This window comes from Massilia agrisoli, assembly GCF_020831365.1.
Taxonomy (GTDB): domain Bacteria; phylum Pseudomonadota; class Gammaproteobacteria; order Burkholderiales; family Burkholderiaceae_D; genus Telluria_A; species Telluria_A agrisoli.
Map to the genome: position 1 here is coordinate 225,789 of NZ_JAJHPV010000012.1, position 55,216 is coordinate 281,004.

56 protein-coding genes and 1 pseudogene (2 of these 57 only partly in view) are annotated in these 55,216 nt (G+C 65.4%); 21 read left to right on the forward strand and 36 right to left on the reverse strand.

Features of this window, described 5'->3' with window-relative positions:
* Both LMJ30_RS08410 and ilvB read right to left on the reverse strand, forming a co-directional pair.
* Window positions 1–2,050: the 5' portion of a bifunctional diguanylate cyclase/phosphodiesterase gene (locus LMJ30_RS08410; RefSeq protein ID WP_229431894.1), read on the reverse strand. 659 nt of this gene lie to the left of the window's left edge; only the first 2,050 of its 2,709 coding nucleotides appear in the window; its start codon is at window positions 2,048–2,050; its stop codon lies off the left edge, out of view.
* 101 nt (window positions 2,051–2,151) lie between these two features.
* Window positions 2,152–3,909: a biosynthetic-type acetolactate synthase large subunit gene (gene ilvB / locus LMJ30_RS08415; protein WP_229431895.1), complete on the reverse strand. Its 1,758-nt coding sequence runs from the start codon at window positions 3,907–3,909 to the stop codon at window positions 2,152–2,154.
* A gap of 72 nt (window positions 3,910–3,981) precedes the next feature.
* Between ilvB and LMJ30_RS08420 the strand changes: the two genes are divergently transcribed.
* Window positions 3,982–4,467 carry an Lrp/AsnC family transcriptional regulator gene (locus LMJ30_RS08420; RefSeq protein WP_229431896.1) on the forward strand — a complete coding sequence of 162 codons (486 nt, stop codon included), beginning with the start codon at window positions 3,982–3,984 and terminating at the stop codon, window positions 4,465–4,467.
* A gap of 93 nt (window positions 4,468–4,560) precedes the next feature.
* On the opposite strand, the gene LMJ30_RS08425 is transcribed toward LMJ30_RS08420, so the two are convergent.
* From LMJ30_RS08425 to LMJ30_RS08435, 3 genes and pseudogenes are all read right to left on the reverse strand, one after another.
* On the reverse strand, window positions 4,561–5,511 hold the full coding sequence (locus tag LMJ30_RS08425) for a general stress protein (protein ID WP_229431897.1): 951 nt from the start codon (window positions 5,509–5,511) through the stop codon (window positions 4,561–4,563).
* 108 nt (window positions 5,512–5,619) lie between these two features.
* The gene (locus tag LMJ30_RS08430; RefSeq protein WP_229431898.1) at window positions 5,620–6,273 is read right to left on the reverse strand and encodes a DUF488 domain-containing protein; all 654 of its coding nucleotides are present in this window, start codon (window positions 6,271–6,273) and stop codon (window positions 5,620–5,622) included.
* A gap of 146 nt (window positions 6,274–6,419) precedes the next feature.
* A pseudogene (locus tag LMJ30_RS08435) lies at window positions 6,420–6,551 on the reverse strand (ferritin-like domain-containing protein); the annotation flags it as partial.
* 155 nt (window positions 6,552–6,706) lie between these two features.
* Here LMJ30_RS08435 and LMJ30_RS08440 point away from each other — a divergent pair.
* Window positions 6,707–7,192 (forward strand): Rv1443c family protein, encoded by a 486-nt coding sequence (locus LMJ30_RS08440; protein WP_229431899.1) that lies wholly within the window; start codon window positions 6,707–6,709, stop codon window positions 7,190–7,192.
* Here LMJ30_RS08440 and LMJ30_RS21920 read toward each other — a convergent pair.
* Genes LMJ30_RS21920 through LMJ30_RS08450 form a run of 3 tightly spaced genes read right to left on the reverse strand, consistent with a single transcriptional unit; the run spans window position 7,189 to window position 8,938 of the window.
* On the reverse strand, window positions 7,189–7,668 hold the full coding sequence (locus LMJ30_RS21920; RefSeq protein WP_443094040.1) for a penicillin-binding transpeptidase domain-containing protein: 480 nt from the start codon (window positions 7,666–7,668) through the stop codon (window positions 7,189–7,191). The two genes, LMJ30_RS08440 and LMJ30_RS21920, sit on opposite strands and share 4 nt — an antisense overlap.
* Window positions 7,653–8,294, reverse strand: a complete 642-nt coding sequence (locus tag LMJ30_RS21925; RefSeq protein WP_443094041.1) for a penicillin-binding protein 2 — start codon at window positions 8,292–8,294, stop codon at window positions 7,653–7,655. The genes LMJ30_RS21920 and LMJ30_RS21925 overlap by 16 nt, the downstream gene beginning before the upstream one ends.
* Window positions 8,294–8,938 (reverse strand): trimeric intracellular cation channel family protein, encoded by a 645-nt coding sequence (locus LMJ30_RS08450; RefSeq protein ID WP_229431900.1) that lies wholly within the window; start codon window positions 8,936–8,938, stop codon window positions 8,294–8,296. Before LMJ30_RS08450 ends, LMJ30_RS21925 begins: the two co-directional genes overlap by 1 nt.
* Before the next feature lie 111 nt (window positions 8,939–9,049).
* Between LMJ30_RS08450 and LMJ30_RS08455 the strand changes: the two genes are divergently transcribed.
* Entirely contained in the window at window positions 9,050–9,952 is a 903-nt protein-coding gene (locus LMJ30_RS08455; RefSeq protein WP_229431901.1) for an HTH-type transcriptional regulator ArgP, read from the forward strand.
* Here LMJ30_RS08455 and LMJ30_RS08460 read toward each other — a convergent pair whose 3' ends face one another.
* The 3 genes from LMJ30_RS08460 to LMJ30_RS08470 all read right to left on the reverse strand — a co-directional run bounded on the left by LMJ30_RS08460 (window position 9,953) and on the right by LMJ30_RS08470 (window position 12,611).
* Window positions 9,953–10,528, reverse strand: coding sequence for a DUF302 domain-containing protein (locus tag LMJ30_RS08460; RefSeq protein WP_229431902.1), 576 nt, complete (start codon window positions 10,526–10,528; stop codon window positions 9,953–9,955). It abuts the gene before it with no gap.
* A 101-nt stretch (window positions 10,529–10,629) separates the two neighbouring features.
* The gene (locus LMJ30_RS08465) at window positions 10,630–11,949 is read right to left on the reverse strand and encodes an ATP-binding protein (protein ID WP_229431903.1); all 1,320 of its coding nucleotides are present in this window, start codon (window positions 11,947–11,949) and stop codon (window positions 10,630–10,632) included.
* A complete protein-coding gene (locus tag LMJ30_RS08470; RefSeq protein ID WP_229431904.1) occupies window positions 11,946–12,611 on the reverse strand; it encodes a response regulator in 666 nt (221 codons plus the stop codon). Before LMJ30_RS08470 ends, LMJ30_RS08465 begins: the two co-directional genes overlap by 4 nt.
* A 105-nt stretch (window positions 12,612–12,716) precedes the next feature.
* On the opposite strand from LMJ30_RS08470, the gene LMJ30_RS08475 reads away from it, so the two are divergent.
* Together LMJ30_RS08475 and dsbG are read left to right on the forward strand one after the other, a co-directional pair.
* Window positions 12,717–13,556, forward strand: a complete 840-nt coding sequence (locus tag LMJ30_RS08475) for a TlpA family protein disulfide reductase (protein WP_229431905.1) — start codon at window positions 12,717–12,719, stop codon at window positions 13,554–13,556.
* The gene (gene dsbG / locus LMJ30_RS08480) at window positions 13,556–14,317 is read left to right on the forward strand and encodes a thiol:disulfide interchange protein DsbG (RefSeq protein WP_229431906.1); all 762 of its coding nucleotides are present in this window, start codon (window positions 13,556–13,558) and stop codon (window positions 14,315–14,317) included. Before LMJ30_RS08475 ends, dsbG begins: the two co-directional genes overlap by 1 nt.
* Window positions 14,318–14,321: 4 nt before the next feature.
* Here the strand turns inward: dsbG and LMJ30_RS08485 are convergent, their stop codons facing one another.
* From LMJ30_RS08485 to LMJ30_RS08510, 6 genes are all read right to left on the reverse strand, one after another.
* Complete coding sequence (locus tag LMJ30_RS08485; RefSeq protein ID WP_229431907.1) at window positions 14,322–15,923, reverse strand: methyl-accepting chemotaxis protein; 1,602 nt, start codon at window positions 15,921–15,923, stop codon at window positions 14,322–14,324.
* A 132-nt stretch (window positions 15,924–16,055) separates the two neighbouring features.
* Window positions 16,056–18,257, reverse strand: coding sequence for a heavy metal translocating P-type ATPase (locus LMJ30_RS08490; RefSeq protein WP_229431908.1), 2,202 nt, complete (start codon window positions 18,255–18,257; stop codon window positions 16,056–16,058).
* 4 nt (window positions 18,258–18,261) lie between these two features.
* Window positions 18,262–19,401 (reverse strand): c-type cytochrome, encoded by a 1,140-nt coding sequence (locus LMJ30_RS08495; RefSeq protein ID WP_229431909.1) that lies wholly within the window; start codon window positions 19,399–19,401, stop codon window positions 18,262–18,264.
* Between the two features lie 3 nt (window positions 19,402–19,404).
* Window positions 19,405–20,235, reverse strand: a complete 831-nt coding sequence (locus LMJ30_RS08500; RefSeq protein ID WP_229431910.1) for a c-type cytochrome — start codon at window positions 20,233–20,235, stop codon at window positions 19,405–19,407.
* Entirely contained in the window at window positions 20,232–20,864 is a 633-nt protein-coding gene (locus LMJ30_RS08505; protein ID WP_229431911.1) for a cbb3-type cytochrome c oxidase subunit II, read from the reverse strand. Before LMJ30_RS08505 ends, LMJ30_RS08500 begins: the two co-directional genes overlap by 4 nt.
* Before the next feature lies 1 nt (window position 20,865).
* On the reverse strand, window positions 20,866–22,467 hold the full coding sequence (locus LMJ30_RS08510) for a cbb3-type cytochrome c oxidase subunit I (protein ID WP_229431912.1): 1,602 nt from the start codon (window positions 22,465–22,467) through the stop codon (window positions 20,866–20,868).
* Between the two features lie 238 nt (window positions 22,468–22,705).
* Between LMJ30_RS08510 and LMJ30_RS08515 the strand changes: the two genes are divergently transcribed.
* From LMJ30_RS08515 to LMJ30_RS08525, 3 genes are read left to right on the forward strand one after another with little or no spacing between them, the layout of a single operon-like run.
* Window positions 22,706–24,085 (forward strand): MBL fold metallo-hydrolase, encoded by a 1,380-nt coding sequence (locus LMJ30_RS08515; protein WP_229431913.1) that lies wholly within the window; start codon window positions 22,706–22,708, stop codon window positions 24,083–24,085.
* 19 nt (window positions 24,086–24,104) lie between these two features.
* Complete coding sequence (locus LMJ30_RS08520; RefSeq protein WP_229431914.1) at window positions 24,105–24,611, forward strand: YeeE/YedE thiosulfate transporter family protein; 507 nt, start codon at window positions 24,105–24,107, stop codon at window positions 24,609–24,611.
* Complete coding sequence (locus LMJ30_RS08525) at window positions 24,604–25,179, forward strand: YeeE/YedE thiosulfate transporter family protein (RefSeq protein ID WP_229431915.1); 576 nt, start codon at window positions 24,604–24,606, stop codon at window positions 25,177–25,179. The genes LMJ30_RS08520 and LMJ30_RS08525 overlap by 8 nt, the downstream gene beginning before the upstream one ends.
* 2 nt (window positions 25,180–25,181) lie before the next feature.
* Here LMJ30_RS08525 and LMJ30_RS08530 read toward each other — a convergent pair whose 3' ends face one another.
* The 13 genes from LMJ30_RS08530 to LMJ30_RS08590 form a co-directional block, all read right to left on the reverse strand.
* The gene (locus tag LMJ30_RS08530) at window positions 25,182–25,676 is read right to left on the reverse strand and encodes a GlcG/HbpS family heme-binding protein (RefSeq protein WP_229431916.1); all 495 of its coding nucleotides are present in this window, start codon (window positions 25,674–25,676) and stop codon (window positions 25,182–25,184) included.
* Between the two features lie 15 nt (window positions 25,677–25,691).
* Entirely contained in the window at window positions 25,692–26,597 is a 906-nt protein-coding gene (locus tag LMJ30_RS08535; protein WP_229431917.1) for a thioredoxin fold domain-containing protein, read from the reverse strand.
* A 1-nt stretch (window position 26,598) separates the two neighbouring features.
* A complete protein-coding gene (soxB, locus tag LMJ30_RS08540; RefSeq protein ID WP_229431996.1) occupies window positions 26,599–28,311 on the reverse strand; it encodes a thiosulfohydrolase SoxB in 1,713 nt (570 codons plus the stop codon).
* Between the two features lie 21 nt (window positions 28,312–28,332).
* Window positions 28,333–28,932, reverse strand: a complete 600-nt coding sequence (gene soxX / locus LMJ30_RS08545) for a sulfur oxidation c-type cytochrome SoxX (protein WP_371872991.1) — start codon at window positions 28,930–28,932, stop codon at window positions 28,333–28,335.
* A gap of 27 nt (window positions 28,933–28,959) precedes the next feature.
* Window positions 28,960–29,766, reverse strand: coding sequence for a sulfur oxidation c-type cytochrome SoxA (gene soxA, locus LMJ30_RS08550; protein ID WP_229431919.1), 807 nt, complete (start codon window positions 29,764–29,766; stop codon window positions 28,960–28,962).
* Window positions 29,767–29,848: 82 nt separating this feature from the next.
* Window positions 29,849–30,160: a thiosulfate oxidation carrier complex protein SoxZ gene (soxZ, locus tag LMJ30_RS08555; RefSeq protein ID WP_229431920.1), complete on the reverse strand. Its 312-nt coding sequence runs from the start codon at window positions 30,158–30,160 to the stop codon at window positions 29,849–29,851.
* Window positions 30,161–30,193: 33 nt separating this feature from the next.
* Complete coding sequence (gene soxY, locus LMJ30_RS08560) at window positions 30,194–30,655, reverse strand: thiosulfate oxidation carrier protein SoxY (RefSeq protein ID WP_229431921.1); 462 nt, start codon at window positions 30,653–30,655, stop codon at window positions 30,194–30,196.
* Between the two features lie 23 nt (window positions 30,656–30,678).
* Complete coding sequence (locus tag LMJ30_RS08565; protein WP_229431922.1) at window positions 30,679–31,113, reverse strand: pseudoazurin; 435 nt, start codon at window positions 31,111–31,113, stop codon at window positions 30,679–30,681.
* Window positions 31,114–31,182: 69 nt separating this feature from the next.
* Complete coding sequence (locus LMJ30_RS08570) at window positions 31,183–32,259, reverse strand: c-type cytochrome (protein WP_229431923.1); 1,077 nt, start codon at window positions 32,257–32,259, stop codon at window positions 31,183–31,185.
* Entirely contained in the window at window positions 32,243–33,592 is a 1,350-nt protein-coding gene (gene soxC / locus LMJ30_RS08575; RefSeq protein WP_229431924.1) for a sulfite dehydrogenase, read from the reverse strand. The genes LMJ30_RS08570 and soxC overlap by 17 nt, the downstream gene beginning before the upstream one ends.
* 101 nt (window positions 33,593–33,693) lie before the next feature.
* On the reverse strand, window positions 33,694–34,065 hold the full coding sequence (locus LMJ30_RS08580; protein WP_229431925.1) for an ArsR/SmtB family transcription factor: 372 nt from the start codon (window positions 34,063–34,065) through the stop codon (window positions 33,694–33,696).
* A gap of 82 nt (window positions 34,066–34,147) precedes the next feature.
* Window positions 34,148–34,567, reverse strand: a complete 420-nt coding sequence (locus LMJ30_RS08585; protein WP_229431926.1) for a DsrE family protein — start codon at window positions 34,565–34,567, stop codon at window positions 34,148–34,150.
* A gap of 21 nt (window positions 34,568–34,588) precedes the next feature.
* Window positions 34,589–35,530 carry an MBL fold metallo-hydrolase gene (locus LMJ30_RS08590; protein ID WP_229431927.1) on the reverse strand — a complete coding sequence of 314 codons (942 nt, stop codon included), beginning with the start codon at window positions 35,528–35,530 and terminating at the stop codon, window positions 34,589–34,591.
* A gap of 163 nt (window positions 35,531–35,693) precedes the next feature.
* Here LMJ30_RS08590 and LMJ30_RS08595 point away from each other — a divergent pair, with 163 nt between their 5' ends.
* The gene (locus LMJ30_RS08595; RefSeq protein WP_229431928.1) at window positions 35,694–36,704 is read left to right on the forward strand and encodes a porin; all 1,011 of its coding nucleotides are present in this window, start codon (window positions 35,694–35,696) and stop codon (window positions 36,702–36,704) included.
* Window positions 36,705–36,861: 157 nt separating this feature from the next.
* Window positions 36,862–39,321 (forward strand): patatin-like protein, encoded by a 2,460-nt coding sequence (locus LMJ30_RS08600; protein WP_229431929.1) that lies wholly within the window; start codon window positions 36,862–36,864, stop codon window positions 39,319–39,321.
* A 61-nt stretch (window positions 39,322–39,382) separates the two neighbouring features.
* Here the strand turns inward: LMJ30_RS08600 and LMJ30_RS08605 are convergent, their stop codons facing one another.
* The gene (locus LMJ30_RS08605) at window positions 39,383–39,715 is read right to left on the reverse strand and encodes a protein tyrosine phosphatase family protein (RefSeq protein ID WP_229431930.1); all 333 of its coding nucleotides are present in this window, start codon (window positions 39,713–39,715) and stop codon (window positions 39,383–39,385) included.
* Window positions 39,716–39,801: 86 nt separating this feature from the next.
* Between LMJ30_RS08605 and LMJ30_RS08610 the strand changes: the two genes are divergently transcribed.
* The 10 genes from LMJ30_RS08610 (at window position 39,802) to zwf (ending at window position 48,416) form a co-directional block, all read left to right on the forward strand.
* On the forward strand, window positions 39,802–40,134 hold the full coding sequence (locus LMJ30_RS08610; RefSeq protein WP_371872989.1) for an ArsR/SmtB family transcription factor: 333 nt from the start codon (window positions 39,802–39,804) through the stop codon (window positions 40,132–40,134).
* Entirely contained in the window at window positions 40,131–40,559 is a 429-nt protein-coding gene (locus LMJ30_RS08615; protein WP_229431931.1) for a YeeE/YedE family protein, read from the forward strand. The genes LMJ30_RS08610 and LMJ30_RS08615 overlap by 4 nt, the downstream gene beginning before the upstream one ends.
* Before the next feature lie 10 nt (window positions 40,560–40,569).
* Complete coding sequence (locus LMJ30_RS08620; RefSeq protein WP_229431932.1) at window positions 40,570–41,007, forward strand: YeeE/YedE family protein; 438 nt, start codon at window positions 40,570–40,572, stop codon at window positions 41,005–41,007.
* Window positions 41,007–41,801: a sulfite exporter TauE/SafE family protein gene (locus LMJ30_RS08625; protein ID WP_229431933.1), complete on the forward strand. Its 795-nt coding sequence runs from the start codon at window positions 41,007–41,009 to the stop codon at window positions 41,799–41,801. Before LMJ30_RS08620 ends, LMJ30_RS08625 begins: the two co-directional genes overlap by 1 nt.
* A gap of 23 nt (window positions 41,802–41,824) precedes the next feature.
* Complete coding sequence (locus LMJ30_RS08630) at window positions 41,825–42,526, forward strand: MBL fold metallo-hydrolase (protein ID WP_307729247.1); 702 nt, start codon at window positions 41,825–41,827, stop codon at window positions 42,524–42,526.
* A 169-nt stretch (window positions 42,527–42,695) separates the two neighbouring features.
* Window positions 42,696–43,064, forward strand: a complete 369-nt coding sequence (locus LMJ30_RS08635) for a PepSY domain-containing protein (RefSeq protein WP_229431934.1) — start codon at window positions 42,696–42,698, stop codon at window positions 43,062–43,064.
* Entirely contained in the window at window positions 43,061–43,528 is a 468-nt protein-coding gene (locus tag LMJ30_RS08640; protein WP_229431935.1) for a DUF2271 domain-containing protein, read from the forward strand. Before LMJ30_RS08635 ends, LMJ30_RS08640 begins: the two co-directional genes overlap by 4 nt.
* A 9-nt stretch (window positions 43,529–43,537) precedes the next feature.
* On the forward strand, window positions 43,538–45,757 hold the full coding sequence (locus LMJ30_RS08645; RefSeq protein WP_229431936.1) for a PepSY domain-containing protein: 2,220 nt from the start codon (window positions 43,538–43,540) through the stop codon (window positions 45,755–45,757).
* Window positions 45,741–46,694 (forward strand): FAD:protein FMN transferase, encoded by a 954-nt coding sequence (locus LMJ30_RS08650; protein ID WP_229431937.1) that lies wholly within the window; start codon window positions 45,741–45,743, stop codon window positions 46,692–46,694. The genes LMJ30_RS08645 and LMJ30_RS08650 overlap by 17 nt, the downstream gene beginning before the upstream one ends.
* 255 nt (window positions 46,695–46,949) lie before the next feature.
* The gene (gene zwf, locus LMJ30_RS08655; protein ID WP_229431938.1) at window positions 46,950–48,416 is read left to right on the forward strand and encodes a glucose-6-phosphate dehydrogenase; all 1,467 of its coding nucleotides are present in this window, start codon (window positions 46,950–46,952) and stop codon (window positions 48,414–48,416) included.
* A 46-nt stretch (window positions 48,417–48,462) separates the two neighbouring features.
* Here the strand turns inward: zwf and LMJ30_RS08660 are convergent, their stop codons facing one another.
* From LMJ30_RS08660 to guaB, 3 genes are all read right to left on the reverse strand, one after another.
* Window positions 48,463–50,664: an OsmC domain/YcaO domain-containing protein gene (locus LMJ30_RS08660; protein ID WP_229431939.1), complete on the reverse strand. Its 2,202-nt coding sequence runs from the start codon at window positions 50,662–50,664 to the stop codon at window positions 48,463–48,465.
* Window positions 50,665–50,915: 251 nt separating this feature from the next.
* Window positions 50,916–52,526, reverse strand: a complete 1,611-nt coding sequence (gene guaA / locus LMJ30_RS08665; RefSeq protein WP_229431940.1) for a glutamine-hydrolyzing GMP synthase — start codon at window positions 52,524–52,526, stop codon at window positions 50,916–50,918.
* A 71-nt stretch (window positions 52,527–52,597) separates the two neighbouring features.
* Window positions 52,598–54,058 (reverse strand): IMP dehydrogenase, encoded by a 1,461-nt coding sequence (gene guaB, locus LMJ30_RS08670; RefSeq protein ID WP_229431941.1) that lies wholly within the window; start codon window positions 54,056–54,058, stop codon window positions 52,598–52,600.
* Between the two features lie 112 nt (window positions 54,059–54,170).
* On the opposite strand from guaB, the gene LMJ30_RS08675 reads away from it, so the two are divergent.
* Entirely contained in the window at window positions 54,171–54,725 is a 555-nt protein-coding gene (locus LMJ30_RS08675; RefSeq protein ID WP_229431942.1) for a DUF4124 domain-containing protein, read from the forward strand.
* On the opposite strand, the gene LMJ30_RS08680 is transcribed toward LMJ30_RS08675, so the two are convergent.
* Together LMJ30_RS08680 and LMJ30_RS08685 are read right to left on the reverse strand one after the other, a co-directional pair.
* Complete coding sequence (locus tag LMJ30_RS08680; protein WP_229431943.1) at window positions 54,722–55,018, reverse strand: RnfH family protein; 297 nt, start codon at window positions 55,016–55,018, stop codon at window positions 54,722–54,724. The genes LMJ30_RS08675 and LMJ30_RS08680 overlap by 4 nt on opposite strands.
* Window positions 55,011–55,216, reverse strand: partial view of a type II toxin-antitoxin system RatA family toxin gene (locus LMJ30_RS08685; protein ID WP_229431944.1) — the 3' end only. It continues 226 nt past the right edge of the window; 206 of the gene's 432 nt are visible here — the last part of the coding sequence; the start codon falls outside the window, past its right edge; its stop codon occupies window positions 55,011–55,013. Before LMJ30_RS08685 ends, LMJ30_RS08680 begins: the two co-directional genes overlap by 8 nt.

The window sequence follows — 55,216 nt, forward strand, 5'->3', positions numbered from 1 at the left end:
ACTCCAGCGGCGACACCAAACCATGCTGGGGATGAATCCAGCGCACCAGCGCCTCCATGCTGCACACTTCGCCTGTAAAGGCATCGACGCGCGGCTGGTAGTACAGCACAAACTGGTCAAGCTCGATTGCTTCAAGCAGCCGGTGCTTCAGCTGGAGGCGGCTTTGTATCAGGCGCGATTGCGACGCCTCGAAAAAGCGGTACTGGCCCTTGCCGTCGGTCTTCCCGGCGTACATCGCAATGTCGCCGTGCTTGATCAGGGATGCCGCGTCGGCCGCGTCGTGCGGGAAGACGCTGATGCCGACGGACGCGCCGACCTGTAGCGGTTCGCCGTTGATCGTGAATGGACCCTGGAACGCGCTGATGATGCGCTCGGCCACGCGCGCGGCCTGTTGCTGTGCATCGGACGGCATCAGGAGGACGATGAATTCGTCGCCGCCGAAGCGGACGACATGGTCGCCTGGCCGCAGCAATGAGCGCAGGCGTTCGCCCGAGGCCTTCAGCAGCTGGTCGCCGACAGCGTGGCCGTGCAGGTCATTGACCTGCTTGAATTCGTCCAGGTCGATGAAGAGCAGCGACAGCTCAGTCGATTCGCTGCGGCTGGCGGCCATCGCGCCGGGCAGGAAGCCCATCAGCCAGTGGCGGTTCGGAAGCCCGGTCAGCATGTCTTCGTTGGCCAGCCGCTCCAGTTCAACCACATGCGCCTTGCGCTCGCTGATGTCGCGCAGCGTCACCGCAAGTCCGTTACCGACCCGCACGAGGCGGCGGTGGCCCCAGCGGATGTTCAGCCGGGCGTCCGCTGGCATCTCGCGTTCGTCCTCGTAGAAGCCCGAGGTCATCGCTGCGCTGTAGGTGTCCAGCAGTGCATTGCCGAAGACGCCGGCGTCGATCGTCGACAGCCGCTTGCCGATCAGCTCCGCACGCGACGATCCGTAGAAATAGGCGCCCCGTTCGTTACAGTCGACGATCTCGAAGTCGACGATCACTCCGGCCTCGTTGCGCAGTGCCGCCGCCATGTAGAAGCCGTCGTTGGCGCTTTCGGTGGCGGTCCTGTAGGCCAGCCGGACGTCTTCCTGCGCGCTCTGGCGGTGTGCGGCGCGGCGCGACAGGACGGTCGCCAACGCCGCGATCAGCGCCAGGCAGAAGGACGCAAACGCGGCGTCGTTGCGGCCATCGGTCCAGTAGGTTTCGGCCGCGGCCATCGCCTCGCTCTTCGAGAGCGCGACCAGCGCGACCAGCGGGTAGACAGGCGAATGGCGCCACGCCAGGAAGCGGGCCTGGCCGTCCGGGAACTGCCCTGCCGCAGAGAGCAGCACGCCGGCAGGCGCCGCCCATAACGCCGCGTCGCGCGGGAAAGCGGTTGCGGCGCCCGCGCGTGCCTGCTGCTCGAGCCGCAGCCCGGCTTCGGTGCCGACGGTGGCGACCAGTCCGTCGCGCCCCAGCGCGGCAGGCATGTAGAACGACGTCAGGTAATCCGACGGCACGGTGAGCACGACGACGCCGTCGAAATCATCATCGGGCGTATCGAGGCGCCGGCTGAACAGGACCGCAGGGTGAACTTGCGTCTCCGACGCTAGCGGCGTATCGATCTTCAGCGAGCTTGAGTTGTTGTTCCGGTGGTAGCGGAAAAACGCCGATCGCGCGTACGAGGCGTTGAGTTCGCCAGGCTGGGTGGAGCTGACCACCTTGCCGCGCGCGTCGACAACGCTGACCGAGATGAAGGCGCTGTCGAGGAACATGCCGTCGCGCGTCAGGTGTTCGAGCCGCAGCCTGCCGTTCGACTGCTCCCAGCTTTGCTTGAGCTGCATCGACACCTGGTCCATCTGGGCGACCGACCGGGTGACATACTGCTCGTAGGCTTGCGCCGCGGCGTTCGCTTCGCGGCGGGTGTTTTTGTCAGCTTCGGTACGTTCGGCGTTGGCGCGCACGATGGTCGTCGACCACACCGCCACGATCAGGATCAGCGCCGCAACGGGCCAGAACAAGGAGGCGATTAGCGATGGACGCGCGCCGCTGATCGGTGTGGGGTCGTTTAAAGCTTGCCTTGCCATCGCCGTCCTGGATCTTGTACGTTTGCCAGAAAGAGCTGGCAGAAGCACAAGATGCTAAACGGCAATTGTTTCCGCAGCATGACATGCGCGGCGAAACGTTGTCAGGGGCCGGCGCGGTACCACGTGTCCTTTGCCAGCAACATCTCATGGTGGCCATGCCCGGATGGAATCATGGGGAAGCAGTTTTCGGCCCGCTCGACCACGACGTCCAGGAAGTACGGGGTGTCCGAGGACAGGCACTCGGCCAGCGCTGCCTCCAGTTCGCCAACATGTTCGACCCGCCTGGCGTTCCAGCCGAAGGCGCGCGCCAGCGCGACGAAATCGGGCATCGCCTCGGAGTAGCTGTGGCTGTAACGGGCCTCGTGGTGCAGCTCCTGCCACTGGCGGACCATGCCCATGCAGCCGTTGTTAGCCAGGACCACCTTCACCGGGCACTTGTGCTGCACGGCGGTCGCCAGCTCCTGGATGTTCATCAGGATCGACGCGTCGCCCGTAACGCACACAACCGTCTTATCCGGATGCGCGACCTGCGCGCCGATTGCGGCAGGCAAACCGTAGCCCATCGTGCCGGCGCCGCCCGAGGTCAGCCAGCGCCGCGGCTTGTCGAACCGGAGGTATTGCGCGGCCCACATCTGGTGCTGGCCCACGTCGGTCGAGACAATGGCGTCCTTGCCGCCAAGCTGGCCGGCCAGGCTTGCCATCAGTTGCTGGGGGATGATGGTTGGCGATGCCTTGTCGAAGGCCAGGCAGTTTTCGGCCCGCCATGCGGCGATCTGCTTCCACCAGTCTGCCGTGAGCGCATGGTCGATCGGCGCCGCGTCGAGTTTTTCGAGCAGCCCGGCCAGCACGGTATCGCAGTCGCCCGCCAGCCCCACATCCGCCTTCACCACCTTGTCGATCGAGCGCGGATCGATGTCGATGTGGATCACGCGGGCATGCGGACAGAAATCTGGCAGCTTGCCGGTAACGCGGTCGTCGAAGCGCGCGCCGACGCACACCACGAGGTCGGATTGGTGCATCGCCAGGTTCGCTTCGAGTGTGCCGTGCATGCCGAGCATACCCAGCCACAAGTCGCTGGACGCGGGGAATGCGCCAAGCCCCATCAGGGTCAGCGTGCAGGGGCCGCGCTTTCGCTGGACCAGCTCGGCAAACTTGAGGCAGGCGGCGTCGCCGGAATTGACCAGTCCCCCGCCGCCATAAAAGACCGGGCGGCGCGCATGCCTGATCAGGTCAGCCGCCGCATCGAGCGACGCGCTGGACAGTCTGCGTGAAGGCAAATCCGCGTACGGAGCAGGCGCCAGTGGGTTGACTACCTGCGCCGCCTGCAGGTCCTTGGGAACGTCGACCAGCACCGGGCCGGGCCTGCCGCGTGTCGCAATCCGGATCGCCGCCTGCACGGTTTGCGCGATCTGGCTGGCGTCGCGAACCTGCACATTCCATTTCGTGACCGTCCTGGATATGCCGAGGGCATCGCATTCCTGGAACGCGCTGGTGCCGATCGACCTGGTCGCCACCTGGCCGCTGATGCAAAGGATCGGGATGGAATCGCTGAGTGCATCGAGCAGGCCCGAGGTGGTATTGGCGATGCCCGGGCCGGAAGTGACGAACACGACGCCGAGTTTGCCGGTGCTGCGCGCATAGCCTTCGGCTGCATGCACGGCGGCCTGCTCGTGCCTGACCAGCACGTGGCGCAAGCGCGGCTCCTGCTGGAGCGCATCGTAGAGCGGCAATACCGCGCCGCCCGGGTAACCGAACACGGTGTCGACACCGGCTGCGATGAGGGTATGGAGAAGGACGCGCGCGCCCGTGGGCGAGGCGTCGGGATGGTCCAGCAACTGGTCAATGGAGTCAATTTTCATGCATAAATTTTATCCACGCGAGGGCTGAAAGTGCTTCATAATTTCAGCATATTCGCCCCTAGGACTGAAAAAATGACCGAAAATGAGCAGGAAATCGGAAAATCATTCGATATTTATGATCTGCACATCCTGCGCATCCTGCTGAAGGATTCGCGCACGCCCTTGCAGGAGATCAGCAAGGAAGTGGGACTGTCGACCACATCGTGCTGGAACCGGATCAAGAAGATGACCGATTCCGGCGCGATCCAGTCGTACACGGTGAAAGTCGACCTGGCGCGCATCGGCTACCAGGACACGGTCATCGTCCAGGTCACGCTGGAGAGCCACAGCGAGGAAACCTTGTACGAATTCGGCCGCGCGCTTGAGTCTATCCCGGAGGTGCTCGAAGCGCTGCTGATCTCGGGCGACTACGACTACTTCATCCGCATCGCCGTCAAGGACACGCGCGATTACGAGCGCTTGCTGCGCGAACGGCTTTACAAGATACCGGGCATCCGCCACAGCAAATCGAGCTTCGTCTTGCGCACTTTGAAGAAAGTGGAAACCCCGTTGGACTAGCCAGGCTTTCGTACTGCTGTGCCCCCCGGGCGATCAGGTCCATTCAAGCGAAAAAAAGGGCGCCGAAGCGCCCTTGTTGTTGATGCTGCCGGCTTAGTGCGTCAGCCGGTTCCAGCCATGGCGGATCGCGTCCTTGAACCTGTCCCAGGTCGACTCGCCAGCTGAGGCCTGGCGCGATTCCCAACCGCTGCGGACATCGTACTCGACGTCTTCCCATGGACGGCCGCGGTACATCATCGCCACTTCATGGCCATAGCTGTAGGCTGGCGCATAGTCGTCAAACGAATCGCCGGTGGCGCTGTAGGTGCGCTCCCAGTGGCTGACATAGTAGTCCTCATCCAGGTTCGGCCGGTCCGCGCCGAGCGGCGAGAAAACCCGCACCCCGCCGCGCCGCACTTCGCGGCGACTGGCCATGCCGCTGTCGCCGCTTGCGCTGGTGTCTTGCTGCAGCGATCCGCTCAGGCTTTCGCCGTGCGGGTTGCCGAAGCTGCCCACCGACAGTTCGCCGTTGGTCCCCATCGGTTCCTGGTAAGTCTGCCCCATGGGCCGCTCGTCGTTCAGCGACTGCTGCGCAAACAGGTTGCGGTCGCCCTCGAACTGCAGCGATGTCCCTTGTGAGCGCTGCATGGCGCCGGTGCTTCCCATGCGCATCGCGCCCGCACTCGGCGTCGAAGGAACACCCCACTCGGCTGCCTTCTCGTCGATGTCAACCGGGTTGAAGCGCTCGATGACGTCCGCTGCGCGTTCGACCGCCGTGTCGTCCAATGCGGAAACGGTCACCAGGTGGTGACCTTTGCTGATGGCGGTCGAGTACTTGTCTGAACGGAAGTCGTTATCGCTGCCGAACAAATCGCTGAAGAAGTGCTTGATGCTGGCGCCAATTCCTTCGTCTTCGGTCCGGTCGGCATCGGCATAGTCGCCGGTGGCGCTGGTGTCCTCGGACATGCGCACGTTTTCGCGGGAGAAGCCCGACAGCAGCAGTTCATCCATGGCGCCCTGGGCGTCGGCGCGGTTATCGAATACGGCAATCAAAGTATGTTGCATGATGAATCCTCCCATTGTTGAACACTTGAGCAGCAATGCCCGCAAGTCAATAGCGTTTACACAATTGAGAATAGCGCAATTCCCCGCACCTCCGCGCACCGTTGGGTTTCAGCTTTCCGGCGCCTGGCTGGCAGGATACGTGATGCTGCCGTCGGCAACATGCGCAAACGGTGTAAGCGCATGTTTCTTGCGCGCGCCCGGCCCGATGATGTGTTCCACCCGCACGCCGCGCAGCAGCAGCGCGTCGGCGACAAGCGAGCGGTGACAGCGCCAGGGCACGGCTTCGGCGCACATCAGCACACAGTTTTCCTGTCTTGCGGCGGCGGCCAGCCGCGCCACTTCATCCTGGAACGCGGTGCTCTGCATGTAATCGGCGTAGCCGCGGAACGAGGCGTTGCGCCAGCCCATGTTGGGCGAGTCTGGGCGCGCGCGGCGCAATCCTCCCAGCGCGGGAATATGGGTGTAGGCAATACCCGCCTGCCTCAGCGAGGCCGGCAGCAGTTCCTGCCCGAACTGCGGGTTGTGGCGCGAGCGCGGCACCGTCCTCACATCGAGCACCCGGGTGATGCCGTTTTGCAGCAGCAGATCTAAAAAGGTTTCCAGTGGACGGTTCGAATGACCGATCGTGCAGATGAGCGGAGCCACCGCGCCGCCGGCCAGGCGGACGGGCGCTGCGATGTTGATGGCGACCGGATCGCTGGCGGGAAAGCTCTCGCGCAGCGCTTCATCGAGTGCCTGCTCCATACGCTCATCGTTTGCCATTGATCTCCCTGCATTCGGGCCGGCTGGCGCCTTCATCGCATCCGGGTACGGAAACGCCGCCATGCTGCCGGCCCCGCGGCGGCGCCAGCTGGAAGCGATAACAATACCATCGCTGCCAGAATGGCGCTTTTCATATCAGGACACGAAGCCGACGGCACCGGCGCTTCGCCCGGTGCGTTGCGCAGCACCGCCCCTTGCAACGCCTCGTCGCCGAGGATGCTGGCCGCCGCTTTCGACTAGTCGCGGTTGGCGAACAGTGGCACGGCGCAAAGACCAGCGAACGTTCGGTTTTTTGTTGACGTCCAATATTGGATCACGGCACACGGAGCGGCGTTCCCGCCGCCAATTGGCAAGAACTGCGACTTAGCTAACGGAAGGAAATCCTGAACGAGTTCAAAATCCCAGCATACTGAACCAACGACGTGGAAGCGGGATGACGAAAGTACGCCTTACCTTTACAACCGAAGTACCGGCTTCTCCCGAAGAGGTCTGGTCGTGGTCGACCTCGATCAAGGGCATTCAGGCTGAAATGTGGCCTGTCCTGAAAATCACTTTCCCAAAAGGGCTGAACCATATCGACAAAGACACCGCTTTGGGAAAGCCGCTCTGCCGCTGCCACTTCCTGCTGCTCGGCATTTTTCCGATGGACATGTCCAAACTAACCTTTGTCGAACTCGGCCCGGGCTACCGCTTCGTCGAACAGTCGCCGCTGTTTTCAATGCGGATGTGGCGGCACGAGCGCGTCGTGACGCCGACGCGAAACGGCGCGCGGGTCACCGACAATCTTGAGTTTTCGCCGCGCTTCGCGTCGCCGCTGGTGGCGTGGTTCGTCAAGCAGTTCTTCGGCCATCGGCACGCGGTAATCGCGCGCCGCTTCGCCGGCACGGCAACCGCGGGCCTGCCTGGGCGGCACTCCTAGATCGCGGGGTCGTTCGGCACAATGATGTCGTCTACCGGGGAATCGGGGGCAACGTTCAAGGTGCGCAAGGTGTCCTGCGTCACCGCAGAGAACACCGGCGCGGCCACGCGCCCGCCGAAGTAGCCGCCCACGGTCGGCTCATCGACCATCACCGCGACGATGATGCGTGGCTCCGACACCGGTGCAAAGCCGACGAACGCCGACACATACCTGTTGGTGTAGCGGCCGTTGACCGGTTTGTGCGCAGTGCTGGTCTTGCCCGCCACGCGGTAGCCGGGCACCTGGGCGCGCGGCGCTGTGCCTGTGGGGCCAGTGGCCAGTTCCATCATCGTCCGCACAGCGCGCGCGGTCTGTTTTGAAATCACCGGCCGCGCACGCGCCCCGGACCTGGCCTTTAGCAAGGTAACCGGGATCATGTCGCCGTCGCGCGCGAACACCAGGTAAGACTGCGCCATTTGCATCAGCGACGTGGACATGCCGTGGCCGTAGCTGATGGTGGCCTGCTCAGGCTGTCCTGGTGGGCCAGCTCCATGCCGTCCTGGCCCGCGTCGTCGACACTGGTGAAGCCGACGATGTGCGTCGCCAGCTCGCCGTGAGGGTAATAGCGCTTGTATTCCTTGCGTGTATGGACGCCGGGGATGCCAAGCTTGACGACCTGGCCAACCTTTTCCATCCCGACCTGCCGCTTCAGGTACACGAAGCCGCGGCCGGTAGCGAGTTTTCCCGCCAGGTCGGCATCGCTGACATCGAGCAGGCGCGCCAGTTCGCGCAGCTTGTTTGCAGGTGCGCGCGCCGCCTCTTCCGGTATCGCCCACACCGCCTTTACCGGCAGCGATGAGGCCAGCACGTCGCCATTGCGGTCAAGGATGCGGCCGCGCGTGGCGGGCAGCTCCAGCGTGCGCGCGTAGCGGTAAGCGCCCTGCTCCTGCAGGAAATCGTTGGATACCGCCTGCAGCCAGGCCGCGCGGCCGGCCAGCAAGGCGAACATCGCGAACATGGAGAACAGCACCAGCCGCGAGCGCCAGGCCGGCAGCTGGGGCGCCAGCACCGGGTTGCTGCTAAATTGCAGGCCTTTGCCGCTGGTGCTGCGCACAGCAGCCATCAGGCCCTCTCGTCCGGCAGCGCTTCAAAGGCGCCGGTGCCGGCGTCCGGCACGGGCAGCGCGAGCGAGAAGCGGATCGCGAGCAGGCGCAGCGAAAACCCGACGGCGAGCGCAACGCCGGTGGCGAGGTCAGGGCCAACGCCGAAGTAAAGCAGGCCGACGTACAGCACCCCTGTCACCATCGAGACAGTGGCGTACAAGTCGCGCCGCAACACCAGCGGCACCTGGTTACACAGGATGTCGCGCAGCAGCCCCCCGAACACGCCGGTGATCATGCCCATCACCACCACCACGGCGACATGGGCGCCGGTGCCGGCCGCGATATTGCAGCCAATGACAGTGAACGCCACCAGGCCCAAGGCGTCAAGCAGCAGGAACGCGCGCTTCAGGTGATGCAGCGAGCCGGCCAGCAAGGCGGCAGCGACGGCGGCGGCGATGGTGAACAGCAGGTACTGCGGATGCGCCACCCAGCCCAGCGGATAGTGCCCAAGCAGCATGTCGCGGATGGAACCGCCGCCCAGTGCGGTAACTGTGCCGATCACCGAAACGCCGAACAGGTCCATCTGCCGCCGCGTTCCCATCAGGGCGCCGGATGCAGCCTCGGCGGCGATCGCAAGCGGGTAAATCATGTCGAGCAAGGTCATTGGGTCATCGGGCGGTTGCTGGGAACGCCTGCAATTCTGGACGACCGGCCTGCGACTTTGAATAAAATTAAGTATTCTTCGTCTATGCTTAATCTTTTTTAATCTTTGTCGATGAACCTGGACCCTAAACAAACCGACGCCTTCCAGGCGGTTGCCGAGTTGGGCAGCTTCGAACGCGCCGCGGACAAGCTGAGCCTGACGCCTTCGGCGGTATCGCAACGGGTGCGCGCGCTGGAGATCGCACTCGGCGCCGCGCTTGTCCTGCGCACGCGGCCATGCCGGGCAACGCAGATGGGCCAGCGGCTACTGCAATACCTGCGCCGCGCGCACCTGCTGAAAGTGGAACTGCAGGCCGACCTGCTCGACCAGGAAAGCGGCCCGCTGGCGGTGTCGGTGGCCCTCAACTCGGACAGCCTTGGCACCTGGTTCTTCCCGGCGCTGGCAGGCCTGCTGGTGAAGGACCAGATCCTGCTCGACCTGGTCGTCGAGGACCAGGACCACACCTACGCCCTGCTGAAGACGGGCATGGTGACCGGATGCGTCAGTACGGTTGCCCAGCCGATGCATGGTTGCAGTGCCGAGCCCCTTGGCGCGATGCGCTACCGCCTGATGGCCAGCCAGCCGTTCCAGCAGCGCTGGCTGCCTGGCGGGTTGACGCGCGAGGCGGCGCGGCTGGCCCCGGTGGCTGCCTACACGCGCAAGGATACGCTGCAGTCGAGCTTCCTGCTGACCCACCTGGGACTGCCGGAAGGCGCCTTTCCCTGCCATTACGTGCCCGGCATCGAGGCCCACTTCGCCGCAGTCCGCCATGGCATCGGCTATGGCATGGTGCCCGAATGGCTGCTCCCGCCAGCGGGCGGCAGCCACCCGCCGCTGGTCGACCTGGCGCCCGGACATCCCACCGACGTCGCGCTCTACTGGCACGCGTGGAAGCTGCAATCGCCGCGCATGGAACGCCTGTCGAGGCAGATCGTCGACGCGGCGCGCGCCAGCCTCAGGCAGGGCACGAGCTAGTCAGAACTCGCCGGCCGCGCCCCTGTCGAGCATCTTTTGCAAGGTCGCGCGGATCCGTTGCAAGGTCGCGCCGAGGTCGGGCGGCAGCTTGCGCCCCATCTTGATCAGCATGTCCATGTTCATGGTGTAGATCCAGTAGCCGTCGTCCTGCTCGACCACCGAGATCCGGCACGGCAGAAATGCCGCCATGGCCGGGCTGAACCGGACCATCTGCTGGGCCGCCGCCGGATCGCAGTAGGAATACACCTTGAGGAATTTCTCGGGTTTTCCGGTGCGCAGTTCAATCTCTTTTGAAATCGGCATGTCGCCGGCGGCGCGGATATTGTCTTCGGCAGCAACGCTGGCAAAGGCCTCCTCGATCTCGGCGATGGTCACGCCGGGCCTGACCTTGCGCGACCAGGTGGTGGCGGCGGCGATATCGCCGTCCGAGTCGACCCACGCCGACACCATCCGCCCCGCCTCGGCTGCGGCGCCGGGCTGCGTGTTGGCGGCCGTGCGCACGGTGCCGCATCCCGCTGCCAGCAGGCTCGCCGCCAATACGGCCACCGCGCCACCCATCCGTACCACCTTATGCATTCCACGCCCCCGTCATCGTTGTTGAGCCCGGCCGTCGGCCGAACGGGGAGGATAGTGGCTGCGCGCCGCCAACGCAAGCCCGGCGTTGCGTGCGGGCCGCCTCAGGCGCCAGCGCGCGGCAGCGACAAGGTGACCGCGAGGCCGCCGCCGGCGTTGTGGGCAAACGCCAGCGTGCCGCCGAAGCGCTCGGCGATGGCGGCCACGATCGACAAGCCCAGGCCGCTGCCCCTGCCGCTCTGGCGGCGCCAGAAGCGTTGCGTCGCCAGCGCGTGTTCCTGGTCCGGCAAGCCGGGACCGGCGTCGCTGACGCAAAAGTCCACCGCGCCGGGCCGGCACACGACCGCCAGCGACACGCTGCCCGGCCCGGGCGAATGGCGCAGCGCGTTGTCGAGCAGGTTGCGCAGCGCCGTCACCGCCAGCGCGTGCGGCACCGCCAGCTCGACCTCGTCGCAGCCTGGATTGGTGTCGATCCGCACCCCGCCGCCCGGCGCCGCATCGCGCGCGGCCAGCCGGCCGATTTCGTTGGCGCAGGCGCGGCTGCCATCCTCCCACGAAAAGGCGCCTTCGACTTTTGCCAGTGTCAGCAGCTGCGACAGCGTGTGGTGCATCCGCCCCACGCCTTCTTCGGCAAAGTCCAGCGCCTGCTGCGCATCGGCGCCGCGGGTGATGCGCGCCACCTGCAGGTGGGTCTTGATGGCGGTCAGCGGGGTGCGCAACTCGTGCGCGGCGTCGCTGGTAAAGCGGCGCTCGCGGCCGATCACCGTGCCGACCCGCACCAGCAGCGCGTTGAGGGTGTCGACGAAGGGCCGCAAGTCGCGCGCCACCCTGACCCCGGCGATCGGCGCCAGCGTGTCGGGGCTGCGCCGTTCGAGCACCTGGCGCAGCCGCTCCAGTGGCGACAGCCCGCTGCCCACGCCAAACCACAGCACCAGCAGGCTGCCGCCCAGCGCGACGGCGAACGGCACCACGGCCGCGGCCATCACGTCGTCCAGCAGGGCGTCGCGTTCGGCCATGCGGTCGGCGGTGGTCACGCGCAGGCCGTGCGCCTCGACCGTATAGGTGCGCCACTTCAGGCCGCGCACCTCGCGCTCGGCGTACCCCAGCGGTGCGGCGTCGATCGCGGCCGAACTGGCCCCTGGCGTGCGCGCCACCACTTCGCCGCGCAGCGACACCTGGCACATGATGCCGGTGGGCGGTCCCGGCACCGGCATCGTGGTGGCCACCCGTCCCGGCGTGCCGGCCCAGGCCGCGGGGTTCTGCGACATCAGCCCGGCCACCATGTTGGCCGACATCGCCAGGCGCCGGTCCAGCGTGCTCTTCATCTCTTCCTCGACGCCCTTCAGCATCCATACCGAGACGGCGCCCCACAGCAGCAGCATCGACACGCCGATCATCAACAGCAGGCGCAGGCGCAGCGTCACAGCCCGGCGCTCCCGAAACGGTAGCCCATGCCGCGCACGGTTTCCACCAGCCCCGGGCCGAGCTTGCGGCGCAGGTGATGGATATGCACGCTCAGCGCATTGCTCTCGATTTCCTCGCTGAAGTCGTACAGGCGGTCCTTGAGCTGCGCCGCGCTCAGCACCCTGCCGCGCGCATGGAGCAGTGCCGCCAGCAGTGCAAATTCGCGGCGCGACAGCGACACTGGCTTGCCGTCGAGGGTGACCTCGCCGCCGGCCGGGTCGAGGCACAGCGGCCCCGCGACGATCAGGTCGACGCTGCGCCCGCCCACGCGCCGCGCCAGCGCATGCAGGCGCGCGATCAGCTCGCCGAGGTCGAAGGGCTTGAGCAGGTAGTCGTCGGCACCCGCGCGCAGCAGCGCGACCCGGTCTTCCACCGTATCGCGCGCGCTAAGCACCAGCACCGGTACGGAGAAGCCCCTGGCGCGGATACGCGCCAGCAGGCTGGCGCCGTCCTCGTCGGGCAGGCCGAGGTCGAGGATGACGATGTCGCAATGTAGGTTGGCAATAGCAGAAGCCCCCTGCGATGCGGTCGACACCGCATCGGCGATCAGGCCGTGCGCGCGCAGCCCCGCCAGGATGCCGTGGGCAATCAGTTCATCGTCTTCAATCAGCAATACCCGCATGGCGCCTCCTCGTGCGCAGTATGGTGCATTGGAATTATGCCAGCGTTAACGCGCGCTTAACCGGCATGGTCCAGCATGCTTGTTTTTCCTTACCAAACCGGCACCATGAATACCTTCAATCTCGGACCGTTCAGCATCCAGGGCGTCCACCTGCTCATGCTGCTCAGCCTCCTGACCGCCGCGATCGTCGGCCAGGTGGCTGGCTGGCGCAAAAAAACCAGCATCGCCCCGCTGCTCACCGACATGCTGCTGGTCGGCATGGTAACCGGGCGCGTGGCCTTCGTCGCCGTCTGGTTCGACCAGTACCGCAAGGCGCCGCTGACCATGCTCGACATCCGCGACGGCGGCTTCCTGGCCTGGGCGGCCCTTGGGTCGGCGCTGGCGTACGGCGCCTTCCGGGCCAAGCGCGAGCCTGCGCTGCGCAACCCGCTCGCGGCCGGCGTGCTGGCGGGCGCGCTGGCGTGGTTCATGTCGGGTGCGCCGGCGCTGACACAGGTCCAGCACGGCAAATCGATCCCGGCAGTGACCCTCACCACGCTCGACGGCGCCGCTGTCGCCTTGCCCGAGCTGGCGCGCGGCCGTCCTGCCGTGATCAACCTGTGGGCCACATGGTGCCCGCCGTGCATCCGCGAGATGCCGGTGCTGGCCGCCGCCCAGCAGCGCGACATGGGCATCAGCTTCGTGTTTACCAACCAGGGCGAATCGGCCGGCACGGTTTCGCAGTTCCTGCGCACCCATGGCCTCAAGCTCGATAACGTCCTGCTCGACCCGCAATCGGCCACCGCGCGCGCGGTCGGTTCGTCGGGCATGCCCACCACCCTGTTCTTCGACGCCGCCGGCCAGCTGGTCGACGCCCACCTCGGCGCCGTCTCCGACGCCTCGCTGGCCGAAAAGCTGGCCAAGATCCGCACCACCGCTTCACCACCCAAAGGAGACACCAGATAATGAATTTTGCAACTGCCCCCCGCGCCGCGCTCGCCTGCGCCCTGCTCCCCCTTGCCGCGCCGCTGGCGGCCGCCGACCTGCCCGCCGCCGTGAAGGCGCTGCAACAAGAAGGCGTCGAGATTGTCGCGCCGTTCAAGGCCGCCGGCGGGCTTGCTGCCTATGCGGCGATGGCCGGCAAGCGCCCGGTGGCAATCTACATGACGCCGGACGGCAAACACGCGATCCTCGGCACCATGGTGGGCGCGCACGGCGAAGACATGAGCAAGCCGCAACTCGACAAGCTGGTCGGCAAGCCGCTGGCGGCAAAAACCTGGAAAGAGCTGGCTGCCAGCGCCTGGATCGCCGACGGCAGCGCCAAGGCGGCGCGGGTAGTCTATGTGTTTACCGATCCAAACTGCCCGTACTGCAACAAGTTCTGGAAGGACGCCCGCCCGTGGATCGACAGTGGCAAGGTCCAGCTGCGCCACATCATGGTCGGCATCCTGGGGCCGACCAGCCCCGGCAAGGCGGCCGCGCTGCTGTCGGCCAGGGATCCGGCGGCGGCGCTGCACGCGCACGAATCGCGCAAGCGCGAGGCAAGCGCGCTTGCCTCCGTGCCGGCGCGCGCCGCTGCCCAGCTACAGGGCAACCACACCCTGATGCAGCAGATGGAGCTGGGCGCCACCCCGGCCATCATGTACCTCGACAGCGCGGGCCTGCTGCACATTGAACAAGGCGCCCCGCAGCCGGCCAGGCTGGCCCAGATCCTCGGGCCGCGCTAGGCGCTCAAGCGGCCAGCGCCAGGCGCTGCGCCGGCCGAGCCATGCGCGCCGGCGCAGCGGCCGGCGCAGCAGCGGACGAGGCCAGCTTGAACTGGGCCACCGCGGCGGCCAGGCGCTCGGCCTGTTCCTGCATGCTCTGGGCCGCGGCTGCGGCTTCCTCGACCAGCGCGGCGTTCTGCTGGGTGACTTCGTCCATCTGCGTGATCGCCAGGTTGATCTGCTCGATCCCCGCGCTCTGTTCCTGGCTGGCGGCGGCGATTTCGTCGAGGATGCTGGTGACCGCCTGCACCGAGGTGACGATCTGCTGCATCGTGGCGCCCGCCTCGTCGACCAGCGCGCTGCCGGCGTCGACCCGGCTGACCGAGTCGCCGATCAGTTCCTTGATTTCCTTTGCCGCCGCCGCCGAACGCTGGGCCAGGGTGCGCACTTCGCCGGCCACCACCGCAAAGCCACGGCCCTGTTCGCCCGCGCGGGCCGCTTCCACGGCCGCGTTCAGGGCCAGGATATTGGTCTGGAACGCAATGCCGTCAATGACGCTGATGATCTCGACGATCTTGCGCGAGCCGTCCTTGATCGAGGCCATCGTCTCGACCACGCGGCCGACCACCGCGCCGCCCTGGATGGCGATGTCGGCGGCGCTCTTGCCGAACTGCTTGGCCTGCTGGGCGTTATCGGCGTTCTGGTGGACGGTGCTGGTCATTTCTTCCATCGAGCTGGCGGTTTCTTCCAGGCTGGCCGCCTGCTCCTCGGTGCGGGCCGACAGGTCGGCATTGCCCACCGAGATCTCGCGCGCGCCCACATTGACGCTCTGCGCCGCCTGCTGCACATCGTGCAGGGTCTGGCTCAGGCGCACCCGCATCGCATCCATCGAGTACAGCAGGCTGGTCGCGTCGTTGCCGTGCAGTTCGACCGGCACCGAAAAGTCGCCTTCGGCGATGCCGTGGGCAATCCGGGCCGCATAGTCAGGCTCGCCGCCAAGCTGCTTCATCACATTGGTGATCAGCCAGCCCATCAGCGCGGCGCCGGACACCAGCGCCAGCACCGCGAGGGTCAGGCTGACCGTCACCATCTTGCTGGTAAACGCCTCCATTTCGGCGCGGGTCACCGCCACCGCCTCATTCTTGGCCTTCGAGAATTTGGTCAGGCGCTCGCGGATCTGGCGCCATACCGGCGTTTCGTCCGCGGCGATCATGGCGATCGCGCTCGCCTGGTCGGTGGCCGCCAGCGCAACGATCCGGGCCTGGATCGGCTGCTGCTTCGCGCGCAGAGCGATGATCTCCCTGAACGAGGCGAGTTCCGCCGGGCTGTTAGCCAGCAGTTCGATGGCGCGCTCCTGCTGGCGGCCGAATTCCGCGGCCGCGTCGTCGAGGTTCTTGTAGGCGGTGCGGTTGGCCGGGTCCATCACCACATTGCGCAGCGCCTGGCCCATTTGCAGGCCCTGCGCATACATCGTGGTCGCGGTCTGGAGTTCGGCCTGGTCCTGGTTGATGAACTGTTCGAATTTATCCTTGGCGCTGAAGGTCGCCACCAGCGCGGCGGACAGCGCCAGCAGGAAAAGGCCGAAGCAGAGCGCCACGGTCAGGCATAGTTTGGTTTTAAGTTTCACTGCAAATGCTCCAAAAATGAGTTGCCACAGAGAAATTTAATTATCGCTCCGTGCGCATATAATTGCTATTGCGAAATACTGAAATCCATCCCGATGTGGCGTCCGTTCCACATGGCGAGTCCGCAAGTGATGTCACTTCGCCATTTGCGTCATGCGTGCTGCATTGACGATCACGCTCAGGCTGCTTGCCAGCATGGCGGCCGCCGCTGCGGCCGGGGGCACGCTGCCCGCCGCAGCCAGTCCCAATATCGCGATGTTGTAGACGACTGAAAACGCCAGGTTCTGGCGCACGATCCGCAGGGTGCGGCGCGCATGGCGCCAGGCCTGCACCACCGTATCGATGCCGCCGCTGGCGATCACCACGCCGGCGGTGGCCACCGCCGCCGTCGCCGCCCCGCGCACCGCGATGCCACAGTCGGCGGCAGCCAGCGCCAGCGCATCGTTGATGCCGTCGCCGACAAACACCACCGGCCCATGGGCGGCGCGCACGATGGCTTCCTTATCCTGCGGCAGGCAGGCCGCATGCACCTGCGCTGGCGCCATCCCGACCGCGCGCGCCACGTCCAGCGCGGGCGCGTCGGCGTCGCCGGTAACCAGCAGCGCCTGCAGGCCGGCGCGGCGCAGCGTGGCCAGGGCCTGCGCCGCTTCCGGCCTGGGCGCGTCCTGCAGCTGCAGCGCACCGGCCCACTGGCCATTGCGCGCCACCTCGATCCAGGTGCCAGCCCCCTCGTGCGGCGCCGCTGCGGTGGCCACGCCATTGGCAGCCAGCCAGCCGCGGGTACCGGCCAGCACACACTCGGCGCCGTCGCTGCTGGTCCAGCGGGTTCCCTGCGCGTGCCGTTCGGCGCTGCCGGGCGGCGCATCCCCGGGCGGGGCCGCGGCGCCGATGGCGCTGGCGACCGGGTGGGCGATGCCCGCTTCGGCCGCGGCGGCCCAGCGCAGCACATCGCCGGCGCTGGCGCTGCCGGCGGCGGTGACGCCCGCCACCGTCAAGCGGCCGGCAGTCAGGGTGCCGGTCTTGTCGAAATAGATTTCCCTGGCGCGGGCCAGCGCCTCCATCGAGGCGGGGTCGCGAAACAGCACGCCGTGCCTGGCCGCGGTGGCCGCCGACGCGGCATACGCCAGCGGCAGCGCCAGCCCCACTGCGCACGGGCAGGCCGCCACCAGCACCGACAGCGCGCGCTGCAGCGACGCCGCAAATTCCCCGCTATGCCACCACGCCGCCGTGAAAGTAAGCGCCGTCAGGGCAAGCGCGAACGGTATCAGCAAGCGCGCGAAGCGTTCGGCCTGCAGCGCCACCGCGCTCTTGGCGCCGAATACTTCAAGCATGCGCGCGCCGATCCGGTCGATGAAGCGGCTGCCGTAGGGCTGGACCACGCGCACCGTCAGGGCGCATGACAGGTTGATGCAGCCGGCTTGCACCGCATCGCCCGGACCCACCGGGGCCGGCGCCGATTCGCCGTTGACCAGCGCACGGTCGAGGGTGCTCTCGCCATCGACCACGGCGCCATCGACGGGGACGCGTTCGCCGGCATGGACCCGCACCAGCTGGCCGGCTGCCACCGCGGATGCCGGCACCTCGCGCCAGCCCCCTTCACCGCCGGCCACCCGCGCCATTTCGGGCACGGCCTGGCGCAAGGCGTGGATGGCCACCGAATTGCGCCGCCGCGCATACAGTTCGATCAGGCGTCCGCACAGCAGGAAGATGACCAGCATGCTGGCCGTGTCGACATAAATATCGCTGCCGCCCTGCGCCACGCTCCACCCCGACAGCAGCATCGAGGCGATCACCCCGAGCGACACCAGCGCATCCATGCCCGGCACGCCGGCTTGCAGCGTGCGCCAGCCCGCGCGGTAGAACTGCCATGCCGGCCAGCTCACCGCAGGCAGCGCGGCGACGATGGTGGCCAGCGCGATGGTCCAGCCGGCGGGGCTGGCCGCCAGCGCGCTGTCGGTATACAAGGCCAGCGAGCCAAGCATGCTCCACATGCCGAAGAAGACGGCAACTGCCAGCCGCATCCATGCTGCGCTGGCCTGCGCTTCGATGCGCCGGTCCATGTCGTCGGCCTCGATCAGTGGCACGATGCGGTAGCCGAGCTTTTCGACCCGCGCCAGCAGCACGTCCAGTTCAAACGCGCCCGGCTCCCACTTGATCAGTGCAGAACCGCCGGCAAAGGTGGTGCTGGCCCAGGTCACCCCGGGCACGCGCGCGATGATCCGTTCTACCGCCAGCGCGCAGCTGTTGCACCACATGCCCTCGATGGTCACGACCATGCGCCCGGCGCGCTGCAGGGCCGCGCGGTCGATACCGTCGAAGCTGGCGGCCCCGCTCATTGCGTCACGCCCCGGGCGCCGCTGGCCGCGCCACCCCGACGCCGCGCAACTGGCCGTCGAGCACCTTGCCGTAGTAGCTCTTCTCGCCCTTGTGGAACTTGGCGCGCGCCTCCTCGATCGTGCCGGTCTGGCGCGGGTCTCTCGGGCGCTCATGGCTGTCGATGTAGGCCGCCACGTCCCACGCTTCCTGGTCGGTCAGGCTGTACGGTTTACTCAGCGGCATATTGGCCTTGATGAAGCCGGCGGCGGTATCGATGCGCGACATGCCAGCGCCCCAGTTGTAGGCCTCCGGGCCCCACAGCGGCGGGAAGCGCACCTTGCCGTCGGCTTCGCGGCGGCCCTGGCCGTCGGCGCCGTGGCACAGCGCGCAGTTCTGTTCGTAGACGGCCAGCCCGCGCCTGGCGTCGTAGCCCAGCGTGGTTTCCTTGAGCTTGAGGTAGCCGCCCCCGCGCATTTCCTCGCCGGTCGGCGCGCCGTCGGCCAGCCAGTACATATAGGTCATCAGCTCCTTGTAGATGTCGTCGCCCGGCGGCGGCGCCTTGCCGGCCTCTGATGCCTGCGCGTTCATCGAATACTGGAAGCAGCCGTTGATGCGCTCCTCCAGCGTATTGATCTTGTTGTTCTTGGCGCGGAACTTCGGGTACTGCACGTACGCGGCCCACATCGGCGCCGAGTTCTCGCGCCGGCCCGAGTCGAGGTGGCACTGGGCGCAGGCCATGCTGTTGCCGACATACCTGGCGGCGTATTTTGGCGTGTCGACAAAAATGTCGCGGCCGCGCTTGATGGCGTCGCCGACCGGTCCGTCAGGGATCTCCGATTCGGCCGGCGGCACGAAGTAGCCGTCCTTGCCGACCGGCTGGATCGGCGCGGCGGCGCTGCCGTCGGTCTTGCGGGCCTTGCGCGCGGCCAGCATGGCGGCGCGCGCTTGTGCGCCCGCCTCTTCGTGGCTGGCGCTGGCGCCGCTGGCGCCGTCCTGCGCGGCAAACATCTTATCCCACGCGCCGCTCTGGTACACCAGCGCGCCTGCTGCGAACAGCACCAGGCCGCCGCCCGCGGCCAGCAGCAGCCTTTTGGCGGTGACCTTGAAGGTGTAATGGTCCGCCGCGGCGGAGGCTGGGGTGGTACCGGTATCGATCTTTTTCATCACTCAGGAGCCCTTGTTCTGTTTTGCCTTGGTCATCGGCAGGGAGCCGAGGTAGTCGGCGACGGCGCGCATGTCGTGGTCGGCCATGCGCCGCGCGATGTCGTCCATCAGCGCCTGCGGCGAGTTGCCGCGTTCGCCCGCCTTCCATGCGGCCAGCTGCGCGAAAATGTAGTCCGGATGCTGGCCGGCCAGCGCCGGGAAGCCTGGGGCCACGCCCTCGCCGCTCATGCCGTGGCATGAGAAGCAGGCTGGCACGTCGGTTTTCCAGTCGCCCTGCTCGGCCAGCCGGCGCCCGCGTTCGAGGTCGCCGCCCAGCGTCGGCTTGCTGGCCCGCGCCAGACCGATCTGCGCGTAATACGCGGCCAGCGCGTCGATGTCCGGTGCGCTGAGCGCGCGCGCCACCGTCGCCATCGACTCGTGATGGCGGGCGCCGCTGGCGAAGTCGCGCAGCTGCTTGGCCAAATAGCCCTGCTGCAGGCCGGCCAGGCGTGGCGTCGACAACTGGCCCTGCCCCGCTTCGCCGTGGCAGGAGGCGCAGCTCCATGCCGCGCCCTTGCCGACGGCGGCGATCTGCAGGATCGCCGGCGCCGCGTTGCCCAGGCCGCTGGCGACAGGGCTGGCGGCGGCGCCGGCGGCGCGCGCGTCCCGCAACTGGGCCTTGCCGTCGCTGACCGCGCGCAGGCCGGCCTGGTATTCGGAAATGTAGGTCAGCAGCCCCCAGAACGACAGCGCGAACACCACCGCCACCAGCAACAGGGGGATCGGGCGCACCTGCTCCCATGGGTCGAACGCTTCATCGACCTCGGGCGGCCGCTTGTTGTGCTTGTCCATCATTTGGCCGCTCCTTTCGTCAGCGCGTAACCCTGGTCGCCAATCCGCCTGGCCGGGTCGATGTCCTGGTTGGTGCGGTCAAGGCTCTGCAGGTAGGCGACCAGGTCGAGCGCCTCCTGTTTTGCCACCACGACCTGGCCCGGCGGCGCAAACTGCGCTGCCAGGCGCACCACGACGTCGCCCGGCGCGGCCCGATCCTTGGTCTCGAACAGGAAGGGGTAGGAAGGCATGATGCTCCAGTCAAAAATCGCGCGCGGCTGGTACAAATGGGTCAGGTGCCAGTCGCGGCTGGGCAGGCGCGCGCCCACGTTCAGCAGGTCGGGCCCGGTGCGCATGGTGCCCAGCTGGTGCGGGCGGTCGTAGGCGAAATCGGACGCCGACGGCGCCGGGCCCCAGCCGCGCGACAGGTCGGCCAGGGTTTGCCCGGCGGCGCGCGGCTGCTGGCTGTGGCAATACACGCAGCCCAGGTTCAGGTACTGCGCGCGGCCGGCCAGCTGCTGCTGGCTGTAGTCGGCCAGCCCCGGCGTCGGCGCCTGGCTGCGGATCTGCGCGCCAGGGATGATCACCAGCAGCAGCGTCGCGAACGCGAGGATGCCGAGCGCGACAGAAAAAATGGTAACGAGTCGGTTCATGTCATGCTCCGGCGGCGGCAAAGGCGGGAGCGGCCGCAGGCTGGCGCGCCGCGCCTTTGCCCAGCAGCAGCGCCGCGATGTGGAAGGCGAATACGAAGTGGCCCAGCGTCATCAGGGCGCCGCCCAGCGAGCGCGCCTCGAGGTAAGGCATGGTGCCCAGCGTGATGGCGGCAAAGCCGCGTCCCGGTTCCAGCAAGGCCATGCCCTGCAGCCATCCGCCGATGCTCAGGCCGATGAAGTAGATCGAGAAGCCCAGGATCACCAGCCAGAAGTGCACCTTGAGCAGGCGCGGCCACGGCCAGTCGCGCCCGGTCACATACGGCAGCATGTAGTACACCGCGCCGAACAGCACCATGCTGACGAAGCCATACGCGCCGAGGTGGGCGTGGCCCACCGTGTAATGGGTGAAGTGGGTCACCGAATTGACCGCGCGCAGCGCCTCGACCGAACCCTGGAACGAGGCGGCGGTGTACATCAGCGCGCCGATGGCGACGAAGCGCAGCGCCACCGACTGCTTGAAGGCCCAGAAGTTGCGCGCCACCGTGGTGTGCTGGTTGATGCCGACGGCGATGACCGGCACGAACATCATCACGCTGTGGACGATCGACAGCGTCACCAGCCAGGTCGGCAGCGGGCCGCCGATCAGGTGATGGATGCCGACCTGGCTGTAGAACAGCGCCAGGCCCCAGAAGCCGAGCAGCGAAACGCTGTACGAATAGACCGGCTGGCCGATGATCTTCGGGATCAGGTAGTACGCGGTTCCCACGCCAAGGGGCGTGAGCCACAGCCCCAGCACATTGTGGGCGAACCACCAGTTGACGGTGGCCTGCTGCACGCCCGCGTGCAGCCCGGGCAGGTTGGCGATCACGTACAGCACCGGGAACCACACCAGCCCGGCCAGCATGTACCAGCCGCTGACGTAGATATGGTGCGACTTGCGGCGCACCGCGGTAAGCACCAGCGGGATCGCCATGCAGGCGCCGCCGAAGGCGAGCAGCATGCCGATCTGCCAGGGAATTTCAAGCCACTCGATGCCCTGGGTCCAGCCCATGCCGATCGCGCCCACGCCCAGGCACACGCCGATGGTCCAGGTGAAGGCGCCGAACATCGCCAGCGCCGGCTTTTGCAGCGGGATGTGGAAAATGCGCGGCAAAATCCACATCGCCGCGCCGATGCCGGCCACCGACAGCCAGCCGTAGGCAACCAGGTTCAGGTGCATGGTGCGCACCCGCCCGAAGGTCAGCGGCGCATGTTGCACCAGCCAGTCCGGCAGGTGCAGCTTGAGCGAGGCGACCAGGCCGAACACCGAGCCGAGCACCAGGAAGGCCGCGGCCACGCCGATCATCAGCATCACCGTCTTGCGGCCCGGCTCGTCGATGCGCTCGCGGATCACGTCGAAGCGGTGTGCCGCGCTGCCCTTGGCGGCGTGGCCGAAGGCGGTGGTGTCGTCAGGGGTGCCGGTCTCGCCAGCCTCGAAGATCGTCAGGGCGTCGCGTTGCGACAGGGCGAACTGGCGTTTTGCAATCGCCCAGATCAGGAATCCCAGCGCCGTGACGGACGCGAGGAAACTCAATGCAAGTAGTAGTCCAATGGTTGGTGGCATGGTCGTGAGTCAGAAGGGAAAAGCGGGCGGCATGGCCGCGGTGCGGGGAAGTGGTGCGGATCTGGGCGACGGGAGGGGTTGGTACGCGCAAATTGCCAGGTATCACTTCCCTCGCAAGCAGCATCGTAGAAGCGCTTGGTTAACGCAGCGTTAACGGTGTGGCTTCAGGTCAACGGCGCGCCCAAGGCAAATGACTTTTGCTATCTTGATGTCAACAGATTCCGAACCGGGAGCGATCATGTTTTTCCAACGAGTCAAGACCAAGGGCCTGGGCCATAACGCTTACCTGCTCGGCTGCGGAGAAGGGTTGGCGGTGCTCGTCGATCCGCGCCGCGATGTGTCCGAGTACCTCGAGCTTGCGCGGGCCAACAACCTGAGCATCGCGTATGCCCTCGAAACGCATCGCCAGGAAGACTTCGAGTTCGGCTCGTCGAGCCTGGCGGAGCTGGCGGGGACGAAAATCGTCGCCGGGACCCACCCCCTGTTCGGGCGGGTCGACGTGGCGCTTGCCGACGGCGACGAATTCAAGGTCGGGACCACCCGCTTCGTCGCGCTGGCCACGCCGGGGCACACGCCCGAGAGCATGTGCTACGCCGTGTATCCCGCCGATTCCGGGGACAAGTGCTGGGGCGTGTTCACCGGCGACACCCTGTTTGTCGGCGATACCGGACGGACCGACCTGTCCGACCCCGACAAGACCGCGGAGAACGCCGGCGTGCTGTACGACTCGGTGTACCGGAAACTGGCGCCGCTGGGCGACCAGGCACTGGTCCTTCCCGCCCACGGCGCCGGCTCCGCATGCGGCGGCAACATCTCCGAGCGCGACGACAGCACGCTGGGCGTGGAGCGGGCAACCAACCCCGTCTTTAAAAAGAGCCGCAAGGAATTCATCGACAAGAAGGTGAGTGAAAAGCTGCCGCGGCCGCCGTATTTTTCGCACATGGAAGTGGTCAACCTGGAAGCCGGACGGCCGCTGCCGCGGCCCGCCGGCGAGCGCGTCCTGGTTCCCAAGGAGTTCCAGCACCGCCTGAAAGAAGGCCTGGTGATCGATACGCGCTCGCCAGAGTCGTTTGCCGGGGCGCATATCCCGGGCTCCTACAACATCTGGCTGGAGGGGCTGTCTACCTTTGGCGGCTGGATCGCGAACGAGCGCACGACGATTTTCCTGGTTGTCGACCAGCCCGGTCAGGCCGATACCGCGGTGGCTTCGCTCGAGCGCATCGGGATCGACAGTGTCGCCGGCGTACTGGTCAACGGTGTCGAGGCATGGCGCGAGGACGGGCTGCCGATCGAGGCGCTGGGCACGACCAGCGCGCTGGAGGCGGCGCGCTGGATGCAGGAAGAAGACATCTACCTGCTCGATGTGCGCGATGACATGGAATGGGAAGAGAAGCACATCCCCGGCGCGCATCACATGTTCGTTGGCTACCTGGAAGACAAGCCGCCGCAGCTTGCGCCGGAGCGCAAGATCGTGGTCCATTGCAGTGTCGGGCACCGTTCCGGGCTGGCAGTGAGCATCCTGCGGCGCCAGGGCTTCCGCAACGTCCACAACATGCTCGGTGGCCTGACGGCGTGGGAAAAACTCGAGCTGCCGCTGGAAAAGCACAAGCAGGACTGAAACCTGAAAGGAGAACCGTATGAACCCGGCTGGCGGTGCATGGAATCCCTACCTGGTCGGTGCGCTGATCGGCATCCTGTCGATGGCGACCTTCTATTTTTCCAACAAGCCACTGGGCGTGTCGACCGCGTACGCGCGCCTGGCCGGCCTGCTCGGCTACCTTGTGTCGAAACCGCACACCGATTCGCTCAAGTTCTTCCAGGACAAGACGCCAAAGGTGGAGTGGGAAGTGATGCTCACATTCGGCATTGTCGGCGGAGCCTGGCTGGCGGCGGTCTCGGGCGGCGAGTTCCAGGCCGTCCTGGTTCCGCCCATGTGGGCTGAGCAGTTCGGCGCATCGCCAGCGCTGCGGCTCGGCGCCGCCTTTGCCGGCGGCATGATCATGGCATTTGGCGCCAGGCTGGCCGGCGGCTGCACCAGCGGGCACGGCATCAGCGGCGCGCTGCAGCTGTCGGTCGGTTCCTGGATCGCCCTGGCCACTTTCTTTATCGGAGGCGTGGCGACGGCCGCGGTCATGTATGGCTGAATCAGCACTGCCAAAGGCGTCGCCTGGCCAGCCCGACTCCCCCAAGCAGTTGCTGTTGGGCTTGGTGTTCGGCATTGCCTTCGGCTTCCTGCTCCAGAAAGGCGGCGTCGCCAAATACGAGGTGTTGCTGGGCTCGCTCTTGCTGACCGACTTTACCGTCATGAAGATCATGCTGACGGCAATCCTGGTCGGCATGGTCGGCATCTTCGGCATGCATGCGCTTGGGCTGGTCAAGCTGCACGTCAAGCCGACCAGGTATGCCGCCAACGTGATTGGCGGGCTGGTGTTCGGCGCCGGCTTCGCCCTGCTGGGCTATTGTCCCGGCACCGGCGCCGCCGCCCTTGGGCAGGGCAACCTGGACGCCATCGCCGGCATCGCCGGGCTGCTGGCGGGCAGTTATGTTTACGCTGAGCTGTCGCGCGGACTGGGCTCGACCATCCTGAGCTGGGGCAACCGGGGCGGGATCATGTTGCCGGACCTGTTCCGCATCCGGCTGGTTCCCTTCCTGGCCGTCTTCGCGCCCCTGCTGCTGGCGGCGCTGCTGGCCCTGGACAAGTACGCGCCCTGACCCTACAGGTTGAGGTCGTCGATGACTGCGTCGATCGCGGCGCGCGCGCACATGTCGTCGTTCTCGCCCGATGGCGCGCCCGACACGCCGATGGCGCCGTACGGCGCGCCGCCGGCTTCGACCAGCATGCCGCCGCCCACCGCCAGCACGCGCGACATCTGGCGGATGCCGCTCGACGCGGTCGCCGCGCCTGTGGCCTTGGCCAGCGCGGTGGTGTCCATCTTGAAGCTGGCCGCGGTCCAGGCCTTGTCGACCGCGGCTTCCGGCGTGTGCATGCCGGCAAAGCGGTCGCGCAGCACCACCTGCACCTGGCCGGTACGGTCAACCACGGCAATGGCGACCTGGAAGCCGGCCTTGCGGCAGGCGGCCTGCCCTGCCAGCGCCGCCTTGAGCGCGGTCTCCGGGGTCATCAGGCGGATCGCGTAGCCGGCGTCGGCCGCAACGGCGGGCGGCAAGACGCAGCAGGCGGCAATCAGGGCGGCGAGCTTGAGTTTCATGTTGTTATCCTTGGTTTAGTTAACGGATCCGGCAAGCTGCGAGCGCGCCGCGGCCAGCCTGCCGTCGAGATAGGCGCCATACATGCCGGCCGTGTCGCCGCCGGCCAGCGGCGGCGCCAGCGCCTTGCCCGAGGCATCGACGAACAGCACGGTCGGGCCGAAGCGGGCCTTGAACTGGCGCGCCAGTTCGCGGTGGGTGGCCGCCTTGCCGTCGAGCCCGGCGGCCTTGCGCTGGCCGTCGATGACGATTTCACGCACGACGTAGCCCTGCCCTGCTTCACCACGCACCAGCGGCGCCAGGTAGTTCTGGCGCACCGCATGGCAATAGGTGCAGTCGGGCAGCGTGAAGAACAGCACCAGCGGGGTGCCGCTGCGTTTGGCCGCGATGGCGTCCTGGCGCAGGTCGGTCGCCAACGGCACGGCGGGCGCCGCCGCCAGCGCTGCCTGTGCCTGTGCGTAGCGGGCGATGTCGTCGAAGTCTTCGTCGAGCATTTCGCCGACCTCGGTCCTGGCCAGCCTGCCCGAGCGGTCGAACACGTACAAGGACGGAATGCCTTTCGGCTTGCCCAGTACCGCCTCGAACCGTGCATGGTCGGCCGTCACCGGGTGGGTCAGGCCGTACTTGCGGGTCCACGTGCGCGCGCTGGCGACGGCGTCAACGCGGTCGACGCTGACCGCGACCACATTGAGGGTGGCACGGTTGTCGCGGTACAGCTTTTGCAGCTTGGGCGCCTCGTTCATGCAGAACGGGCAGGTCACCGAAAACAGGGCGACCACGGTGACCTTGCCGTGCAGGCTGGCGGCGGGCACGGCCGCGCCGTCGAGCGTGCGGAACGCTGGCAGCTGCGGCGCCGCCAGCGCCGGCGCCGCCTGCAGCAGCAGCGCCGCCGCCAGCAGCACGGCATGGGCTAGGCGGCCCATGTCAGGCCATCAGTCCCGGGTTGCCCTTGACGCCGATCAGGCGCGGCGCGTTGAGCTTGCGCGCCTTGACCGTTTTGTTCGAGCGCAGCCAGCCGCCCACGACGTCCCATACCGGCTCGCCCTGCGCCCCCTCGGCCACCGGCGCCCAGCCGGCCACCTTGTAGACCTTGGCCGCGTCGATCGGCTTGCCGCCCAGGCGCATGTCCTGGATGCGCGCGCCCATTTTGGCGTTCGGGTCGATGGCGTAGGTCATGCCGCCCACCCGCACCATGTCGCCGCCCTGCTGGTAGTACGGGTCGGGGTTGAACAGGTTGTCGGCCACGTCTTCCATGATGGTCTTGATCATCGCGCCGCTCAGGTTCGACACCGTGGTGTGCGAATACGTCGTGGCGGTCTGGTCCATCAGGTGTTCCATCGTGATGGCGCTGTTCGGCAGCAGCGAGGTGCCCCAGCGGAAGCCCGGCGAGAAGGCGATTTCGGCCTGCTTGACGTCCATCAGCGCGTCGACGATCAGCTGGTCGAAGGTGCCGTTGAAGTTGCCGCGGCGGTAAAGCGTACCCTCGGTCATCGCCAGCTTCTCGCCCAGCTTGGCTTCGTAGGGCGCGCGGATGCGGGTGATCAATGCCTCCATCTCCTTGTCGGCCGGCAGGATGTTGGCGAACACCGGCAGCAGGCGGTACTGGTAGCCCTGCACCTTGCCGCCGCGTACGTCGAAGTCGAGCACACCGAGGAATTTGCTGTTGCTGCCCGCGTTGGTCACCAGGGTCTTGCCGCCGGCATTGCTGACGACAACCGGCGCTGGCATGCCGTCGTGCGTGTGGCCGCCCATGATGGCGTCGATGCCGCGCACGCGCGAGGCCATCTTCAGGTCCACGTCCATGCCGTTATGCGACAGCACCACGACTACCTTGGCGCCCTTGGCGCGCGCCTCGTCGACGGTCTTTTGCATGTTTTCTTCCTGGATGCCGAAGCTCCAGTCAGGCACCATGTGGCGCGGGTTGGCGATCGGCGTGTACGGGAAGGCCTGGCCGATGATGGCCACCTGTACGCCGTTCATTTCCTTCATGCTGAAGGGGCTGAACACCTGGTCGCCGAAATCGTTGGTCTTGATGTTCTGGGCGACGAAATCGACCTTGCCCTTGAAGTCCTTGTTGACGATTTCCTGTACCCGCTTGTCGCCCAGCGTCATTTCCCAGTGCGCGGTCATGACGTCGACGCCCAGCGCCAGGCAGGCGTCGACCATGTCCTGGCCGTTGGTCCACAGCGCAGTGGCCGAGCCCTGCCAGGTGTCGCCGCCGTCGAGCAGCACGGCGCCCGGGCGCGAGGCGCGCATGCGCTTGACCAGGGTCGACAGGTGGGCGAAGCCGCCCACCTTGCCATAGGTTTGCGCCGCCTTCTCGAAGTTCAGCGAAGTGAAGGCATACGCCTCGCGGGTGTTCGGGCGCGCGCCGACCGCGCGCAGCAGGTGTTCGCCCACCAGGTGCGGCATGCGGCCACGGGCCTCGCCGAGGCCGAGGTTGACGCTGGGCTCGCGGAAGTACACCGGCTGCAGCTGCGCGTGGCAGTCCGTGAAATGCAGGAAATGGACGTTGCCGAAACGCGGCAGCGAATACAGCGTGTCGGCCGACTGGCCAGCCAGCGCCGCGGTCGAATTGATCGCCATGCCCCCAGCTGCGGCAATGCCGAGCACCTGCATGAAATCGCGACGGTTCATACTCATCTGGATCCTTCCTGCTTAATCTTTATTGACGGGCGACGCCGGGTCGAGCAGCAAGGCCACCACGTCCTTGAGCTGCTGTTCGTCGAGGATGCCCTTGTGGCCGAAGCGCGGCATGTTCGAGCAGGCGTTGAAGGCCTGCGAGTTGTACACCTTGGCCCAGGTGTATTTCATGATCTCTTCGCTCTGGCCGCGCAGCTTGCCGTACTGGTACAGCGACGGCCCGATGTTGCCGAACGAGATTTCCTTCTTGGTCATCTGGTGGCAGGCGTAGCAGTTGCCGCCGTTGGGCACGCCGGCCTTGTCGGACGACTGCATGCCGCGCCCGTTCTGCGCGATCTTCTCGCCTTCCTGCCAGTTGCCGAGGTACTGGCCGTCGGCCGGGTACTTGACCTGCTTGAGCTGGTCCGCTTCCAGTTTGGCGGCAATTTTCTTCGGGCGCTCCATCGGGTAGGCGCTGCAGATGCGCTGCGCCTCGTCCTGGGTCAGCGCGCCCTCCACGGTGGCCATGCCCTTGGAGCGGAAGTCCGCCTTCATCAATGCTTCGGCCTGCTTGCCGTAGTCCGCCGCCAGCGCCGGAACCACGAAGCCTCCCAGCACGGCTGCTGCCGCCATCATGCGTACGATTGTTTTCATGTGTTCTCCTCAGCGCTTCAGTGCTGGTGCGTTATAGGTGCCGCCGTCGGCGTTCTTGGCCAGGAACATGGTCACCGCGGTGATCAGGTCCGACCCGTACACCGGCTCGGGGAAGCGCTGCTGGCGGAAGCAGTCGTTCAGGCGGTGCTGCATGGTGCGCACCTCGCCTTGCGACACGCGGTAGGCCGGCCAGGTGGTGTAGGCAGCCTGGGCGTTTTCCTTGTTGAGGATGTTCGGCAGTTCCTGCAGGCGGATGCGCTGGCCGTTGCTCGAATGGCAGGTGGCGCAGGCGAAGTCATGCGCGCCGCCGCGGTAGAAGAAGACTTTCTTGCCGATTTCATAGGCCGCCTTTTCTTGCGGATGGCGAGTCGAGACGGCCATCTTCATGCCTTTCGACTGCGAGGTGATCCAGGAGACGAGTGCCTCGATGTCGGACGGGTTGCCGGCCGAACCGAACGGGCGCGTGACCGCCTGCTCATGGGTCAGCCCCTGCAGGGTGACGCGGCAGTGCACCAGGCGCTGCTCGAGGTCCATGACCTTCTTGACGTCCTTGAAGTAGCGCGGCAGTTCCACGTAGGCTCCCTTCAGGACGCCCGGGCCCTTGCCCAGGTCGCACTGTTCGAGCGAGGCGGCGCGCGGGCCATCTTTCTTGCTCCAAAGTTCTTCGCCACGCATTTCCCACAACTCTGCAGGATTGCCGTCGGCCAGCAGCTGGCGGTATTTCGCAATCTCGTCGGTTGCCGAGGTCTGCGCCACAGCGCTGCCGAGCGCGGACGCTGCCAGCGCCGCCACGAGGTATTGGCTTGTGCGTTTCATGTCGTCTCCAAAAATTATTCGATGTGGTCTGTGCCACTTGAAAGCCGGCCCGGGGTGTCCCGCGCCGGCCAGTACTGCTGTATCAGGCGATGACGGCTTCGTCGGTACGGCTGTCGCCCTTGTTGTCGGTCCACGACACCGTGACCTTGTCGCCCTTGGCGCCGCCCTTGAACTTGAACGACAGGAACGGGTCTTTCGAAATCGACGTGCCCATCTCGGCGTCGAGCACGACCTTGTCATTGCACTTGGCAACCAGGGTCTGGATGAAGTGCGCCGGCACGGCCTTGCCGGCCGCGTCCTTGCGCTGGCCGGTTTCCATGTCGTGGCGGATCAGGACCTTGACTTCCACGGTGTCGCCTGAAGCATTGGCGCGAATGCGCATCGGATTACCCATGATGATTTCCTTTCGATTCGTTAGTCGGGCAGCTTAGCCGCCGCAGCCGCCAAGGGTGACCTTGATTTCTTTGCTCGCGATGAACCACTTGCCATCGGCCTTGACCAGCGCGTGCACGTTGGAGGTGCCGCCCATCTTGACGCGGGTGCTGACGGTCGGCTCGGTGCCGGCCGGGATGGTGAAGCGGGCCGACAGCGGGTTCGGGTTCTTCTCCACCAGGATCGCGATCATCTCGGTGTTCGGGATGGTGCTCGACACCACCACCGGCACCACCGCGCCGTTCTCGGCGATTTCAGGGCCGGATACCGACACGTCCTTGCTGACGGTGTAGTTGGCGCCGCCGATCGCCTTGACCGCGTCGGCCAGCGACTTGGCGTCGAACGCGCCAGCCTGCCATTCGGCAGCGAATACCTCGCCCGGCTTGAGCAGGCCGGCCGTGATGGCCAGGCCGAGGATGGAACCGATGCGCATCGCATCCCGTCGATTCTGATTCATAATCTTCTCCACTGAAATTGGATTTACTTCACCTGGTCCAGCGCTTTTGCCAGCCGGTCCTTGTTCATCACGAAGCCCTTGGCCAGTTCGGCCGACTGCTTCTTCGCGTCAGCCAGGTTGACTGGCTTGCCAACCTGGATGACGCCGGCCATGGCCATGACCTTGTGCGGGTCGCAGACATAGACGTACACGCCTTCCTTGTCGAGCTTGACGCTGATTTCCTCGTCCATCTTGCCCTTCCACGCCGTTGCGCCGGCCGGCACGATCACCGCCGCGCTGTTGTGCGAGGCGTCGACCTTGACGAACTTGACGCTGTCGCCTTTGGCCACTTTCAGGAACGACGGCTCGAATACCATCGCGCCATCCTTGCCCGTGTTGAGCATCTTGACCTGGTGCTCGGCCGCGCCGGCCGCGAACGCGGCCATGCTGAGCATAACCGCCACTACTGTTTTCTTCATCCACTTCTCTCCAAGTTACTTGCTGCTTTTATCGGCGGGACTTGTGTCCCGCTCCTGTCCTGGCGGCGTTTATTTCGCGCCGCCCAGTATCCATTCGACCATCACGGCAATGTCGGCGTCCTTGAGGTGGGCCTGCGCCGGCATCGGCACCGGGCCCCAGGCGCCTGCGCTGCCGCCCTTGACCTTGGCGGCCAGCCGCGCGGCGGCGGACGCATCGCCCTTGTACTTGGCGGCGATGTCCGACAGCGCCGGCCCGACGATCTTGTTGCTCACGCCGTGGCAGGCCATGCAGGCATTTGCCTTGGCCAGCGCCAGCCCGCCCGGCCTGGCCGCCGGCGCCGGTGCCGCGGCCGCCACCGGCGCGGCAGGGACGGCGCGCGGCTTGCCGGCCAGCGGCGTATCGACGGCCGGGCGGGTGGTGTCGACGCCGCGGATCGCACCGAACGTGCGGTTCTGGGCCGACAGGTCGCCGTGCACATTGCGCGCCGACGCAGGCAGTTCGGAACGGACCTTGATGTCCTTGCCACAGTTGCTCATGCAGGCGGCGCTGCGCACGTCGGCCTTGCCCTTGACGTCCCACATGCCGTGCGCGGTGGTCATGCCGTTCCGGTTCGGCATCATCGCCTGGACCTGCGCGATGTTCTGGTCCGACAAGGTGAAGTCCTCCGGCAGCACCTCCGCCATGTTGAGGATGTAGGCGGTGACCGCGTAGACCTCTTCGGTCGACAGGCTTTTCGGCGCCGTCCACGGCATCGCGCGGTTGATGTAGTCCCACAACGTGGACACAGTCGGCACCTTCATCATGGTGGTACGCTGAGGCTGGGAGTTGCCGCGCAGCGCAGCGACCTTGCCGGTCTTGATGTCGTCGGCAGTGGTGCCGCCGACGATAGGCGTGAACACCTCGTTCGATTCGCCGAACGTCCCGTGGCAGGAAGCGCACTTCCCTTCCCACACTTCCATGCCTTTCTTCACGCTGCCCGAACCCTTGGGCAAGCCCTTGAAGTCGGGGCGCACGTCGATGTCCCAGGCCGCCACTTCCTTGTCGGTGGCCGCGCGCCCCACGTTGGCGTAAGGTGGCGCGGCGACAGCGGCGGACAGCGCCGCCATCCCGAGCAGCGCGACGCTGGCCTTAATAAACCTGGACATTGGACACCTCCCCCGACGCTGCAACCTTCCACGACTGGATGGCGTTGTTGTGATAAATCGACTTGGTGCCGCGCACTTCGCGCAGCTCATTGATCTTCGGCTGCACATAGCCGGTCTCGTCAATCGCGCGCGACTGCAGCAGCGCCGGCGAACCATCCCAGGTCCAGTCCATGTTGAAGCGGGTCAGCGCCTTCGACAGCACCGGCGTTTCCAGCCGCGCCGTACGCCAGTTCTTGCCGCCATCGACCGACACGTCGACCCGCTTGACCTTGCCGCGGCCGGACCATGCCAGGCCCGTGATGTTGTGGAAACCGGTATCGAGCAGGCGCTGGCCTGCCGATGGCGTGGTGATTACCGACTTGCATTCCTGGATCGAGGTGTACTGGCGGTACATACCATCGGGCATCGCGTCGATGTAGTGGACCGCCTCATCCTTGGCGGCGTACGGCTTGTCGCCCACTTCGATGCGGCGCAGCCACTTGACCCATGACACGCCCTGCACGCCTGGCACAACCAGGCGCAAGGGGTAGCCGTTTTCAGGGCGCAGCATCTCGCCATTCATGCCCCAGGCGACGATCACGTCGTCGAGCGCGCGCTCGATCGCAATGGTGCGCGTCATGCCGGAGCCGTCGGCGCCTTCGGCCAGCACGAAGCGCGCGGTTTTCTTGTCGTAGCCGCAGTCGTCGAGCAGCACCGACAGCGGCACCCCGGTAAATTCGCTGCAGCTGAGCATGCCGTGGGAATACTGCACCGACGGCACCGCCACGTTGCCCCATTCCATGGCGGTGTTGGCGCCGCATTCGATGAAGTGGATCCGCGACACCGATGGCAGGCGCATCAGGTCGTCCATCGTGTAGACCTTCTGCTGCCTGACCAGGCCGTTGACCATCAGGCGGTGCTGGGCCGGATCGATGTCGTGCCAGCCCTGGTGGTGGCGCTCGAAGTGCAGGCCGCTGGGCGTGATGATGCCGAACAGGCTTTGCAGTGGGGTAAACGACACCGACGCCGCGTTGACGCGGGTCAGGCCGGGCGATTCGCGCCGCTGCAGCGCGCCCTCGAAGCGCGACGGCACGCCGTAAGGGTTGGCTGCAACCGGGCGCCCCAGCGTGGTCGAATGTTCGGGAAGTTTCAGGATGGCGGGATCGCCGCCGGCCACCTGCGCCAGCGCCGTGCCGCTGGCCAGCGCCGCGCTGGCGGCCATGAAGCTCTTGCGCAAAAACCCGCGCCGCTCTTCGTTCAATCCGTTCGTTGTAATGTCGAGCGCGAGCGCGCTGTCGACGAAATTCTCAGGGGCGCGCAGAATGCGCCCCTTCCGTGGTACTTCTCCGGCCATGCTGTCTCCTTGCTTATAATTTCTAATTGCAAGGAAAGTATATAGCTAAGTACGCATATTCAAGAAGAACTTTTTTTTCCGTCAATACAAAGCCGGGCGAATCAGGTCGCAGCGGCGGTGACGCTGAAGGTCTCGGCCGCCTGGCGCACGCCGCCCCGTCCCATGATGTTGGATGCCATGCGGGTGCACACGTTCTGGCAGATCTCCAGCGTGGCCGGGTCGTCGATGCGGTAGTAGACCTGGGTGCCGTCCTTGCGGCGCGCCAGGATCTTGGCGCGGAACAGCATGTTCAGCTGGCGCGACACATTGGCCTGGGTAGCCTCGATGGCCGCGACGATGTCGCCCACCGGCCGCTCGCCGTGGCACAGGCTATGCAGGATCTTCAGGCGCGTCGGTTCCGAGAGCAGGAAGAAGAAGTTGGACACTTCATCAAACAGCTCGGCCATCTGTTCCTTGCTAAGGCTATCGTCCACGATTGAGATTCAGGTTAGGTTGTTGCGGAGGAGCCGGCGCGCCTGCGCGCACCGGTACATACTGCGGATTATATACGGCCTGTCAAGGCTTCAGGTAGACGTAGCCCTCTTCGGCCTGCAGGCGGGCAATTTCGGCGACGCCGGACGGCACGATGCGCGCTTCCGGCAGCAGCTTCGACTTGTCGATCTTGCGTCCCTCGAGGGTGTTCTTACACACGCGGAACTCGACGCCGCGGTCGGCCAGCTCCTGCACCGGGACGTCGTAGGGATTGCCGGTCGGGTTCTTGGCCCCCTCGACCAGGAAATCGACGCCCGCGCCGTGGGTGACGACGACGATCTTGGCCTTGGGCGCCGCCGCCAGGTGGTTGCGGATATTGCCCAGCGCGGCCGAGGCGTTGGCGCTGTCGTTGATATGGTAGACCACCTTCAATGGTCCGGCGGCAGCTGCGGCGCCAGCAAACATTGCCAGCAGCACGAGGGCAAATACTCGGAATAACTTCATGGGGTTCTCCTCCGGTTGGTTTTAAGGCTTGGCAAGGCTTTCACGTTCCATCAGCAAATAGGTGCCGTAGGCATTCAGGCGGTTGGCGTCGCTAAACGCCGGGTACTTCTCGAAGCCGCGCCAGTCCACCGCCTTGTAGGCTTCGTCAAAACTCATCATGTCGGCCACCGCCTTGCCCATCTGCTCGCGCAGGAACAACAGGTAGCTGCGCGTCAGCGCCAGGTCGGCCACCGGGTCGGTCGAGGCCGCCCCATGGCCGGGGATCACCACCGCCGGCGCGCTGGCGTTGATCTTGTCGAGCGCCAGCAGCCAGGCCTTGCTGTCGGCCTCGCCCACGAAGGGCAGGCGCCCGGTGAAGAACAGGTCGCCCGCGAACAGCACCTTGTCGTCTTCGGCCAGCAGCATCAGGTCTTCCTGCGAATGGGCGCCGCCCACGTCGATGACGGTAAAGCGCATGCCGCCCAGCGTGAATTTCAACATTCCGGTCGGGGCCAGATCAAGCCAACGGGTCGCCGGCAGCAGGCGGGTGTGCTGGTCCACCCAGGGCGCCAGCGAGCTGCGCCGTTCGGCCAGCCGGGTCTGGGTGAAATCCGATTGCAGCGTTGCCTGGGCATTCCTGTGCGCCCAGATCTCGGCGCCCCCGGCGGCCAGCGACTGCAGGCCGTAGAAGTGGTCGGCGTGGTAATGACTGACGATAATGGTCTTGACCGGCTGCGGCGTCACCCGGCCGATCGCATCGCGCATTGCCGCGCCCAGCGCCGGCGTGGCCAGCGCATCGAAGACCACCACCCCGGCCGGGGTCACCACGAAGCCGGCGTTGGACATGAAGCCGCGGTTCTTCTGGCTGGCCATGCCTGCCTCGCCGCGGAAATAATAGACGTGCGGCGATACCTTGACCGCTTCGAGCCTGGGCACAGCCGGCGCCGCGCGTGCCGCGCCCGCCACCGCCAGTATCGCCAGCATCAACACCATCCTCATTGCACTACCCATCGCGCCTCCCTGTCGTTCAATTCTACAGCGATTAAGTTTTTGCTTGCAGACAATTTTATTACATGATTATATACGCATGGAAGGCTAGTTAGCGCACAGCGGATGCGCGATTTCACAACCAATGGGAGACAGAGATATGACATGCAAAATGATGGCGGCGGTACTTGCGGCGGCCCTGCCCTTCGCGGCATCGGCGCAAAGCAGCGTGGCCGTGTATGGCCAGGTGGACGCGGCGATTGCCCACGAAGACGCCGATGCGCCGGGCGTGGCCAGCCGCACCGCGATCCACGCCGGCCAGGCCAGCAGTCGGATTGGCTTCCGCGGCACCGAGGACCTGGGCGGCGGCATGAAAGCGCTGTTTAACGTCGAAGCCGGCTTCGGCATCGACACCGGCATGGGCGACAGCGCGCTGTTCGGCCGCCGCGCAGTGGTCGGCCTGGAAGGCAACTTCGGCATGCTGACGATCGGGCGCGAATACACGCCGATCGACAACATCAGCGGCGCCACCCACATCCTCGGCCAGGGCTTTTACGGCAGCAACCTGAACGCCTTCGCCAACGGCCGCATGACGCGCCGCATCAGCAATTCGGTCAACTACAAGTCCAGGCCAATGGCCGGACTGAAGTTCAGCGCGGCCATCGGCCTGGGCGAAACGCCGACCGGCCCGTCGCAGGACCTGAAGACCGTGTCGGTGGAATACCAGCAGGGCAAGCTGTTTGCGGGCATCGGCTATGCGACCTACGACCGCCTGGCCAGCGGCAGCGACCGCGAAATGATCTTCGGCGCCGCCTATGGTTTCGGCGCGCTCGAGTTCAAGGGCAATTACATGGTCGGCGACCAGACTGGCCCGAACAACCGCTACACCCAGGCCAACCTGGGCGCGGCGATGGCCTTTGGCCCGGGCAAGCTGTTCGGCAACCTACAGCAGAGCAAGCTACAGAACGGCGCGCGCGGCAATGGCTATGCCGTGTCCTACTCGCACAGCTTGTCCAAGCGCACCAATGTCTACGCTTCGTACGGCACCACGGTCAACAACGAGCGCGCCGCCTTCAGCCTGTCGGCCGCGGGCAGCACCATCACCCCGCCGGCCAGCGCCCTCGGCGCCGACCCGGTCGCTTACGCGGTCGGCATGCGTCATACGTTCTGACCGCACGCCCGGCGCGCACGCGGTTCGCGCCGGCGGCCCGCACATTCGGGCCGTGCCGGGCCGCGCATGCGCCCGGCTTGCTCGCCGATACCACGCTCCGACTGGCAGTATCGCAACGTTCGGCATAGAATGACCTTGCCTATTGCACGGTCATCCAATGATGAAACACAAGGAATTACGGTTAGCGATCGTCTTCTTCGGCGGCGTGTCGCTGGCCGTCTACCAGCATGGCATCAACCGCGAAATCCTGAACCTGGTGCGCGCCTCGAAGCTGTATCACCGCGACGACCGCGACGGCGACAGCACCGCGGCCACGCTGCACGCGCACTATCCCGACGAACCGGAGCGCTCGACGGGTGACGTTTACTACCGCTTCCTCGAAGCGGTGGGCCAGCACCTTGACTTGCGGGTCATCGTTGACGTGATCTCCGGTGCGTCGGCCGGCGCCATGAACGGCGTTGCGCTTAGCCGCGCCCTCGCTCACGACCTGAGCCTCGCTCCGCTGACCAACATGTGGCTGGCCGAGGCGGACATCGCCGCATTGCTCGATCCCGAGGCCAGGGCCAGGCGCTGGAGCAAGTGGATCTTCTGGCCGCTGGTCGGCCCCCTGCTTGCGCGGCTCAAACGGGAAGGCCTGATCATCGGCAGGATCGACCCCGAACTGCGGGAACGGGCATCGCTGTTCCTGCGCTCGCGCTGGTTCAAGCCCCCGCTCGACGGGCGCCGCCTTGCCACCCTGATCCTCGACGGACTCACCGTCATGGAGCGTCCCGGCGCTGCCGGCGAATCCTTGCTCCCGTCGGGCACCCGGCTCGACCTGCTTGTCACGGTGACCGACTTCCGCGGCCTCGACCGCTCGATCTTCATCCATGACCCGCCGATGCTGACCGAGCGCGAACACAGGCGGCCCCTGCACTTCCAGCTCAGCCGCGACAGGGGCGGACACCTGCGCAGCGACTTCGACTTCGACAGCCTGCCCTCGCTCGCGTTTGCGGCAAGGGCCTCGGCCTCTTATCCCGGCGCCTTCCCGCCTGCCCAACTACGCGAGATGGACGAGCTGCTGGCAGCGCGGCACCGCCCATGGCCGGCGCGCGCGCGCTTCCTCCAACATAATTTCGGCAGCTACAGCGAGCAGCGCAAGGACCCGGAAGAAGCGGTGCTGGTCGATGGAAGCATCCTCGACAACAAGCCCATCATCGCCACGCTCGAAGCGATCCGGGCCCAGAGCGCATTTCGCGAGGTCGACCGCCGCCTCATCTTCATCGACCCGCATTCGCAGCGCGACAGGCCGGCGCCGGGCACCGGGGTGCCGGGGTTCTTCGCGACACTGCGCGGCGCGCTGTCCGACCTGCCCCGCACCGATCCGACCTACAAGGAACTGGCCGACGTCAGCCGCTACAACAAGCAAGTGCGGCGGCTGAAACAAGCCATCTGTTACGCACGCCCGCAAGTGGCGCGCCTGATCGATCAGGCCACTGAAGGCAGGTTCCGGGGCAGCTTTACGATCAGCGACCTGCGGCACTGGCGCCTCAGCTCGACCAACGCGCTGGCGGCCACGCCGGTTGTTTACGACTCGTTCATGCGCACGCTGGTGCTGGAGGGGCTCGATTTCCTGGTCGCGCTGATTGTCGGCGCGTGCGGCTTTCCGAGGGAGTCAGCGGCGGAACATTACGTCCAGGAGGTGGTGGAGCTGTGGGCGAAACAGCAAGGAATCCTGCTTGCAGACTCCTACAAGGCGGCGGAAGACGCCTATGAAAACGTTGACATGCCCGGGTTCGCAAAAATGGTGATCGACTTCGGCGTCGTGTACAAGAAGCGCCGTTTGAACTTCGTGCTGCACGAGATTAATGATCTCTATGGCAGCGGTGATTCGCAAGCGGAAACGGTCCAGGCAGCCGAGGATCTCGACCTGATCAACATCCAGATCCACAAGCTGATTGACGCGTTGTCGATGTACGACGATCCCGGTTTCCTGAGCGAGCCCGCCGTTGCCATGTGCCGCAAGCTGTTCGCGCCCATGACTGCCAGCCGGGCCGTCGACGCCGGCCAGTTCGTGGCAGGGCGGAGTGCAGACCTGACCGCCCTGGTGCGGCGCCTGGGCATCGAATGCGACCTGGCAGGCAAAAACGACGATGCTGATGCCCTTTTATCGTCAGCGCTGCTGCAGAATCTCGAATCGCACTCCCGCGCCGCGATCCTCACCGGCTATCTCGGCTACTTTTATTGGGACGTGATCCTGCACCCCGTGGTCAGCGCGCTGGCGCTGGAAACCGGGCCGATCGAAGAAATCCTGGTTGATCGGATCAGCCCTGACGACGCGCCCAGCCTCGCCGCGCCCGGCAATACGCGGATGCTGCTTGGCGGGACATTTGCGGGCTTCGGCGGGTTTCTGAACCGGGCGACACGCGAAAACGACTACCTGTGGGGAAGGTTGCATGCGGTTGAGCGGCTGTTCGACATCCTCGCCAGCACGCTGCCAGTAGCAGTTCGGGGCGCCATTGATTTCCGCGCGCTGAAGAAGGAGGGATTCCAACGCGTGATCGAGGAGGAGACGGAACGGCTTCGCCGCATTCCCGAGCTGGTGAAGGAGATCCGCAGCGCCATCGCTGCACTGTGAACGCGGGCGCCTGCGCCAGCCCGCTTGGGCAGCCGTGCGCCGCGACGCGGCCCGAGGCCGCTCAGCCGCCCCGCGCCAGCTTCCACAGTGTCTCGGAGCGGTTACCGGTGCGACAGTACGCCACCAGCGGCTTGGGCAATTCTTCCAGCAGCGCCGCAAACGCCGCGCCGTCGGCCGGCGTGATCCTGCCCGGAACCACGGGCAGGTAGCGTGCCTGCATGCCCAGGCGCTCCGCTTCGGCGGCGAGTTCGGCAAAAGGCGCCTGCCCGCCAGGCTCCTCGTCGGGCCGGTTGCAGATGATGGCGGCATAGCCAGCGTCCCTGAGTTCGGCCAGCCCCTGCGGCGCCAGCTGGCCGGCGATGGCGACGTCGTGATCGAGCTTCCTGATATCCATGGCTTCCCTTCCTTTCAAAAACAATCTATTGAATTACAAACTGTAAGGCCATATAATATACGAATATATAAAGTGTTGGAGGACAAGTGGAAAAAGATGTTCAACTCGACATCGTCGCGATGCAGGCAGCGGCGGCCAGGAGCGCCAGCCTGCTGAAGGTACTCGGCAACCCCGACCGCCTGATCCTGCTGTGCTTCCTGACCCAGGGCGAGTATTGCGTCAGCGAGCTGCTGGAGATCAGCGGCATTGCCCAGCCTACGCTGTCCCAGCAACTGGCGGTGCTGCGCGAAGAGCAGCTGGTCAGCACACGGCGCGACGGCAAACAGATTTACTACAGCATCAACGATACGCCTGCGCTCGCCGTGATGCAGGTGCTTTATGAACAGTTCTGCGCCAAGCGCGAGGGAGAAGCAACATGATTGACTGGAACAATTTCACACCGGTGGCCGCGCTGGCGGGCGGCGCCATCATCGGCCTGGCGGCCGGCGCCTTCGTGCTGCTCAACGGCCGCATCGCGGGCATCAGCGGCATTGCCGGCGGCCTGCTGTCCGCCGCCAAAGGCGACATCGGCTGGCGCATCGCCTTCCTCGCCGGCCTGATCGGCGCGCCGCTGGTGTTCCAACTGGTGGCGCCGCTGCCGGAGGTCCAGGTCGACGCCGGCACCGCCACCCTGGTTGCCGCCGGCTTGCTGGTCGGCATCGGCACCCGTTACGGATCGGGCTGCACCAGCGGCCACGGCGTGTGCGGCATCTCGCGCTTCTCGCCGCGCTCGCTGGTGGCCACGGCAGCGTTCATGGCCGCCGGTTTCGCCACTGTTTTTATCGTCCGCCACGTGCTCGGCTAAGGGGAACATCATGCGCATCATTACTTCGCTCATCGCCGGCCTCGTGTTCGGCATCGGCCTGATTATTTCCGGCATGACCAACCCGGCCAAAGTGCTCGGCTTCCTTGACCTGGCCGGGCTGTGGGACCCATCGCTGGCGCTGGTCATGGGCGGCGCCATCGCTGTCGGCGTGGTCGCGTTCCAGGTTGCCCGCAAGCGCAGCAAGTCGCTGCTGGGCGACCCGATGCGCCTGCCGTCGGCGACGCAGGTCGACCGCAGGCTGCTGCTCGGCGGACTGGCCTTTGGCGTCGGCTGGGGCCTTGCCGGTTTCTGCCCAGGCCCTGCCCTCGCCTCGCTGGCCAGCGGCGGCGCCAAGCCCGCCATCTTTACCGTCGCCATGATCGGCGGCATGGTGATCTACGAACTGATCGAACGCGCCTCGGCATGGCGCGTGAAGCGGGTGGCGTAATGCTCACCAGCGCCGTTCTTGGGGTTGTCATCGGCCTGTTGCTCGCGCTGACCGGCGCCGGCGGCGGCATCCTGGCTGTGCCGCTGCTGGTGTTCGGCGTGCACCTGGGCGTGGCGCAAGCCGGGCCGATCGCGCTGATGGCGGTCGGCATGGCGGCCGCCATCGGCGCCCTGCTCGGCTTGCGCGCAGGGACCGTACGCTACAAGGCTGCCCTGCTGATCGCCGGCGCCGGCATGCTGCTCTCGCCCGTGGGATTGTGGCTGGCCGGGCGCATCGACAACCGATGGCTGAGCCTGGTTTTCGCGGCGGTGCTGCTGTACGTGGCCTGGAAGACCTGGCGCGGCGCGCGGGGCCCGGCATCGACGGGCGCCCCGGCTGTTGCGCCGGTGTGTGCGCGCAGTCCGGCAACCAGCCGCTTCATCTGGACCCGTCCGTGCGCGGTGGCCCTCGGCCTGTCCGGCACGGTGGCGGGATTCCTGTCAGGCCTGCTCGGCGTGGGCGGCGGCTTTGTAATGGTGCCGGTGCTCAAGCGCTATACCGACCTGACGATGCAGTCGGTGGTCGCCACGTCGCTGGCGGTGATCGCGCTGGTCTCGGTCACCGGGGTTGCCGCCAGCGCGGCCAGCGGCGCGGTCGACTGGAACATCGCACTACCGTTCAGCGGCGGCGCCATTGCCGGCATGCTGGCCGGCAGGACCGTGTCGGCGCGGCTGGCCGGGCCACAATTGCAGATGGGATTTGCTGCCATAGCAGCCATCGTCGCGCTGACCATGATCGCCAGGGCGGCGCTTTAAAAGTTTTGACCAAGGAGATGAGCATGACACTGAACCCAATCCAGCTGTTCGATACCGAATCGTCGACCTATACCTATATCCTCGCCGCGCCGGGCAGCGACCAGGCGGTGATCATCGACCCTGTCGAGCGCCACTGGGAGCGCGACCTGCGCCACCTCGAGCGCCTGAACCTGAAACTGGCGTACATCCTTGAAACGCATGCTCACGCCGACCACGTTACCTCGGCGGGCAAGCTGCGCGAGGTGACGGGTGCGAAAGCGTGCGTGCCAAGCGGCTGCGGCATTCCGCCGGCCGACCAGCAGCTCAGCGACGGCGATGTGATCCGCTTTGGCGCAGGCGAAGAAATCACGGTGCTGCACACGCCTGGCCATACCGCCGGCAGCATGAGCTACCTGTGGCGCGGCAACGTGTTCACCGGCGACACCTTGCTGATCAACGGCTGCGGGCGGACCGACTTCCAGAGCGGCAGCTCGGACGACTTGTACGACAGCGTGGTGGGAAAGCTGTTCACCCTGCCCGACGCCACCCGCATGTGGCCGGGCCACGACTACAAGGATCAGGCCGTGTCGACCATCGGCTGGGAGAAAGAGCACAACGCGCGCCTTGCGCATAAGTCGAAAGCGGAGTTTGCGAAGATCATGAGCGAACTGAACCTGCCGAAACCGAAGCTGATCGACATTGCCGTGCCGGCCAACCAGAACCTGGGCTTGCCGCACGGGGCCTGACGCGCTTGCTGTTGCCGTCCCGGGGACAGCCCCGCGGCGGCACAGTTGCCCTTTAATATTTGATCTGCATCATATATTTTTGTTAATCGACCCTCTATAGTCAACATCATCGCACTGCCGCCAGCAGCCCAGCGCTGGCCGGCCGCGCCGCACCTCAATCCGGGAGCAAATGATGACGCTGTTTCGCCTGCTTGCATTGGCCGCTGCCATGGCGGCCAGCGGCGCCGCGCTTGCCGACACCGATTGCTCCGACCCCATATCTGAATGGAAGCCACGCGAACTGCTGCGCCAGCAGGTTGAACTGCAGGGCTGGACCGTGCAGCGCATCAAGGTCGACGACGGTTGCTACGAAGTCCGGGGAACCGATCGCCGAGGTAACAAGGTCAAGGCCAAGTACAGCCCGGCGACGCTGCGCATACGTAGCCTGGAGGTCGAGTTTGGGCCCGGGGGCAACAGCGCTGACTATATCCACCCTGTAGCGCCGGCGCATGGCCGAGGTGGGCCGCCGCGCGCATCAAGCAAAGGAGTCGATCAATGAACAAGAGCTTAAGCGCCTGCCTGGCCGCTGCGCTGGCGCTGCCGGCGCTGAGCCACGCCCGTCCTGTCGTGCTCACCGCGCAGTTGCAAGCGTACGGCGGCAATGGCGCCTACCTGGCGGTGTATATCACCGACGCGGCCGGCAAGTACCAGAAGACGCTCTGGGTTGCCGGCAAAAAGGCAAAATACTACAAGCACCTTGGCGCCTGGGCGCGTGGCAGCGCGCTCAATGCCCGTGAGTTCGACGGCGTGACCGGCGCCAGCGTCGGCAGCGGCAAGGCGCTCAAGGTAACCGTTGAACTGGCGGACACGCTGATCGATGCAGGCTACGAGATCCGGGTCGACAGCGCCGTCGAGGACGGACGCGACTACCCGGCCGACGCGCGCGCCCCGCTGACCAAAGCCGGCGCCGGCAAACCGGTCAAGGGGCGCGGCTACATCAAGTCCCTCAGCTACGACATGTAAGCACGCCGCATGTTGCGCCAGTTTCATTCGCTCCCGGGACTGTTCAGCGCCGTATTTGTTGTGCTGATGGGACTGACTGGCGCGTGGCTCTCGCTCGATCCCGCGCTCGACCGGCTTTCCACCACCGTGCCGCAAGGCCTCAGTGTGGCGGAGCTGGCCGGCCGGGTCGCGCGCCACTATCCGGGCATCGAACAAATCCAGCGCACGCCATCCGGAACGCTGATCGCCTACTACAGTGAAGGCGGCGTGGCCGGGGCGGCGCGCATCGATCCGGCCAGCGGCACGGCAATCGCCCCGTACGCGCCATCGGCGGTGTCGCGCTGGGTCAAGCTGCTGCACCGGTCCTTCCTCCTCGATACGCCGGGCCGTGTTGCAGCGGGCATCGCGGCACTGGCAATCCTGGTGCTCTCCGTATCAGGCGTATTGCTGCTGCTAAAACGCGTCGGCGGATGGCGGCAGCTGGCGCGGCCGCTGCACGGCAGCCGCAGCCAGCGCTGGCACGCCGAGGCTGCCCGCATCGCCGTTGCCGGGCTGCTGCTGTCTGCGCTCACCGGCACCTACATGTCGGCGGCCACCTTCGAGCTGGTTCCCGGCGGCGAACATCCGGAGCCCGACTTCCCTGCCGCGACGTCGGGCGGGCCGGCGCGTCCGGCGGCGACGCTGGCCGCGCTCAAGGCGACCGACCTTGCGGACCTGCATGAACTGGTCTTCCCGATACCGGGCGACCCTTCCGCCGTGTACACCCTGAGAACCGCGCAAGGCGATGGCTACGTCGACCAGTCGACCGGCGAACTGCTGTCCTACCGCCCCCACGGCAGCGTGAACGAAGCCTACGCGCTCGTGTACAGCCTGCACACCGGCGAAGGCCTGTGGTGGCTCGGGCTGCTGCTGGGCCTGTGCGCACTGTCCATCCCGTGGCTTGCCGCCACCGGCGCTACCGCATGGTGGCAGCGGCGACGCGCCCGGCCGCGCATCCGCGGCAACAGCCCGCCGCAGTCGGCGCAAACGATTATTCTGGTCGGCAGCGAAAACAACAGCACCTGGGGATTTGCCCGCGTGCTGCATGACGCGTTGCGCGCCACAGGGCAGCGCGTCCACACCGCGGCGATGAACCAGCTGGCCGCACGCTACAACGCCGCCGACAAGCTGTTCTTGCTGACCGCCACCTACGGCGACGGCGACGCGCCCGCCTCGGCCAACCAGTTTCTCGCGCTGATCGAACGCGTACCGGTCAACCCGGCCATTCAATTCGCCGTGCTTGGCTTCGGCGACCGCCAGTTCGCGCGTTTCTGCCAGTTTGCCAGCGATGCCGACGCCGCCATGGAGCGGCTCGGATGGCGCCGCGCCCTCGAGCTGGCGACGATCGACCGCCAGTCTTCGCAGGCGTTCGCGGCCTGGGGCGGCCGGGTTGGCGAGTGGATCGGCACCGAGCTCCGGCTCGACCACGCGCCCGTCCATCCGCCCACCTTCAAGCTTGTCCTGCGCGAGCGCATCGACTATGGCCCCCAGGAGCCGGAGCCGAGCGCGGTGCTGCGCTTTGACGCGGGCCGGACCGAGCCCGCCGGTGGCCTGCTGCGCCGCTTGTTCAGGCCGCGCGGCCTGCCGCACTTCGAAGCCGGCGACCTGGTGGGAATCATCCCGCCGGGCAGCCCGGTGCCGCGCTTTTATTCGCTGGCCAGCGATGCCCGCAATGGTGTCCTCGAAATCTGCGTGCGCAAGCAGATCGGCGGCCTGTGTTCGTCCTACCTGCACGGCTTGCAGCCGGGCGACTGCATCGACGCCTTTATCCAGCCGAATCCTCAGTTTCGTCCGGCGTCCGGCAAGGCGCCCGTCATCCTGGTTGGCGCCGGCACCGGGATCGGCCCGCTGGCGGGCTTCATCCGCAATAATGTGGGGCGGCACCCGATGTACTTGTATTGGGGGGGCCGCGACCCCGCCACCGATTTCCTGTATGAACCGGAGCTGCGCAACTACCTGGCTGACCGCCGCCTCACGCAGCTGCACACCGCGTTCTCGCGCGTCAAAAACGGCGAACGCGTACAGAACCGCCTGATCGACGATGCCGATACATTGCGCCAGCTGATCGGCAACGGCGGCCAGGTATTAGTCTGCGGCAGCAGCGCGATGGCCGGCAGCGTGCGGACGGCGCTCAACACGGTGCTGGCGCCGCTCAAGCTTGACGTCCACACGCTGAGGATCACCGGGAGGTACCGTGAAGACGTATTCTGAGGCGCCTGCCCTGCAGCGCTACAGCCTGAACGGCGCGACGATGGGCACGCGCTACACCGCCGTTTTCTACGGTCCTGATACGGTTGATACCGCGGCGATTGGCGCCAGCCTGTTTGCCGCCGTAGACCAGGTTGACCGGCAGATGTCGACCTGGGACCGCGCATCCGATCTCTGCCGGGTCAACGCGGCGCCGGCCGGCAGCTGGATCGCCATCCCGGACCCGCTGGCCGAGGTGCTCGCGGCCGGCATGCAGCTGGGGCTGGAATCGCATGGCGCCTTCGATATTGGGTTGGGCGAGCTGGTCGATGCATGGGGGTTCGGCCCGCCAGCACCAGGCCTTCCGCCGCCACCGGCGCTCGCTGGCAGTCAATACCAGCCGGCGACCGAAAAACTCGAGATCGACCGTGCGCGCGGCCGGATCCGCAAGCTGGGCCCGCTGCGCCTCGACCTTTCAGGCATTGCAAAAGGCTATGGCGTCGACCAGCTGGCGCACTGCCTTGACCGGTGGGGCGTGACCCGCTACCTGGTTGGCATTGATGGCGAAATGCGCGCCCGTGGCGCCAAGCCGGGCGATGATCCGTGGACGGTTGCCGTGGAAAAGCCGGCATACGGCGTACGCGAGGTAGCCGGCGTCATGGAATTGCGGGATACGGCCATTGCCACCTCCGGCGATTACCGGCGCTGGATCGAGGTTGCCGGCCAGCGCTACGGACACACGATGCACCCGGCCTTGCAGCAGCCCGTGCTGAACCGGATTGCCGCCGTGACCGTGCTGGCGCCCACCTGCATGCTTGCCGACGCCTGGGCGACCGCCTTGCTGGTGATGGGTGAAGATGACGGTGTCAACCTGGCCCGCGAACGGGGCATGGATGTGTTGTTCGTGCTGCGTGACGGCGCCCGCCTCACGGAGATAGCGACCGGAGCGTTGGCCGGTTGAGCCACCGCTCAGGTGCGCGCTGGCCGACGGCACGAACCCGCAATCGGAAAACTTCATGCACAGCATCTCGCGCATGTCGTTAATGCCGTTTCTCTGGGCGACCAAGGTTTTGTCGCAATACCGCACCAAGGTCGCGTGCCGTAACACTGTACGACTGGTCAGTGTAGCCTCAGCACTTTCACCTGCCGGCCAAGTTTGCGGTAAGGTACGCTATCGGCATTCCCGCTTTTTTAACTTTTTTTACGAAAAATTGAAATGACGTCTTCGACAGAGCTTGATAACGGCCTTCCCCTCGACATGATCATCTTTGGTGGCATGGGCGACCTCGCGATGCGCAAACTGCTTCCTGCGCTCTACATGGCCTACCTGCACGGCAACTTGCCGGCTTCGACCCGGATCCTGTCCACCGGACGCCAGGAACTCGATCGCGAGGCTTACCTCGCCCATGTCGAAGCGCATTCGCGTTCCTTTATCGCGAGCACCAATTTCAACGAGGCGACCTGGGACGGATTCCTGCAACTGCTGGAGTATGTCAGGCTGGACGTGCAGGCGGCGCCTGACTTCAGCGCCCTGGCGCACGCATCGCGCGCGGGTGCGCAGCGGGTGTTCTACCTGTCTACGGCGCCATCGCTGTTCATCACCATCTGCGACAAGCTTTCCGACGCCGGGCTGGTCGACGGGAATGCCCGTGTCGTCCTCGAAAAGCCGCTGGGACGCGACCTGGCGTCCGCGGTCGACATCAACGAGGCAGTCGGCAAGCACTTCGCCGAATCGCAGATTTACCGCATCGACCATTACCTGGGCAAGGAAACGGTGCAGAACCTGATGGTGCTGCGCTTCGGGAACTCGATCCTCGAACCCCTGTGGCGCGCGCCGAACATCTCCAGCGTGCAGATCACGGTGGCCGAGGAAGTGGGCGTGGGCAGCCGCGCAGGCTTCTACGACAGCACCGGCGCGATGCGCGACATGGTGCAGAACCACCTGCTGCAACTGCTGTGCATTGTCGCCATGGAGCCGCCGACCTCGCTGACCCCGGATGCGGTACGCGACGAAAAGCTGAAGGTGCTGCGTTCGCTGCGCCGCTTCGGACTGGCCGACATCGCGCGCGACACGGTGCGCGGACAGTACACCCGCGGCGTGAGCGGCAACCAGGAAGTGCCGGGCTACCTCGACGAGCACAACGTGCCCCCCGACTCCCGCACCGAAACCTTCGTTGCGCTGCGCGCCCACGTCGACACCTGGCGCTGGTCAAAGGTGCCGTTCTACCTGCGTACCGGCAAGCGCATGCAGCGGCGCTCGTCCAAGATTGTGGTGGAGTTCGCCAATCCGCCGTTCCCGCTGTTTCCGGAAACCCCGGGTGGTGTTGCCAACCGGCTGGTGATTGAACTGCAGCCCGAAGAAGCGATCAAGCTGCAGATCATGGCCAAGCAACCGGGCAGCGGCATGCAGATGCAGCAGGTCGAGCTGAACCTGGACTTGCATTCCGCCTTCCAGCAGCGCCGCGCCGAAGCCTATGAACGGCTGCTGATCGACGTGGTGCGCGGACGCCTGACGCACTTCATGCGCCGCGACGAACTGGAAGCAGCCTGGGAATGGGCCGATCCGATCATCAACGGCTGGAGCGTGCTGGCCGAGAAGCCGCATGCATATGCGGCCGGATCGTGGGGGCCGGCGGAGTCGTTTGCTTTGCTGGCGCGTGACGGATTCAGCTGGATGGAATAAACAGGAAGAAAAACGCCATTCCCGCGCAGGCGGGAATGGCGGAAAACTAGACTGCTGCGGCGAATGTGGCGCGCGCCTTGTGCAATTTCCTGTAGCTGTCGATCAGGCGGTGGTGGCGGTCGAGGCCTTCCAGTTTCATACTCGTCGGCGTCAATCCAAAGAAGCGTACGCTGCCGTTTACTGAGCCCAGCACCGCGTCCATCCGGTCATTGCCAAACATACGGCGGAAATTGACCACGTAATCATCCAGTTCCAGCTCGTCATCGAGCACCACCTCCAGCACCACATTCAGGGCCTGGTAGAACAACTTGCGTTCGACGGTATTGTCGTTGTACTGCAGGAAGGCGCCCACCAGTTCATGCGCGTCTTCAAGCTGCTGCAAGGCCAGGTTAATCAGCAGCTTCAACTCGAGCACGGTCAGCTGCCCCCACTCGGTGTTCTCGTCGAACTCGATGCCGATCAAAGTCGCGATGTCGGAGTATTCATCCAGCTCATTGTTTTCCAGGCGGTCCAGCAGCGCTTCCAGGCCGGCATCATCCAGGCGATGCAAGTTCAGGATATCGGCGCGGAACAACAGCGACTTGTTCGTGTTATCCCAGATGAGATCTTCTACCGGATAGATCTCCGAAAACCCCGGCACCAGAATGCGGCAGGCCACGGCGCCCAGCTGGTCATAGACCGCCATGTACACTTCTTTGCCCATGTCTTCGAGGATGCGCAGCAGGGTCGCGGCTTCCTCGGCATTGGAGTTGCTGCCCTGCGCAGTAAAATCCCACTCGACGAAATCGGCGTCCGCTTTGGCGCTGAAGAAGCGCCATGACACGATGCCGCTGGAATCGATGAAGTGTTCGACAAAATTATTAGGTTCCGTTACGGCGTTACTTGCGAAGGTAGGCTGGGGCAGATCGTTCAAGCCTTCGAAACTGCGACCCTGCAGCAGTTCGGTGAGGCTGCGTTCCAGCGCCACCTCGAAGCTCGGGTGCGCGCCGAACGAGGCAAAAACGCCGCCCGTGCGCGGATTCATCAAGGTAACGCACATGACCGGATAGGTTCCGCCCAGCGACGCATCCTTGACCAGCACCGGGAAGCCCTGCTCTTCCAGGCCCTGGATTCCCGCCAGGATGGCCGGGTATTTGGCCAGCACTTCCTGCGGCACATCCGGCAATGCGAGTTCACCTTCCAGGATTTCGCGCTTGACGGCGCGTTCGAAAATCTCGGACAGGCATTGGACCTGCGCTTCGGCCAGGGTATTCCCGGCGCTCATGCCATTGCTGGCGTAAAGGTTTTCGATGAGGTTGGACGGGAAATAGACCACCTCGCCATCCGACTGCCGCACATACGGGAGCGAACAGATACCGCGCGCGGCATTGCCGGAGTTGGTGTCGACCAGGTGCGAGCCACGCAGCTCGCCATCGGGATCGTAGATCGACAGGCTGTATTCATCGAGTATGTCGGCCGGCAGCGCGTCGTCCGGGCCCGGCTGGAACCAGCACTCGTTCGGGTAATGGACAAACGGCGCTTCGGCGATGTCCTCGCCCCAGAACGAGCCGGCATAGAAGTGGTTGCAATTGAGGCGTTCGATATATTCGCCCAGCGCCGACGCCAAGGCGCTTTCCTTGGTGGCTCCCTTGCCATTGGTGAAGCACATCGGCGAATGCGCATCGCGGATGTGCAGCGACCACACGTTGGGAACGATATTGCGCCAGGACGCGATTTCAATCTTGATGCCCCAGTCCGCCAACATCCCCGACATGTTCGCGATGGTTTGCTCCAGGGGCAGGTCTTTGCCAGGGATGTAGGTAGCCGAATCAGCACCGGGCCGCAAGGTCAGCAAGGCCTGCGCATCGGCATCCAGGTTTGCTACCTCTTCAATCACAAACTCCGGGCCGGCCTGCACGACTTTCTTGACGGTGCAACGCTCGATCGAGCGCAAAATGCCCTGGCGGTCCTTGTCGGAGATATCCGCTGGCAGCTCAACCTGGATCTTGAAAATCTGCTGGTAGCGGTTCTCAGGGTCGACGATATTGTTCTGCGACAGACGGATATTTTCGGTCGGGATATCGCGGGTATTGCAGTACAACTTGACGAAGTAAGCTGCACACAAGGCCGACGACGCCAAAAAATAATCGAACGGTCCAGGCGCCGAGCCATCGCCCTTGTAGCGGATAGGCTGGTCGGCGATCACTGTGAAATCGTCGAACTTGGCTTCGAGCCTCAGCTTATCGAGAAAGTTGACTTTAATTTCCATGAAAATTCCAAAAAATACGCAAAAAATGTAGAGCTATGCACCATGAAGTGGCGAACTGTCGTTCCCGCGAAGGCGGGATTCCATAGCTCGGACGATCAGTCAGGAAGCTGTTTATCGCTACGCTCACCTGGGTATGGGTTCCCGCCTTCGCGGGAACGACGTGTTACGGTGACACAGCAAAATATAAAGCCCTGTAAAGACAGGGCTTTATAGGTTAAATCAACGGCGATTTAGAAACCCCTACAGGAATCTCACTCCCACTCAATGGTCGCTGGCGGCTTGCCCGAAATATCGTAGACCACGCGGTTAATGCCGCGTACTTCATTGATGATGCGGTTCGACACCTTGCCCAGCAGGCTGTGCGGCAGGTGCGCCCACTGCGCCGTCATGAAGTCAAGGGTCTGCACCGCGCGCAGCGCGACGACGTACTCGTAGGTACGGCCATCGCCCATCACGCCCACCGATTTCACAGGCAGGAACACGGCAAACGCCTGGCTGGTCGCTTCATACCAGTTCTTCGGTGCTTCGCCCGCGTCGATGCTTTCCAGTGCAGGAATATCGCACGGCGTCTTGCGCAGTTCTTCGATGAAGATGGCATCCGCGCGGCGCAGCAGGTCGGCAAATTCCTTCTTCACTTCTCCGAGGATACGCACGCCCAGGCCAGGGCCTGGGAATGGATGGCGGTAGACCATGTCATGCGGCAGGCCAAGCGCCACGCCCAGCTTGCGCACCTCGTCCTTGAACAGTTCGCGCAGCGGTTCCAGCAGCTTCAGGTTCAGCGTTTCCGGCAGGCCGCCCACGTTGTGGTGGCTCTTGATGGTCTGGCCCTTCTTGCCCTTGCCCGCGCTTTCGATGACGTCCGGATAGATGGTGCCCTGGGCCAGCCACTTGGCGTTCTTCAGCTTGCCCGCTTCGACCTGGAACACTTCGACGAACTCGCGGCCGATGATCTTGCGCTTGGCTTCCGGATCGGCAACGCCAGCCAGGTGGCCGAGGAACTGGTCTTCGGCATCGATGCGCAGCACCTTCACGCCAAGGTTCTTGGCGAACATGTCCATCACCATCTTGCCTTCGTCGAGGCGCAGCAGGCCGTGGTCGACGAACACGCAAGTCAGCTGGTCGCCGATCGCGCGGTGGATCAGCGCGGCAGCCACGCTCGAATCGACGCCGCCCGACAGGCCGAGGATCACTTCATCGGTGCCGACCTGCTCGCGGATCTTGGCAACGGCTTCGGAGATGTAGTCCGGCATGTTCCAGTCCGACTTGCAGCCGCAGATCTCGTGCACGAAGCGGCCGAGGATGGCCTTGCCCTGCGAGGTGTGCGTTACTTCCGGGTGGAACTGCAGCGCGTAGAAACGGCGCTCTTCGTCGGCCATCGCGGCGATCGGGCAGCTTTCGGTATTGCCCATCAGCTTGAAGCCCGGCGGCATTTCCAGCACTTTGTCGCCATGGCTCATCCATACCTTCAGCATGCCGTGGCCTTCATCGGTGACGAAGTCGTTGATGCCGTTCAGCAGTGCGGTGTGGCTGCGCGCGCGCACTTCGGCATAGCCGAATTCACGCACCAGGCCGTTTTCGACCTTGCCGCCCAGCTGGGCCGCCATCGTTTGCATGCCGTAGCAAATGCCGAGCACCGGCACGCCCAGTTCGAACACGGCCTGTGGCGCGCGTGGCGAGTCGCCTTCGAGGGTCGAATTGTGGCTGCCCGACAGAATGACGCCGGCGGCGCCGTAGTTGCGGACGAATTCGTCGCTGACGTCGTACGGGAATACTTCGGAGAACACGCCGGCGTCGCGCACGCGGCGCGCTATCAGCTGGGTTACCTGGGAGCCGAAATCGAGGATGAGGATTTTAGAATGCATGGAGACCGATTAGATAGATGCGATGGGGCAAATGCAAACGTGGGCAGGAAACCCTGCCCACGCACTGACTGTTATTCCGAACGGTAGTTCGGTGCTTCCTTGGTGATCTGCACGTCGTGGACATGCGATTCGCGCATGCCGGCCGAGGTGATTTCCACGAACTCGGCTTTTTCGCGCAGCTCGTCGATCGTCGCGCAGCCGCAGTAGCCCATCGACTGGCGCACGCCGCCGACCAGCTGGTAGATGATCGCCACCACACTGCCCTTGTAGGCAACGCGGCCTTCGATACCTTCCGGCACAAACTTGTCGACGCGCGAACCTGCGTCCTGGAAGTAGCGGTCCGCCGAACCATCGGCCATTGCGCCCAGCGAGCCCATGCCACGGTACGACTTGTAGCTGCGGCCCTGGTACAGGATCACTTCGCCCGGTGCTTCTTCGGTACCGGCGAACATCGAACCCATCATGACGGTCGATGCGCCAGCTGCCAGCGCCTTCGATACGTCGCCCGAGAAGCGCACGCCGCCGTCAGCGATACACGGAACGCCAGTGCCTTCCAGCGCAGCCGCCACGTTGGCGATCGCGGTAATCTGCGGCACGCCCACGCCTGCGACGATACGGGTGGTGCAGATCGAGCCAGGGCCGATGCCGACCTTGACCGCGTCGGCGCCATGTTCAACCAGCGCCAGCGCCGCTGCTGCGGTTGCGATGTTGCCGCCGATGACGTCAACGTGCGGGAATTTGGTCTTGATCCACTTGACGCGGTCGAGGATGCCCTGCGAGTGGCCGTGGGCGGTGTCGACCACCAGCACATCCACGCCGGCCGCTACCAGCAGCTCGATGCGCTCTTCGTCGCGCTGGCTGACGCCCACTGCCGCACCGACCAGCAGCTTGCCGAGGGCGTCTTTCGATGCGAACGGGTGCTCATGCGACTTCTGGATGTCTTTGACGGTGATCAGGCCGCGCAGTTCGAATTCGTCGTTGACGACCAGCACGCGCTCGAGGCGGTGCTTGTTCATCAGGCGCTTGGCTTCGGCCGTATCGGCGCCTTCCTTGACGTACACCAGCTTTTCACGCGGGGTCATCTTGGCGCGCACTTCCGCGTCAAGCTCTTCTTCAAAACGCAGGTCGCGGTTGGTGATGATGCCGACCACGGTGTTGCCTTCAACGACAGGGAAACCGCTGATGCCGTACTGGACGGTCAGGGCGATCACGTCGCGGATCTTCATGGTTGGCGGAATCGTGATCGGGTCGCGCAGCACGCCGGCCTCGAAACGCTTCACGCGCGCCACTTCACGCGCCTGGTCTTTAGGACCGAGGTTCTTGTGAATGATACCGATGCCACCTTCTTGCGCCATAGCAATTGCGAGGCGTGCTTCGGTCACCGTATCCATCGCGGCGGACAACAGGGGAATGTTGAGCGCAATGTTGCGGGTCAGGCGTGTTTTGAGGGAGGTTTCGGCTGGCAGGATGTTCGAGTAAGCCGGAACGAGCAGCACGTCATCGAATGTGAGTGCTTTCTGAAGTAGACGCATAGTATTTCCTATAGGCGCAAAAGCGAATTATACAGAAGTTCCGGGCGACCGTCTGCAGCAGCCAACATTTCGGCCGAAAAGCATAGACGGGCGTTGACAGGCGGGCTCAAGCATGAGGAAATCGGAACAAAGCTTCTCTATGGAAATAATGCAGATGAATGTACTCTCCCCTTGCGTGCGCCTGGTGGCGGCGGCAACGCTGATGTTTGTTGCCGGTTTGGCACAGGCGCAATATGTGTGGATCGACGCGAAAGGGATCAAGCAGTTTTCCGACCGCTCGCCGCCATCTTCGGTGCCGGATAAGAACATCCTGAAGGCGCCGGGCCGGCCGGTCCTCACGATCGCGCCGGGCGACCAGGAGCAGCCTGCGCCGGTGTCCGTAGCCGATGCGGCCAAAAAGGCGCTGCCGACCATGGCCGAGCGCAACGTCGAGTTTAACAAGCGCGCCAGCGACAAGGCGGCGGCCGACAAGAAGAGTGCTGCCGAGGGGCAGGCGAAAGCGGCCAGGGCCGAACAATGCGCGGCGGCACGTGATTACAAGATGCAGCTGGACTCGGGCATACGCATCGGCACCGTCACCCCAAACGGCGAGCGGGCGTTCATGAGCGATGCAGAACGCGCCGTCGCGAATGCCAAGACCAACAAGGTTCTGGCCGCCTGCCGTTAATCAGGCGGCGGCCGCCTCTTCTCGCTGCGGCGGCGGCGCGAATCCTTTGGATCGGCGATGAGGGGGCGGTAAATCTCGATGCGGTCACGCTCGCGCAGCACCGTGTCGAGTGGCCGCTTCTTGCCGAAGATGCCGACGGGCTGGACCACCAGGTCAATGCCCGGGATGGCCTGCAGCACGCCGCTCTGGATGATCGCCTGCTCGATCGTGGTACCGGGGGCGACGGCCAGCTCGCGAAAATATTCCCGCAACGGCGCTGCGTAACACAGCTGCACGTTGACCAGGTCAGCCATACACGGTTTCTGCGCGCTTGCAGAAGGAATCGACCATACTGTTAGCAATCATGCCGAACACGGGTCCGATCAGTTGTTCGAGGATAATGCTCGAAAACTCGTAATGCAGGTCGAATTCGACCTTGCAAGCGTCGGGGCGCAGGGCTTTGAAGGTCCAGGTGCCGTCCATGACCTTGAAAGGGCCATCGACCAGCTTCA

Bases quoted from the DNA above. Each gene is read 5' to 3' on its own strand.
- LMJ30_RS21920 (WP_443094040.1), bottom strand. From the start codon at position 7,668: ATGTCCACGTCGCTGATGCAAATGGCGCAGTCTTACCTGGTGTTCGCG.
- LMJ30_RS08520 (WP_229431914.1), top strand. From the start codon at position 24,105: ATGAACCCGGCTGGCGGTGCATGGAATCCCTACCTGGTCGGTGCGCTG.
- LMJ30_RS08420 (WP_229431896.1), top strand. From the start codon at position 3,982: ATGACCGAAAATGAGCAGGAAATCGGAAAATCATTCGATATTTATGAT.
- LMJ30_RS08585 (WP_229431926.1), bottom strand. From the start codon at position 34,567: ATGAAGTTATTCCGAGTATTTGCCCTCGTGCTGCTGGCAATGTTTGCT.
- LMJ30_RS08430 (WP_229431898.1), bottom strand. From the start codon at position 6,273: ATGGCAAACGATGAGCGTATGGAGCAGGCACTCGATGAAGCGCTGCGC.
- LMJ30_RS08475 (WP_229431905.1), top strand. From the start codon at position 12,717: ATGAATACCTTCAATCTCGGACCGTTCAGCATCCAGGGCGTCCACCTG.
- LMJ30_RS08680 (WP_229431943.1), bottom strand. From the start codon at position 55,018: ATGGCTGACCTGGTCAACGTGCAGCTGTGTTACGCAGCGCCGTTGCGG.
- zwf (WP_229431938.1), top strand. From the start codon at position 46,950: ATGACGTCTTCGACAGAGCTTGATAACGGCCTTCCCCTCGACATGATC.
- LMJ30_RS08605 (WP_229431930.1), bottom strand. From the start codon at position 39,715: ATGGATATCAGGAAGCTCGATCACGACGTCGCCATCGCCGGCCAGCTG.
- LMJ30_RS08645 (WP_229431936.1), top strand. From the start codon at position 43,538: ATGTTGCGCCAGTTTCATTCGCTCCCGGGACTGTTCAGCGCCGTATTT.
- guaA (WP_229431940.1), bottom strand. From the start codon at position 52,526: ATGCATTCTAAAATCCTCATCCTCGATTTCGGCTCCCAGGTAACCCAG.
- soxA (WP_229431919.1), bottom strand. From the start codon at position 29,766: ATGAAACGCACAAGCCAATACCTCGTGGCGGCGCTGGCAGCGTCCGCG.
- soxC (WP_229431924.1), bottom strand. From the start codon at position 33,592: ATGGCCGGAGAAGTACCACGGAAGGGGCGCATTCTGCGCGCCCCTGAG.
- LMJ30_RS08625 (WP_229431933.1), top strand. From the start codon at position 41,007: ATGCTCACCAGCGCCGTTCTTGGGGTTGTCATCGGCCTGTTGCTCGCG.
- LMJ30_RS08590 (WP_229431927.1), bottom strand. From the start codon at position 35,530: ATGCTGGCGATACTGGCGGTGGCGGGCGCGGCACGCGCGGCGCCGGCT.
- LMJ30_RS08470 (WP_229431904.1), bottom strand. From the start codon at position 12,611: ATGCGGGTATTGCTGATTGAAGACGATGAACTGATTGCCCACGGCATC.
- LMJ30_RS08450 (WP_229431900.1), bottom strand. From the start codon at position 8,938: ATGACCTTGCTCGACATGATTTACCCGCTTGCGATCGCCGCCGAGGCT.
- LMJ30_RS08535 (WP_229431917.1), bottom strand. From the start codon at position 26,597: ATGGGCCGCCTAGCCCATGCCGTGCTGCTGGCGGCGGCGCTGCTGCTG.
- guaB (WP_229431941.1), bottom strand. From the start codon at position 54,058: ATGCGTCTACTTCAGAAAGCACTCACATTCGATGACGTGCTGCTCGTT.
- LMJ30_RS08615 (WP_229431931.1), top strand. From the start codon at position 40,131: ATGATTGACTGGAACAATTTCACACCGGTGGCCGCGCTGGCGGGCGGC.
- LMJ30_RS08530 (WP_229431916.1), bottom strand. From the start codon at position 25,676: ATGAAACTCAAGCTCGCCGCCCTGATTGCCGCCTGCTGCGTCTTGCCG.
- soxX (WP_371872991.1), bottom strand. From the start codon at position 28,932: ATGATGGCGGCAGCAGCCGTGCTGGGAGGCTTCGTGGTTCCGGCGCTG.
- LMJ30_RS08600 (WP_229431929.1), top strand. From the start codon at position 36,862: ATGATGAAACACAAGGAATTACGGTTAGCGATCGTCTTCTTCGGCGGC.
- dsbG (WP_229431906.1), top strand. From the start codon at position 13,556: ATGAATTTTGCAACTGCCCCCCGCGCCGCGCTCGCCTGCGCCCTGCTC.
- LMJ30_RS08425 (WP_229431897.1), bottom strand. From the start codon at position 5,511: ATGCAACATACTTTGATTGCCGTATTCGATAACCGCGCCGACGCCCAG.
- LMJ30_RS08490 (WP_229431908.1), bottom strand. From the start codon at position 18,257: ATGAGCGGGGCCGCCAGCTTCGACGGTATCGACCGCGCGGCCCTGCAG.
- LMJ30_RS08510 (WP_229431912.1), bottom strand. From the start codon at position 22,467: ATGCCACCAACCATTGGACTACTACTTGCATTGAGTTTCCTCGCGTCC.
- soxB (WP_229431996.1), bottom strand. From the start codon at position 28,311: ATGAACCGTCGCGATTTCATGCAGGTGCTCGGCATTGCCGCAGCTGGG.
- LMJ30_RS08515 (WP_229431913.1), top strand. From the start codon at position 22,706: ATGTTTTTCCAACGAGTCAAGACCAAGGGCCTGGGCCATAACGCTTAC.
- LMJ30_RS08595 (WP_229431928.1), top strand. From the start codon at position 35,694: ATGACATGCAAAATGATGGCGGCGGTACTTGCGGCGGCCCTGCCCTTC.
- LMJ30_RS08675 (WP_229431942.1), top strand. From the start codon at position 54,171: ATGAGGAAATCGGAACAAAGCTTCTCTATGGAAATAATGCAGATGAAT.
- LMJ30_RS08630 (WP_307729247.1), top strand. From the start codon at position 41,825: ATGACACTGAACCCAATCCAGCTGTTCGATACCGAATCGTCGACCTAT.
- ilvB (WP_229431895.1), bottom strand. From the start codon at position 3,909: ATGAAAATTGACTCCATTGACCAGTTGCTGGACCATCCCGACGCCTCG.
- LMJ30_RS08640 (WP_229431935.1), top strand. From the start codon at position 43,061: ATGAACAAGAGCTTAAGCGCCTGCCTGGCCGCTGCGCTGGCGCTGCCG.
- LMJ30_RS08460 (WP_229431902.1), bottom strand. From the start codon at position 10,528: ATGCATAAGGTGGTACGGATGGGTGGCGCGGTGGCCGTATTGGCGGCG.
- LMJ30_RS08660 (WP_229431939.1), bottom strand. From the start codon at position 50,664: ATGGAAATTAAAGTCAACTTTCTCGATAAGCTGAGGCTCGAAGCCAAG.
- LMJ30_RS08570 (WP_229431923.1), bottom strand. From the start codon at position 32,259: ATGTCCAGGTTTATTAAGGCCAGCGTCGCGCTGCTCGGGATGGCGGCG.
- LMJ30_RS08525 (WP_229431915.1), top strand. From the start codon at position 24,604: ATGGCTGAATCAGCACTGCCAAAGGCGTCGCCTGGCCAGCCCGACTCC.
- LMJ30_RS08440 (WP_229431899.1), top strand. From the start codon at position 6,707: ATGACGAAAGTACGCCTTACCTTTACAACCGAAGTACCGGCTTCTCCC.
- soxZ (WP_229431920.1), bottom strand. From the start codon at position 30,160: ATGGGTAATCCGATGCGCATTCGCGCCAATGCTTCAGGCGACACCGTG.
- LMJ30_RS08455 (WP_229431901.1), top strand. From the start codon at position 9,050: ATGAACCTGGACCCTAAACAAACCGACGCCTTCCAGGCGGTTGCCGAG.
- LMJ30_RS08500 (WP_229431910.1), bottom strand. From the start codon at position 20,235: ATGATGGACAAGCACAACAAGCGGCCGCCCGAGGTCGATGAAGCGTTC.
- LMJ30_RS08495 (WP_229431909.1), bottom strand. From the start codon at position 19,401: ATGAAAAAGATCGATACCGGTACCACCCCAGCCTCCGCCGCGGCGGAC.
- LMJ30_RS08505 (WP_229431911.1), bottom strand. From the start codon at position 20,864: ATGAACCGACTCGTTACCATTTTTTCTGTCGCGCTCGGCATCCTCGCG.
- LMJ30_RS08620 (WP_229431932.1), top strand. From the start codon at position 40,570: ATGCGCATCATTACTTCGCTCATCGCCGGCCTCGTGTTCGGCATCGGC.
- soxY (WP_229431921.1), bottom strand. From the start codon at position 30,655: ATGAATCAGAATCGACGGGATGCGATGCGCATCGGTTCCATCCTCGGC.
- LMJ30_RS08565 (WP_229431922.1), bottom strand. From the start codon at position 31,113: ATGAAGAAAACAGTAGTGGCGGTTATGCTCAGCATGGCCGCGTTCGCG.
- LMJ30_RS08635 (WP_229431934.1), top strand. From the start codon at position 42,696: ATGATGACGCTGTTTCGCCTGCTTGCATTGGCCGCTGCCATGGCGGCC.
- LMJ30_RS21925 (WP_443094041.1), bottom strand. From the start codon at position 8,294: ATGGCTGCTGTGCGCAGCACCAGCGGCAAAGGCCTGCAATTTAGCAGC.